Below are 57,168 nucleotides of genomic sequence, written 5' to 3'. Positions count from 1 at the left end.
CCCACTCAGGCGCGCCATGCCTGAACAGCTTTGGTTGCCCGGGCTCGAGGCGCCGCCAATCCCGACAGATGGCCTGTTCTTCGCCGTCTTTCCAGACACGAATACGGCGGCCAGCATCTCAAAGCTGGCGCAACAGCTCTGCGGCGAGACGCGCTCGAAGAGCAAGCCTCTCGCGGCCAACCGTTTGCACGTCACGTTGCTCCACCTCGGAAACTTTGCGGGAGGTTTGCCGCCCGCCCGTGTAGAGGCGGCGATGAACGCAGCGGCGTCGATCAGGATGGCGCCTTTTAGCGTCGAGTTCGATCGTGCAGTCAGTTTTGCGCTCAAGCCGCGGCCGGGGCCATTGGTGTTGGCCGGAGGCGAGGGCGTCGTGGGACTCCAGGCACTTCACGACGCGCTTGGACTGGCATTGCAAACAGCGGGATTCGGGGATCGCGCAGCCTCGCCAAATGCGCCGTACACCCCGCACGTGACGCTGGCTTACGGCATGCCGTGGGTAGCGACACGTGCTATCGAAGCCGTCAGTTGGAACGTGCGTGAGCTTGTTCTGGTGCACAGCTTGCTCGGGCGCACCCGGCATGTCGCGCTGGCGCGCTGGCGGTTGGCGGCCGAGTGAAAGGTTCTCGCGCGCGCCGGCCGTCGTGGAGCAACTGTGCCGAAACGCGGCGGACTAGCACCGCACGCCGGTCGCGCAACCGCCTGCAAAACCGCCGCCGCTGCCGCCTGCAAAATCTGAAAACCAGAAGGTTTCGTCGGTCGGACTGCCGGAACGGGCATGCGCTCCCTGATAGAATGCTTGGGCCGCAACGTAGTGGACTGCAGATGAAATTGCTTGATGCGTTAGTCGAACAGCGTATTGCCGCCGCAGCCGCGCGCGGTGAGTTCGACGATTTACCGGGCGCCGGCGCGCCGCTGCCCCTGGACGACGATGCACTGGTCCCGGAAGAAGTGCGCGTCGCCAACCGGATTTTGAAGAATGCGGGCTTCGTGCCGCCCGCCGTCGAGCAGTTGCGCGCTTTGCGCGACCTGCAGGCGGAGTTGAGCGCGGTCAGCGAGCGGGTTACCCGTTGCCGCCTGCAGGCTCGCATGCTGGCGCTCGACATGGCGCTCGAATCGCTGCGCGGCGGCCCACTGGTCCTGCCGCGCGAATACTGCCGGCGGATCGCCGAGCGGCTGTCGGAGCGCGTCGGCAACCTCAATACGGCCGAAGCGGGATCGCAGTGAGCGACCCGTTTATCCGCTCCGCCACGCCTCGTGCGGAATCTGTCGAACCGGGCGAAGCCGCAGCGTCGCCGGTTTGGTCGCCGGTGTGTCAAGCCGAAACCGTCGGCGCCAGTTCCGGCGAACCGGCGCCGTATGACCTACCAGTCGGCGCAGAGACTAACGCCGCATTGCCGGACGAACCGCCTGCACCGCTGATTTCCGAGCGCGATCGCCGCTTCATGGCGCTCGCCCAGGCCGCAGCAGAAGAAGCACGTGCGGCGGGCGAAGTGCCGGTCGGCGCGGTGCTCGTGCGTGGCGACGAAGTCATTGCCAAAGGTTTCAACCATCCGATCGGTGCGCACGACCCATCGGCGCATGCGGAAATGGTCGCGTTACGCGCAGCCGCGCAAGCCGTCGAGAACTACCGGCTGCCCGGCTGCGAGCTGTATGTGACGCTCGAACCCTGTCTGATGTGCGCCGGCGCGATCATGCATGCGCGTATTGCCCGCGTCGTCTTCGGTGCGCGCGACCCGAAAACGGGCGCGTGCGGCAGCGTCGTCGATGCATTCGCGAATCCCCAGTTGAATCATCACACCACGGTGACCGGCGGCGTGCTCGAAAGCGAATGCGGCGCCGCGCTCAAAGTATTCTTCGCCGAGCGGCGGCGCGCAAGCCGCGAAGCACGCGAGGCGGCGCGCACCGAACCGGGACCGGCCGAGCCGCTCTAAAAACTACAACGTTCTACAGGTCTTGCCCATGACCGTTCATCGCACCATCGAACTGATCGCGCCGTCCGGCTATCCGCATGACCCGGAGGTGCTGCATCGCGCATTGCACCGCTTGCATGCGCAGGGGCATCGCGTCGACGGCGTGGAGGCGGCGATGCGCCGCTACCAGCGTTTCGCCGGTACCGACGGCGAGCGTGCGGCCGAGTTGAACCGGCTGGCTGACCCTTCGCGGAAACTGCCCGACATCGTGCTGACGGTCCGCGGCGGTTACGGCGCGATACGCATTCTGCACGGACTCGACTATGCAGGGCTCCAGCGGCGGCTGACCGATCAGCCGGTCGCGTTGGTGGGGCACAGCGATTTCACCGCGATCCAGCTCGCGTTGCTCGCGCGCGCCGGGGTGAAGACTTTCGGCGGTCCCATGCTGATGAGCGATTTCGGCGCCGAAAATCTGAGCGAATTCACCATGCGGCACTTCTGGTCGGCGCTGACCAAGCCGACCATGACGGTGACAAGCAATGTGCCGCAAGCACAATCGGCCGATGTCTCCGGCATGTTGTGGGGCGGCAATCTGGCGGTGCTGGCATCGTTGATCGGCACGCCGTACATGCCGCCGGTGCAGGGCGGCATCCTGTTCGTCGAGGACATCAACGAGCAGCCGTTCCGGCTCGAGCGGATGCTTTACCAGTTGCATCTTTCCGGCATCCTCGCGCAGCAGCAGGCGCTTGTGCTTGGCGATTTCTCCGGCGGCAGTTCTTACGATTACGACAACGGGTATGACCTGCAGGCGATGATCGAGCACGTGCGCTCGGTGATCGGGATTCCGGTCATCACCGGTCTGCAATTCGGACATATGCCGGACCTGCTGACGCTGCCGGTCGGCGCCGACGCACACCTCGTAGCCGGCGCACACGGATTCAAGCTGACGTTATCGGGCTATCCCTGCCTGGATTGAAGCGGCAAAGAAAGCGGGCGGTTGTCCGCTTTCTTTGGGGCTACTGGCGCAACTAACGGTCAAGTATTTATCGTCACCGCCGGCAGAGCATACAGTGAAGGTCCATCCATTTTGTTGACAAAAACCGCCGCCAATAGACAGGCCGCGCTCACCTTAATTAAACTGATATTGAAGCGAGACCGAGCTTCAGTCCTGGACCAGATAGGCTGAAGCCCAATACCGTCATGAAGATTGTCAAAAATTAAGATAAAAATTGTTGACAATCTTTATGTCCATCCTATGATGACCGACATACCGAGACGAACATCATGTCCGACACAGATTCCGCCAGCTCGAATAGTTCGAAACCCGAGGCGATCGCCGAGCGCATCCGCGCCGCGATCCTCGAACATCGGCTGGCTCCTGGCGCCAAACTGACAGAAGCACAGTTATGCGAAGTATTTGGCGTGAAGCGCGGTCCGATCCGCCAGGCGCTTGCGCAACTGGCCACCGATCACCTCGTCGACCTCGAGCCGAACCGTGGCGCATTTGTCGCGAGTCCGTCGCTGCAAGAGGTGCACGAGGTGTTCGAGATGCGCCGGATCATCGAACTGGCCGTGGTGGAGCGGCTTTGCAGCGGGCACGGCACCCGGCGTTTGAAGAGTATCGGCAGCATGATCGGCCGCGAACGCAAAGCGTTCGAAACTCGTGATTTTCCGGCATGGATTCGTCTGTCGGGAGAGTTCCACACCGAGTTGGCCGCGCTTACCGGCAACACTGTGCTGTGCGACTGTCTGAACGGCCTGGTGGCGCGGTCCACGCTGATTTCCGCACTGTACGAGTCGCTCGGACGCAGCCCGTGCTCGTTCGAGGACCACGAAGCCATTCTCGCCGCACTCGACGCCGGCGATGCGAAAGAGGCGGCGGCCTTGATGTCGCGCCATCTGCAAAGCGTCGAGTTGAAGATGCTGGACCGCCCGGCACGCGGCGCGGCCGATTTGCATGAAGTGTTCGGTGCACGTAACGATGCACACAAAGGCAAGTCCGCGCCAGGCTGAGGCAAGCGGCCGGTGTGCGCCCGTTGCCGGTGCGCGCCGCACTGAATTGAACTGAACTGAACTGAATCAAGCGTTGCAAGGCGGCTCGGCGCGAGCGCTGCCGGCTTGCGTGCGCGTGGCCATCGCCGGGCGGTGGCCTGGGAGTAGTAACACATCGTCAGGAGTCCGCGGCTGCTGGCGGTGCGATAAGCACAAGTACTTCAGTACGGAGACATCCGCGGCGCGGCCATTCAGGCGATTGAAATTCCCCTCGGTTCCACTCGGATAAGAGGGTGCGCCTGGCATAGCCGATGCAACGTCCTTCGATTCGCTATCGATGGTCCCTATCCCAAAGGAGGAGTCATGGCTCAGTTCAGTGCAGCGCCCGGCAGTCCCGCAATTTCCACTTATGAAGACGACAGCGCGACCGGCGCCCCGTCGCTGCCGTCAGGTTACAGCGAGAGGCTCTACAACGAAGACCTGGCGCCGCTGCGCCATCAAACCTGGGGCGCTTACAACATCTTTGCGTTCTGGATGTCGGACGTGCACAGCGTCGGCGGCTACGTGTTCGCGGGCAGTCTGTTCGCGCTCGGGTTGACGAGCTGGCAGGTGCTGATTGCACTGCTGGTCGGCATTACGATCGTCAACGTGTTGTGCAATCTGATTGCCAGGCCGAGTCAGCAGAACGGCGTGCCTTATCCGGTTGCCTGCCGTGCGACTTTCGGCGTGCTCGGCGCGAATATTCCCGCAGTGATTCGCGGTTTGATCGCGGTGGCGTGGTACGGGATTCAGACCTATCTGGCTTCGAGCGCGCTGGTGATCGTGGTGCTGAAGTTCGTCCCGCAACTGTTGCCGTATGCGGACGTTCATCACCACGGCTTCATGGGTCTCTCGACCCTCGGCTGGGCCGGTTTCATGCTGCTGTGGGTATTGCAGGCGCTGGTGTTCTGGCACGGCATGGAGACCATCAAGAAGTTCATCGACTTCGCCGGTCCGGCGGTCTACGTGGTGATGTTCATTCTCGCGGGCTACATGGTGTATCGCGCAGGATGGCAGAACATCGGCATCAACCTGGGCGGCGTCAAATATCACGGCATGGAAGTGGTGCCGGTGATGATCACGGCGACCTCGCTGGTGGTGTCGTACTTCTCCGGACCGATGCTGAATTTCGGCGACTTTTCGCGCTACGGCAAGAGCTTTCGCAGCGTGCAGCGCGGCAACTTCTGGGGCCTGCCGGTCAACTTCCTGGCCTTCTCGCTGGTGACGGTGGTCACGACCGCGGCCACGCTGCCGGTGTTCGGCCAACTGATCACGGATCCGGTCGAAACGGTGGGCCGTATCGATTACCCGACCGCGGTGATTCTCGGCGCGCTGACCTTCACGATCGCGACCATCGGTATCAACATCGTCGCCAATTTCGTGTCGCCGGCCTTCGATTTCTCGAATGTCGCGCCGCGCCTGATCAGCTGGCGCGCGGGCGGCATGCTCGCCGCGGTGGCGTCGATTTTCATCACGCCGTGGAATCTGTTCAACAATCCTTCGGTGATTCACTACACGCTCGATGTGCTCGGCAGCTTCATCGGACCTTTGTATGGCGTCCTGATCGTCGATTATTATCTTGTGAAGCGCCAGAAGATCGTGCTCGACGACCTCTACACGGTGTCCCAAACCGGCTCGTACTGGTACCGCAACGGCGTCAACTACCGGGCTGTGGCTGCGTTGCTGCCGGCCGCGCTCATCGCCGTGGTCTGCGTGATGGTGCCGACGCTCGATGGGCTGGCGAATTTCTCGTGGTTCATCGGCGCCGCGCTGGGTGCGTTGTTCTACCGCGTGCTCGCTCGCTGAGCCGGCGTCGCAACAGGAGTCGATATGCGCATCAAACTGATCAACCCGAATACGACGCAACGTATGACGGAGGCAATGGGCCGTTGCGCTCGCGAAGTCGCCGCGCCCGGCACCGAAGTGATCGCGGTGAATCCGACGATGGGACCGCCGTCGATCGAAGGCTACTACGACGAGGCTCTCGCGACGCCAGGCTTGCTGGCCGAGATCAGCGCCGGCGAGCGCGACGGTTGTGACGGCTACGTGATCGCCTGCTTCGGCGATCCCGGGCTGTACGCCGCGCGCGAACTGGCGCGCGGGCCGGTCATCGGCATCGCTGAAGCGGCGATGCACGCGGCAAGCGTGCTGGCGCCCGGGTTTTCGGTGGTGACGACGCTGGCGCGCACCTGCGGCATGGCGTGGCATCTCGCCGAGCGCTACGGCATGAAGCGTTTTTGCCGCAATGTACGCGCCACCGACGTCGCCGTGCTCGATCTCGACAAACCCGGTTCGGCCGCACGCCGCATCATCCTCGACGAATGCCGCCGCGCGCTGGACGAAGACGGTTCGGACGCGATCGTGCTCGGTTGCGCCGGCATGGCGGAGTTGTGCGCGGAGATCGAAGATGCATTGGGCGCACCGGTTATCGAGGGCGTGACGGCGGCTGTCAAATGGACCGAGGCGCTGGTTGCGCTGCGTCTGTCGACCGCCAAGCGCGGCGACTATGCGCGGCCGCTGGCGAAGCGTTACGAGGGCGCGCTGGAAGCTTTCAGTCCGACCGATACCGGTCCGAACCCGCTGCCGCCGCACGGTTTTGCGGGAAATGCGCAGGAAACGCAGAAAACGCCGATTTGCTGCGGGTAAACACTACAGACGCGGCGCCGCACATACATTCCGTCTGACACGCACTATCTGCCCGGGTGTATGGGCGCACCCGGGCGTTTTCGCTACACTGATCCCACTCGGCGCTGGTGCCCGAAGCGCTTTTTGCTGCTGCTTTCTGGTGCTGTTCTGGGGGGCTGTTGCCGCCCGCGCCGGCTCGGATCACAAGCCGATTCTGAGCAAACCCCGAGCGAACTTCACATGCATTTCATGTGAGTTCCACGCGAATTTTACGTACCGTCACCATGCATCTCGTCAAACCATGCCACTCGACTCGAACTATCCACGCGATCTGATCGGCTACGGCCGCCACCCGGTGCAGGCGAACTGGCCCGGGCGAGCGCGCGTGGCGGTGCAATTCGTCCTGAACTACGAAGAGGGCGGTGAAAATTGCGTGCTGCACGGCGATCCGGGTTCGGAGCAGTTCCTGTCGGAGATCGTCGGCGCGGCGGCCTATCCGGCCCGCCATATGAGCATGGAGTCGATCTACGAATACGGTTCGCGCGCGGGCGTGTGGCGCATTCTGCGCGAATTCGAAAAGCGCGGTTTGCCGCTCACCGTGTTCGGTGTCGGCATGGCGATCGAACGGCATCCGGAAGTGGCGCGCGCGTTCGTCGAACTCGGTCATGAGATCGCCTGCCACGGCTATCGCTGGATTCACTATCAGGACATGCCGCCGGAGAAAGAAGCGGAGCACATGCGCCTCGGCATGGAAGCGATCGAGCGCGTCACGGGCGAGCGGCCGCTCGGCTGGTACACCGGCCGCGATAGTCCCAACACGCATCGGCTGGTCGCCGAATACGGCGGCTTCCTTTACGACTCGGATTACTACGGCGACGACCTGCCGTTCTGGATGGACGTCGAAGTGACCGGCGGCGCAAAAGTGCCGCAACTGATCGTGCCGTACACGCTCGACACCAACGATATGCGTTTTGCGAGTCCGCAAGGCTTCAATACCGCGGATCACTTCTTCACCTATCTGCGCGACGCATTCGACGTGCTCTACGAAGAAGGCGACGAAGCGCCCAAGATGCTGTCGATCGGCATGCACTGCCGCTTGCTCGGCCGCCCAGGGCGTTTGCGCGCGCTGCAACGTTTCCTCGACCATATCGAACAGCACGATCACGTGTGGGTGACGCGGCGCGTCGATATCGCGCGGCACTGGCGCGAACATCACCCCTACCAGCAGAACAGCCGCGGGGCAGCGGCATGAAGGCGATGCAATACACCCTTGATCAACTCAACAGCACCTCGACCGACGCGTTTGTCGCGGCGCTGTCGGGCATTTTCGAGCACTCGCCGTGGGTCGCGGAACTCGCCGCGAGTCAAAGGCCCTTTGCGAGCATCGACGAGTTGCATCGCAAGATGTCGAATATCGTCGAAACGGCAGGCGAAGAGAAGCAGCTTGCCTTGATCAACGCCCACCCGGAGCTCGCGGGCAAAGCTGCGGTGCGCGGCGAGCTGACCGCCGAGTCGACGCGTGAGCAGAGCGGCGCGGGCCTCTCCCAATGCACGCAGGAAGAATTCGACACACTGGTCGCGCTGAACAGCGCCTATCGCGAGAAGTTCGGTTTCCCGTTCATCCTCGCGGTGCGCGGCTTCGACCGCCACGGCATCATCGCGAACTTCGAGGCGCGTGTGAACAACAGCCGCGCTGACGAATTGCGCGCCAGCCTCGACCAGATCTACCGTATCGCACGTTTCCGGCTCGACGACCTGATCGACGCGTAAGGCTCGTAACTTGAACCGCGCGCGTCGCGGACCTCGAACCGAAACGTTTTTTCAGCACTAACAACTTCAAGGAAGACAAAGATGGCACTCCCGATTCTCGACCCCAACGCACCGGACTTCACGCGCCGCTATGTGAACCTCGCGGACCCGCGTCTGGGCGCACAGGCGCTCGAGGCCAGCGACGATTTCTTCGCGCCGAAGGAACGCATGCTGAATCCGGAGCCGGCCGTCTTCATTCCCGGCAAGTACGACGACAACGGCAAGTGGATGGACGGCTGGGAAACGCGCCGCAAGCGCGCCACCGGCTACGACTGGTGCGTCATCAAGCTCGCGCGTCCGGGCGTGATCAAGGGGCTCGATCTCGACACCAGCCACTTCACGGGTAACTTCCCGCCGGCGGCTTCGGTGGAAGCCGCGCGCGTGGTGGACGGCGTGCCGAACCCGTCGACGCAATGGACCGGGATCGTCCCGTCGACCACGCTGCAAGGCAACAGCCACCACTATCACGAAGTCAGCGACGCGAACGCGTACACGCACCTGCGCGTGAACATCTACCCGGACGGCGGCATCGCGCGCCTGCGTGTGTATGGTCAGCCGCAAGTGGACTGGGCGGGCGCGAGCCGCACCGAGCAGTTCGATCTGGCGGCAATGGAAAACGGCGCGTATCTGGTCGCCGCGAACAACCAGCACTTCGGCGCAGCGTCGACGATCCTGATGCCGGGCCGTGGCGTGAACATGGGCGACGGCTGGGAAACGCGTCGCCGCCGCGAGCCGGGCAACGACTGGGCGATCGTCGCGCTGGCGCAGCCGGGCGTGATCAGGAAGATCGAAGTGGATACGGCTCACTTCAAGGGCAACTATCCGGACCGCTGCTCGATCCAGGCCGCGTATGTGACGGGCGGCACGGATAGCTCGCTGATCACGCAGGCGATGTTCTGGCCGGTGCTGCTCGGCGAACAGAAGCTGCAAATGGACAAGCAGCATTACTTCGAGAGCGAAATCGCCGCAGTGGGTCCGGTGACGCATGTGCGCTTCAACATCATTCCGGACGGCGGCGTGTCGCGTCTGCGTCTGTGGGGCACGCTCGAATCATGAAAACGCTGGCTATCGAACCGTTGACGAAGGAAGCGTTCGCCGCGTTCGGCGACGTGATCGAACTCGAAGGCGCGAAGCAGATTCCGATCAACCTCGGCACCACGATCCGTTATCACGACCTTGCGAAGGTGGACGTCACCGACGAGAACGGCCGCACGCTCGTGAATCTGTTTCGTGGGCAGCCGCGCACGCTGCCGTTCGAAGTGAAGATGCTCGAGCGTCATCCGCTCGGCAGCCAGGCGTTCGTGCCGTTGAACGACAAGCCGTATCTGGTGGTGGTGGCGCCGGCGGGCGAACTGGATCCCAAGCGGATTCGCGCGTTCGTGACGAGCGGCTGGCAGGGCGTCAACTATGCGAAGGGCGTTTGGCACCATCCGCTGATCGCGTTAGGTGACGTGAGCGACTTCATCGTCGTCGATCGTGGCGGGGACGGGCTTAACCTCAATGAGCAGGATCTGGCCGAGTCGCTCTGGCTCACCGAAGATGCGTTGAGCGCGATGACGGTTTGAGATTTGTTGCTTCAGCGGGTCCGCGACGTCAGCTACGGTGGTCATTTACAGGCAGTAAAAAAAGCGGGCTTCCCGCTCGCGCGAAAAGCCCGCTTCATGTTTCGCCAGGCCGGGCACGAGGCCCGGCCCGCTCATTACTTCGCGGCACCGCCCTGGAACCACGCAGCGATCTTCATCCGCTCGTCGTCGGTCATGTGGGTGACATTGCCCAGCGGCATCGCCTTCAACGTCACCGCCTGCTGATAAATCCGCTGTGCATTCTGCGAAATCTCATCCGACGTATCCAGCAGCACACCGGCCGGGGCGCTGCCCATCATCGTCGGATGGGCGGAGTGGCAGGCCACGCAACGCTGTTGCAGCACGGGTGCGATATCGGCCACCTTGACCACCGGCGCATTCGCGGCTTGCGCTTGCGGCACGACCGGCTTCGGCATGGTCCAGAAGAGAGCGGCGAACATCAGCACGATACCCACCAGCGGCAGGTACCACAGCACCTGGCCACGGTGACGCATCACGAAGAACTGGCGAATCAGCGCGCCGGCCAGCATGATGATCACGAGCACGGCCCAGTTGTACGGGTGCGTGTACGTCATTGCATAGTGGTTCGACAGCATCGCGAACACCACCGGTAACGTGAAATACGTGTTGTGCACCGAACGCTGCTTGCCACGCTTGCCATAGATCGGGTTCGGCGTTTCGCCCTTGAGCATCGCGTCGACCATCTTGCGTTGACCCGGAATGATCACGAAGAACACGTTCGCCGACATGATCGTGGCCAGCATTGCGCCCATGATCAGATAAGCCGCGCGGCCGGCGAAAATGTGGCACGCAAGCCATGCCGCGATCAGCACATACGCACCGACGCAGATGCCGAGCACCGTGTCCTTGTTGCCGAGAATGCGGCACAGCGAGTCGTAGACGATCCAGCCCGCCGCCAGAAAGCCGAGCGCCGAAGCGACGGCGACCACCGGGCCCATGTCGAGCACGTTCCTGTCAATCAGGTAAGTAGTGGGCGAGAACAGGTACAGCACGGTGAACAGACCGAAGCCCGACAGCCACGTGGTGTACGACGGCCACTTCGACCAGTGCAGATCTTCCGGCATTTCCGGTGGTGCGACAGTGTACTTCTGCATGTTGTAGAAGCCGCCGCCGTGCACGTGCCACAGCTCGCCGAACACGCCGCGCTTGCGCTGGTTCGGGTCCTGCGGCGGTGTCAGGCTGTTGTCCAGCGCGACGAAATAAAACGACTCGCCGATCCATGCAATCGCGGCGATGACGTGGAACCAGCGAATCGCCAGATTCAGCCAGTCGGTGATAAAGCCTTCCATGACACTCCTCCACTTCTGATTCGTTGTACGCGCAACGACGTAGTTGCCTTCGGGGACCCGGCCCACGAGTCATCGGCATGCATCGCGTCGTTGCGCAGACTGCTGGGTGAAAGACGCGGTGCGTTCAGTTCGCGCGCGCCGTTTTTTTATGGAACTGCGGGTCGAGTCGCCGGCGTTCGATCAAAAAATGCAGCGCGACTTCAAACTCGCCTTCACTCCTTAGCTGCCCCGATAGGTGCTGTACGACCACGGCGACACCAGCAGCGGCACGTGATAGTGCGCGCCGGCATCGGCGATGCCGAAGCGCAGCACGACGCGATCGACGAAGCGCGGCTCCGGCACCTTCGTGCCGATCGATGCGAAATAATCGCCGGCAGCGAACACCAGTTCGTATTCGCCCGCGACCAGCGCGTCGCCTTCGAGCAGCGGCTGATCGCAGCGGCCGTCGTCATTGGTGATGGTGGTTTTGAGCGCGCGGCGGGTGTCGCCCGCGAGCGCGAAGAGTTCGACCTTGATGCCCGCGCCGGGACGGCCGTTCGCGGTGTCGAGCACATGGGTAGTGAGCTTTCCCATTCGCAATTTTCCTTATGTGAATGCGAGGTTTCGGCGGCAGCCCGATCCAGATACGTTTGCGGCGGATCGAGGCTCCACGTCAGTGGCTACATACCCGTCGGCGAATTGAAGCGAGCGCCGTGGCAGCCATTGTAAAAAGGTTGTCCCCGTCAGCGCGCGCGAGATAGGAAAGATAATACCTGGCGCATGACAGACAGCCCTCTGAAAGCCGTAGCGAGTCGATTCGTTCGACTATTGCAGTGCATTTAACCTTACCGGCGGATCCTACTGGCGCCAAAAAAGGCCCACTATATCGGCAGCGTGAAGCCGGGTATCGCACCGGCATGAGTTGTCAGCGTAATTTTGGCCGTCGAAGGTTACGTCTGTGCGCCGCAACAAACAGGTTTCAGGCAAGGCGCACGCCCCGAAGGAGGTCCCCTCGGGGGACCCCGAAGACGGCGGAATACGCTGGGTAACCGGGCCAACGGCGTTCGACGGGACGCGGCGGCACGGTGGCGTGCCGTCACATCGCGTTCGAACGGCTTTGCACGGAAGCAATGAAGCGGAGAAACGAATGACGATGGAACAGGCGGCCAGGGTGTCGAATGAAGCGGGTAAGCCGAAGAAAACGATGCTGGTCAGGCACGCGGACGTGCTGGTCACGATGGATGGCGCCCGGCGCGAACTGCGCGACGGCGGACTGTATATCGAGGACAACCGGATCGTCGCGGCCGGACCGACGGCGGAGCTGCCGCAAACGGCCGACGAAGTGCTGGACATGCGTGGGCATCTGGTGATTCCGGGGCTGGTGAACACGCACCACCACATGTATCAGAGCCTGACGCGGGCGATTCCCGCCGCGCAGGACGCCGAGCTGTTCGGCTGGCTGACCAGCCTCTACAAGGTGTGGGCGAACCTCACGCCGGAGATGATCGAAGTCTCGACGTTGACGGCCATGGCCGAACTGCTGCTGTCCGGTTGCACGACCTCGAGCGACCATTTGTATATCTATCCGAACGGTAGCCGCCTCGATGACAGCATCGCTGCGGCGCGCCGGATCGGCATGCGTTTTCACGCGGCCCGCGGCAGCATGAGCGTGGGGCAGAAGGACGGCGGTTTGCCCCCGGATTCGGTGGTCGAGCGTGAAGCGGACATTCTGAAGGACACGCAGCGTCTGATCGAGGCGTATCACGACGAGGGACGTTACGCGATGCTGCGCGTGGTGGTGGCGCCGTGTTCGCCGTTCTCGGTGAGCCGCGATCTGATGCGTGAATCGGCGAAGATGGCGCGGCACTACGGCGTGTCGCTGCACACGCACCTCGCGGAGAACGTCAACGACATCGCGTACAGCCGCGAGAAGTTCGGCATGACGCCCGCCGAGTATGCGGAAGACCTCGGCTGGGTCGGCCACGATGTGTGGCATGCGCACTGCGTACAGCTCGACGAAGCAGGCATCGAACTGTTCGCCCGTACCGGAACGGGTGTCGCGCACTGTCCGTGTTCGAACATGCGGCTCGCATCGGGCATTGCGCCGGTCAAGCGGATGCGTCTCGCGGGTGTGCCGGTCGGGCTCGGTGTGGATGGCTCGGCTTCGAACGACGGTGCGCAAATGGTCGCGGAAGTGCGCCAGGCGCTGCTGTTGCAGCGGGTCGGTTTCGGCCCGGATGCGATGACCGCGCGTGAGGCATTGGAGATTGCGACCCTGGGTGGCGCGAAGGTGTTGAATCGCGACGATATCGGCGCATTGGCGCCGGGCATGGCGGCGGACTTCGTGTCGTTCGATCTGCGCCAGCCGTTGTTTGCGGGCGCCTTGCACGATCCGGTGGCGGCGCTGGTGTTCTGCGCACCGTCGCAGGCGAGCTGCAGCGTGATCGGCGGCAAGGTGGTGGTGAAGGACGGGCAGTTGACGACGCTGGAACTCGGACCGGTCATCGAGCAGCACAACCGGTTGGCGAAGACTCTTTACGAAGCAGCGGCGTAACGAAATAATGCCGGGCGTGAAAACTATCGGCATCCGTCACGCATGAGAGATGCCGATAGATCACTAAAAAAGCTCAAGGCTTGTCGATCAAGGTCCTGGTTGCTTCCGCAACCAGACTGCGCAGCCAGCGCACTTCGTCGGAGTAATGCACGCGTTCGTGCCACAGCTGGTAGTACTGCATCGGCGGGAAATCGAGCGGTGCGGGTACCACGGTCAGCGGCAGGAATTTGGCGTAGTAATCGGCAAACAGGCGCGTCGTCGTGAAGATCAGATCGGACTTGATCAGCACGTACGGCGCCAGATTGAAGTACGGCAACGTCACGACCACATGACGCTTTAACCGCTCGCGCGCGAGGTGCACGTCGATCGCGCCGCGCTGGCCCACCGAGTAAGGAGTAGGCGCAAGATGCGGAGCATTCAGGTACTGGTCGAGCGTCAGCCCGCCGCGCTTGGCGAACGGATGCGTGTTGCTCATCAGGCAGACGATCTGGTCGACGAACAGGTTCGACAGGTGCAATTGCTCCGGCGGCTCCGGCCAGTTGCCGACCACGATGTCGAGCTTGCCGTCCTCGAGCGCGAGTTCGTAGTCGAAAGCCGGCCCGAGCGAGTGAAACTCGAGCGTCGCATTCGGCGCGGCCTGACGAAAGCGTTCGACCACCGTCGGCACGAACAGCACGTTCAGATAGTCCGGGCAGCCGATCCGGTAGCAGCGAATGGAGGTGGCGGGATCGAAGTTGTGCTGCTGAAACTTGATGCGCTCGATCTCGCGCAGCGCGTTCTGCACCGGTTCGAGCAGGCGCAGGCCATACTCGGTCGGCACCATGCCGGACTTGCCGCGCACCAGCAGCGGGTCGCCGGTGATGTCGCGCAAACGGCGCAGCGCCGCGCTGATCGCGGGTTGCGATTGATTCAGTTTGACGGCCGCGCGCGTGACGCTGCGTTCCATCAACAGGGTGTGCAAGACGCGCAGTAAATACGTATCGATCGCCTCGCGTTGCTGACTCATGACTTCTCCGAAATATATGTTCTGGCTGATCGAGCGGGCGTGGGGGTATACGGCTTTTAATATGAACACAAAAACACGTCAAGAGTGGGATACCCGCGGAGCACGCTACGGCGCGGGTTTGCGGGGAATTTTGACGGCTCGACTGAGTGGGTCGAATTAGGTATTGTCATCCGGTTGTGGTGACGGATCGCTCGCTGTGAGGGCGGGCGGACGCGCTGTAACCGGCAGTCACTGACGTATTACGGAATCACATGAGCGACTCTTCTTATAGCGACGGCGCCGCCGCGCAGCCGGCAACGCGGCCGGAACAGGCGGCGCCCCGGCTGGTGCTCGAGGGCATCACCAAACAGTACCCAGCCGTGCGCGCCAACGACGACGTCACGCTGGTCGTCGCGCCGGGCGAAATCCACGCCGTGCTCGGCGAAAACGGTGCCGGCAAAAGCACGCTGATGAAGATCATCTATGGTGCGGTGCGGCCCGACGCCGGCGAGATCCGCTGGGAAGGCGAGGCGGTCGAGATCGCCAGTCCCGCGGCGGCGCGCAAGCTCGGCATCGGCATGGTGTTTCAGCACTTTTCGCTGTTCGAGACGCTCACGGTCGGCGAAAACATCGCGCTCGCGCTCGACGAACCCTTCGATCTGAAGACGCTCGCGAAACGCATCCGCGAAGTCTCCGCCGACTACGGCCTCGACATCGATCCGCAACGTCACGTTCACAGCCTGACCGTGGGCGAGCGGCAACGCGTCGAGATCGTGCGCTGCCTGTTGCAGAACCCGCGTCTGCTGATCATGGACGAACCGACTTCGGTGCTCACGCCGCAGGCGGTCCGCAAGCTGTTCGCGACGCTTCGGCGGCTGGCTGCCGAAGGTTGCAGCATCCTCTACATCAGCCACAAGCTCGACGAGATCCAGGAACTGTGCGACACCGCGACGGTGATGCGCGGCGGCCGTGTGACCGGTCACGTGAAGCCGAAAGAGGAAACGCACGCGTCGCTCGCGCAATTGATGGTCGGCCATTCGCTGCCCGATTACACGCGGCGCGAGCATAAGCCGGGCGACGTGCTGCTCGACGTGAAGCAACTGTCGGTGGAAAGCGACGATCCGTTCGGGACCTCGCTCGATAACGTGTCGTTCGGCGTGCATGCCGGCGAGATATTCGGCATCGCGGGCGTGTCGGGCAATGGGCAGGCTGAACTGCTGTCGGCGCTTTCGGGCGAGAAGCGCGGCGTGCGCGCCGATGCGGTCACCCTCTGCGGCAAGGCGGCGGGGCGCATGGGCGCGGGCGGACGGCGCGCACTCGGTTTGGGTTTCGTGCCGGAAGAGCGCCTCGGCCGCGGCGCAGTGCCGGCCATGACCCTGTCGGAAAACGCGTTGCTGACCGCGCATCGTCAGCAGATGGTGAACTCCGGCTGGATCAGGTCAGGCGCCATGCGCGCGTTCGCGAAGCGTTGCATCGAAGCCTTCGACGTGCGCTGCGGCGGCTCGGAAGCGCTGGCGCAAAGTCTCTCCGGCGGCAACTTGCAGAAATACATCGTGGGGCGCGAGATTTTGCAGGCGCCCAAGGTGCTGGTGGTCGCACAGCCGACCTGGGGCGTCGACGTCGGCGCGGCGGCCTTCATCCGGCAGCAGTTGCTCGATCTGTCCGCGCGCGGCGTGGCGATTCTGGTGATTTCCGAGGAGCTCGAAGAATTGTTCGACATCTGCGATCGCATCGCGGTGCTCGCGCGCGGCAGACTCTCGCCGGTGCGTGCGACCGGCGCGACCAACGCCGAGGAAATCGGCCGCTGGATGGCGGGCCTGTTCGGCGGCCGCGAGGATGCGGCGCCTTCGGCGGAACAGACGGCCCACGCGTGAGCTGTTCTTCGACGCCAGCAACCCACATAAAGACACGCTACTCATGATTCTTCCGTATCGACTCGAAGCACGCACGACGCCCTCGCGCACGATGCAGCTCGCCGTGCCGCTGATCGCCGCTTTGCTCACGCTCGCGATCGGCTTTCTGATTTTCAGCCTCGTCGGCCGTGATCCGCTGCAAGCGATGCATGCGTTTTTCATCGAGCCGCTCTCCAGCGCGAATGGCTGGTCCGAATTGCTGCTGAAGGCCTCGCCCCTGTGTCTGATCGGTCTCGGCCTCGCGATCGGCTATCGCGCGAACGTCTGGAACATCGGCGCCGAAGGGCAGATGCTGCTTGGCGGCATTGCCGCGAGCGGCGTCGCGATCTATTTCGATCAGGCCACCGGCTGGTGGATTCTGCCAACCATGATGATCGCCGGCGTGCTCGGCGGGATGGTGTGGGCGGCGATTCCTGCGCTGCTGAAGAGCCGCTTCAACACCAACGAGATTCTCGTCAGCCTGATGCTCACGTATGTGGCGACGCAGTTGCTCATCTATCTGGTGAGCGGCCCGTGGCGCGATCCGCAGGGCATGAACTTCCCGCTCTCGGAGATGTTCAGCGGCGACGCGCTGTACCCGACCTTCGCCGGCGACTGGCACTGGAAATGGCTGCGCGGCACGCGTCTGAACGCGTCGGTGTTCGTCACGCTGATCGCGATTCCGCTCGTGTGGCTGTTCGTGCGCAAGAGCTTTGCGGGTTACCGGATGAACGTCGGCGGTCTTGCGCCGCTCGCCGCGCGCTACGCCGGTTTCTCCGACAAGAAAACCATCTGGACGTCGCTGCTGATCAGCGGCGGTCTGGCGGGCCTCGCCGGCATGGGCGAGATCGCCGGCCCGATCGGCCAGTTGCAGGCGACGTGGTCGCCGGGCTATGGCTTCACCGCGATCATCGTCGTGTTCGTCGGACGGCTGCATCCGGTCGGCATCGTGCTCGCGAGCCTGCTGATGGCGCTGCTCTATCTCGGCGGCGAAGCGGTGCAGACCTCGATGCAATTGCCGCAGGCACTCTCCGGCGTGTTCCAGGGGCTGCTGCTGTTCTGCCTGCTGGGCGCCGACCTGTTCGTGAACTACCGCGTGCGCCGCCGTTCGCTGGCAGCACAAGTTCACTAATTAGCTCACTGATTTTCCCGCCGGATCTCCATGGATATTCAACAAGCCAGCGCGCTCACCTCGAGCGCCGTCACCGCCGCGATCCCGCTGATGTTCGCGGGCGCGGGCGAACTCGTCGCCGAGAAGTCGGGCGTGCTCAATCTCGGCGTCGAAGGGATGATGCTGATGGGCGCGGTCACCGGCTACGCGGTCACCGCGATTACCGGCAACCCTTGGCTCGGCGTGGTCGCCGCGATCGGCGCCGGTCTCGCGATGTCGCTGCTGTTCGCGTTCCTCACGCTCACGATGCTCGCCAACCAGGTCGCCACGGGTCTTTCGCTGACGATCTTCGGCATCGGGCTGTCGGCTTATGTCGGCAAGCCGTACACGTCGGCGGCCGTGCGCGCGACGATCGACATCTGGACCATTCCCGGTCTCTCGAAGATTCCCGTGCTTGGGCCCGCACTCTTCAGCCTCACGCCACTCGATTACCTCGCGTTCCTGATGTTCGCGGTGATCGGCTGGTTCCTGTATCGCACGCGCGCCGGGCTCGTGCTGCGCTCGGTCGGCGAATCGCCGCAAGTCGCGCACTCGGTCGGCTTTCCGGTGGTCGGCGTGCGCTACGGCGCGGTGGCCTTTGGCGGCGGCATGGCCGGGCTCGCGGGCGGTTATTACTCGATTGTCAACCTGCACCTGTGGCAGGAACAGCTCACCTCGGGCCGCGGCTGGATTGCGCTCGCGCTGGTCGTGTTCGCGACGTGGCGCCCCGGGCGGCTGCTGATCGGCGCGCTGCTGTTCGGCGCGGTGACCGGCTTGCAGTTCTATGCGCAGGCAATCGGCGTCCCGGTGCCGACACAGTTTCTTGCGATGCTGCCGTACATCGCGACAGTCGTCGTGCTGGTGCTGATTTCGCGCAATCCGAACACGATCCGCCTGAATGCGCCTGCATCGCTCGGCAAGCCGTTTTTCTCGGCAGGCTGACGCGGTCATCCCCCGTGACCGGCCACACGTTTCACATCAGTTGATAAACACGCATTCGTTAGACACGACAGGAGAAAACATGAAGAGAAGAAATCTGCTGACCGCTTTTGCATGGGGCGCGGCCTCGCTGGCGCTCGCCGCGCCGCTCGCGCAAACCGCGCAGGCCGCCGACGCGCCGGGCGTCGTGTTCGTCTACCTTGGCAACCCGGGCGACGCCGGCTGGACTTTCGCGCACGACCAGGGTTCGAAGGAAGCGGAAGCGAAGTTCGGCGGCAAGATCAAGATCACGCGTATCGAGAACGTGCCGGAATCGGCCGACTCCGAACGCGTGTTCCGCGATCTGGCGAACAAGGGCAACAAGATCATCATCGGTTCGAGCTTCGGCTATCAGGATTTCGAACTGAAGGTCGCGAAGGACTTCCCTGACACGGTGTTCCTGCACGCAACCGGCTACAAGAAGGCGCCGAATTTCGGCACCTATGATGTGCGCATGTATCAGGGCGCGTATCTGGCCGGCGTCGCCGCGGGCTACGTGACGAAGACCAACACGCTCGGCTTCGTCGCCTCGGTGCCGATTCCCGAAGTGATCCGCAACATCAACGCGTACACGCTCGGCGCGCGTTCGGTGAATCCGAAGGTGCACACCAAGGTCATCTGGATCAACAGCTGGTTCGATCCGGGCAAGGAAAAGCAGGCTGCTGAAACGCTGATCGGCCAGGGCGCCGACGTGTTGCTGCAAAATACCGATTCGAGCGCCACACTCGCGACCGCATCGGAAAAGCACGTGCATGCGTTCGGCTGGGATTCGGACATGAAGAAGTTCGGTCCTGACGCGCACCTCGGTTCGGTGGTCGCGCACTGGGGCGTGTATTACAACGCGGCGATCCAGCAGGTGCTGGACGGCAAGTGGAAGAACGATCCGGTGTGGTGGGGCATTCCGCAAAAGGCCGTCAATCTTGAGGACCTGAACACGTCGGCGATTCCGGCCGACGCGCAAAAGCAGGTGGCGGCGAAACGCGATGAACTGGCGGGCGGCAAGTGGGACGTGTTCACCGGCCCGATCAAGGACCAGGCTGGCGCGGTGAAGGTGCCGGCCGGCAAGACGCTGACGGATCCGGAATTGCAGCGTCTGAACTGGTATGTGGAAGGCGTGGACGGTTCGCTGCCGAAGTAATGTAGCTTCGTAATGAATGACCGGGTCTCGCTTGACCGGGGGGGGCTCGCCAGACCGGGGGCTCGCCAGACCGGGTCGCGATCGACCAGGCGGCGGTGTCGGCAACCGCCGCTTCGAGGAGCTGCGTCCAGTACGGACGCAGCTTCTTTTTGGTGCGGATTCTGCTTCGACGTTCGTTCAGATGGATCGCGCGCTGCTTATTCGATGCGCAAGCCGACCTTGATCGTCACCTGCCAGTAGGCGACTTTGTCGTCCTCGATCTGGCCCCGCGTTTCCGTCACCTCGAACCAGTGCAAATTGCGCAAGGTCTTCGACGCTTTGGAGATCGCGGTGCTGATGGCGTCGTCGATCGACTTGGTCGATGAACCGGTCAGCTCGATTTGTTTATAGACGTGGTCTGACATGAACTTCCTCCTTTGATCTTCGTTGGTGTGCAAAAAGTATAGGCAATGGAACTCGACCGAAGTCCCCCGCGTGAGCGAGTCATCCCGCACATCGCGTGCCCGATATGCCGGTGGCAGGCGCGGCCGTTATCATGTCCGCGCAAACTCAACCTGAAACTGACGAGGCTTGAATGTGGAAGCTGGTTTTTGCGGTCCCGGTTTGATGGGCGCGCCGATGATCCGGCATCTGCTGCGCGCGGGGCACACCGTGCACGCCGCGCGGCGGCTAAAGGCTAGCTTCGAGGCCGACGCAAAGGTGACGCAACGGCGGTTTCGAGGCGAGCAAAGGGCCGCCGGACGCGGGAAAGAGGCGTGAAAGCGCGCAAGCGTGGCGCACGCGCGGGTTGAATTCGCGATAACCTGCTAAAATATTGGGTTTTTCGCCGATATCACATTCAAAGGGACGCGCCGTGCTGTCTACCGCCAATATCACCATGCAATTCGGGCCGAAGCCCCTCTTCGAGAACATTTCGGTCAAATTCGGGGAAGGGAACCGCTATGGCCTGATCGGTGCGAACGGCTGCGGTAAATCCACCTTCATGAAGATCCTCGGCAGCGATCTGGAGCCGAGCGCGGGCAACGTGATGCTCGAGCCGAACGTCCGCCTCGGCAAGCTGCGCCAGGACCAGTTCGCGTACGAAGACGTTCGCGTGCTCGACGTCGTGATGATGGGCCACACCGAAATGTGGGCCGCAATGACCGAGCGCGATGCGATCTACGCGAACCCGGACGCTACCGACGACGATTACATGCACGCCGCCGAACTCGAAGCGAAGTTCGCCGAGTATGACGGCTACACGGCCGAAGCGCGCGCGGGCGAACTGCTGCTCGGCATCGGCATTGCGATCGAAGACCACAACGGCCCCATGAGCAACGTGGCGCCTGGCTGGAAACTGCGCGTGCTGCTCGCGCAGGCGCTGTTCTCGAAGCCGGACGTGCTGCTGCTGGACGAGCCGACCAACAACCTGGACATCAACTCGATCCGTTGGCTGGAGGACGTGCTCAACCAGTACAACTCGACGATGATCATCATCTCGCACGACCGGCACTTCCTGAACCAGGTCTGCACGCACATGGCCGACATGGACTTCGGCACGCTGAAGGTCTATCCGGGCAACTACGACGACTACATGTTGGCGAGCACGCAGGCGCGCGAGCGTCAGCAGAACGCCAACGCGAAGGCGAAAGAGCGCGTCGCCGACCTGCAGGACTTCGTGCGCCGCTTCTCGGCCAACAAGTCGAAGGCGCGTCAGGCGACCAGCCGTCTGAAGATGATCGACAAGATCAAGATCGAGGAATTCAAGCCGTCGTCGCGGCAGAATCCGTTCATCCGCTTCGAATACGAGAAGAAGCTGCACAACATTGCTGTGGTGGCCGACAAGATCTCGAAGAAGTACGAGCGCCAGATCTTCAACGATTTCAGCATCAGCGTGCAGCCGGGCGAGCGTATCGCGATCATCGGCGAGAACGGCGCGGGCAAGACCACGCTGCTGCGTTCGCTGCTCGGCAAGCTCACGCTCGATCACGGCATGGTGAAGTGGGCTGAAAACGCCAATGTCGGTTACATGCCGCAGGATACGTATGAAGAGTTTCCGGCCGACGTCACGCTGATGGAGTGGATCGACGGCTACCGTAAGGAAGGCGACGACGAGCAGATGGTGCGCGGCACGCTCGGCCGGCTGCTGTTCAATGCCGACGACATCCGCAAGTCCGTGAAGGTTCTGTCGGGCGGCGAGAAGGGTCGCATGATCTGGGGCAAGCTGATGCTGGGCCGCCACAACGTGCTGCTGATGGACGAGCCGACCAACCACATGGACATGGAGTCGATCGAATCGCTGCAGATCGCGCTCGACAAGTACGAAGGCACGCTGATTTTCGTGTCGCACGACCGGGAGTTTGTGAGCGGTCTCGCGAACCGGATCATCGAAGTGCGCACTAATGGCACGTTGAACGACTTCGGCGGCAACTATGAAGACTTCCTGTTGACCCAGGGCGTGCAATAAGCCGTTCGCTGCCTCACGTTCTACTGCAAAGCCCGCTTCTGAGCCTGCTTCTTTGAAGCGGGCTTTTTTTTATATGTGCCTGCGGCCGTGACTGTCCTTGCCCGAAAAAACCAAACCATCCCGCGCCAATGCGCCGCACAAAGACCCTGCTACAGCGTGACGAGCGTCAACCCTCCAACCAGAAACTCAAACATGTCGCCAACCGCTTGACCCAGCGCAATGCAAATCGCGCCCCAACAACGACTATGACCGTTTCGAAAAACCGAACCCATAGGTCGCCATGTTTACCTCTCACTCCTTCCCACCTCTGGTCATCCGCGGCCGCACCTTGCTGCCGATCGTGCAAGGCGGTATGGGTGTCGGCATCTCGGCTCACCGGCTCGCCGGCACGGTCGCCCGCGAGGGCGCTCTCGGCACCATCGCCAGCATCGACCTGCGCCATCACCATGCCGATCTGAGCGAACTCTGCCGTCAAAGCCCGGACCGGGCTACCCTGGAACAAGCCAACCTCACCGCGCTGGCCCGCGAGATCCACTCCGCGAAAGCAATCAGCGAAGGCCGCGGCATGATCGCCGTCAACGTGATGAAAGCAGTCAGCGCGCAAGCAGACTACGTGCGCGTCGCCTGTGAAAACGGTGCCGATGCGATCGTGATGGGCGCGGGCCTGCCGCTCGATTTGCCCGACATGACCGATGGCCACGACATTGCGCTGATTCCCATCCTGTCGGACAGCCGTGGCGTCGCCCTGGTGCTGAAAAAATGGCTGAAAAAAGGCCGTCTGCCGGACGCAGTGGTGATCGAACATCCCGCCCATGCAGGCGGACACCTCGGTGTGAGCAACCTCGCCGACCTGCACGACCCGCGCTTCGACTTTTTTCGCATTCTCGAAGAGCTCGATTCAGTATTTGCGTCACTCGGCCTGGATCGCAACGACGTGCCGCTGATCGTCGCGGGCGGCGTCAATAGCCACGAAGCGGTGCGCAATCTGTTGAGCGCGGGCGCAAACGGCGTGCAGCTCGGCACGCCGTTCGCCGTCACCGAAGAAGGCGATGCGCATCCCAACTTCAAGCGCGTGCTGGCTGACGCGACGCCCGACGACATCGTCGAGTTCGTCAGCGTGACGGGACTGCCCGCGCGCGCCGTGAAAACGCCCTGGCTGATGCGCTATCTGCGCAACGAAACAAGAATTCGCGAGAAGATCGGCGCGCTCAAACAAGTCTGCCCGACCGCGCTCGAGTGCCTCAGCGTGTGCGGCATGCGCGACGGAATCGAGAAATTCGGCCACTTCTGCATCGATACGCGGCTCGCCGCGGCGTTGCGCGGCGACGTGGCCAATGGTCTGTTCTTCCGCGGCCGCGAAGCGTTGCCGTTCGGCACGGCAATTCGCAGCGTGCACGATCTGATCGAATTGCTGCTGACCGGCGCGACGCGACCGGCTGTCGCAGGGCGATGGGCGTACTCGCTGGGTTGATGCGGGTCAACGCGGAGCCTGGCGAGACCCTCGACAATCCCCGCACGCAAACAAACACTCGGGGAAGCACATGAAGCACTCGCTCAGGAAAAAAATCAAGGCGGCCGCCGTCGCGTCGAGTCTGCTATGCGCGGGCGCTCTGGCTCAGCAGGCGCATGCAGCCGGTGACGACCAGATGAACGGCATTCATGCCGGCGACGTCCTGGTGCGTCTGCGCGCGATCAGCATCGTGCCGAACGTGGAGACCAGCCAATCGCTGTCGGCGCTGAATGTGGGCGTCAACAATGCAATCGTGCCGGAGCTGGATCTGACGTACATGATCCGCGATTACCTCGGCGTCGAGCTGATTCTGGCCACCTCGCGCCATCAGCTCACATCGAGCCTCGGCAATCTCGGCGGCGTGAACGTGTTGCCGCCCACGCTGCTGTTGCAATATCACTTCAATCACGCGGGGCGCATTCGTCCGTATGTCGGCGCGGGTATCAATTACACGTACTTCTACAACAACGGCCTGAACGCCGGCGGCCAGCCGATCTCGATCACCAATCACAGCTTCGGCCCGGCGCTGCAAGCCGGCGTCGACGTGCAGGTGACCAGGTCGCTGTTCGTCAACGCGGACATCAAGAAGATCTGGATGCACACCGATGCATCGCTCGGCGGTCAGTCGCTCGGTCGGCTGAGTATCGACCCGGTGGTGGTCGGCCTGGGCGTCGGTATGCGGTTCTGATGACAGCCTTGTCAGGCTCGGCGCTCAAAATTAGCGCTCAAAAAAACGCCGGGATATCCCGGCGTTTTCTATGGCAAGCGCGAAACGAACCCAACGGAGGTCACAGCTTGTCATATTTGAAGCGCATTGCCGTGCCATCCTGCTGGATCCGGACCCACACAGCGTGCTTTTCCTCGTCGCTGAGGAACACCCAGTTGGACACTTCGGCTGCGGTGCGGCCGCAGCCCTTGCAGACTTCGTCGAAGAGCGTGGAACAGACGCCGATGCACGGGCTGTCGGGAAGATCGTGGAGATTCGAAGCCATCGGAAACCTTGGGCGGGAAGCGGAGTTCCGCTATGTTAACCGATGCGGCGAATGCGTCTTGCTGTGGCAAGGAAGGGCGCAATGAGGAACGCGGCCCAGCGTCAAACGACGCCGTGCCGAGCGATGTCGTCGCGCGTCATCGGGAGATGCTAAGAGAATACTTACAAAATAGCTTCGTTCGCATAGGGATCGGGCAGAAACGGATCGAGCAGAGCAAACAAAAAACCTTCTTTGTCCCGCTTTGTCTTTCCGTCAGCTATTTGTGCACCGTGAAACGGCAGTCCGTTGATCGTCGCTCAGACAATAGCCGATGCGCATAGGCGCCCGACGTCAACCGTCGACGCCAACCGTCGACGGTTACACTCGCGTGACCGAAGCGAGCCCGGCGGCGAACCCAGCAGCGAACCCAGCGGCGAACCCGGAGCGCGAACCCCGCGCACGCAGCACGCGCAACGTGACGACGCGATCGCACCGGGACGGCCACTGGTGTTTTTTTCGGGTAGACACGGGCTGATAACTCGCTAAAATTGCGCCCATTTTGTAGCGGCGCGGCTTACGCTGTACCGTTTGCGCGACAACCTGGCATTTTTTTTGAAGCGCGCAATAATTGATGGTAGTTTTCGGGTTTTTCAGGGGAGCCGCGGGTGATGTTTCGCGGCGTGAGTGAGGACGAGTCCGGCTCGGGCCGGTCAGGATCGGAGAACGGGATGAAAAAACGAGTAGTAGGGCAAGTGGCGGCGCTGGTCTTGTGCGCGGCGCCCTGGTTGACAGCCGTTGCGAAAGACACGCAGCTGAATGTGTATAACTGGTCCGATTACATCGCGAAGGACACCATCCCGAACTTCACCAAGCAGACCGGCGTCCAGATCAAGTATGACAACTACGATAGCGACGACACGCTGCAAGCCAAGCTCCTTACCGGCCATTCCGGCTACGACATCGTCGTGCCGACCAGCAACTACGCCGGCAAGCAGATCTCCGCAGGCATCTTCGCTCCGCTCGACAAATCGAAGCTGCCGAACCTGAAATATCTCGACCCGTCGCTGATGGCGCTGGTGGCCGGCGCCGATCCGGGCAACAAGTACACGGTGCCCTGGGCGTACGGTACGACCGGCCTCGGCTACAACGTCACCAAGGCGCAGCAGATCCTCGGCAAGAACGTGCCGCTCGACAACTGGGACGTTCTCTTCAAGCCGGAAAACATTTCGAAGCTGAAAGCCTGCGGCGTGTCCGTGCTCGACGCACCGGACCAGATGTTCGCCGCCGCGCTGCACTACATCGGCAAGGATCCGATGAGCACGAACCCGGCCGACTACCGCGCCGCGCTCGCGATGATGAAGAAGATCCGTCCGTACATCACGCAGTTCAACTCGTCGGGTTATATCAACGATCTGGTTGGCGGCGACGTGTGCTTTGCATACGGCTGGTCGGGCGACGTCGTGATCGCCAAGCATCGCGCGGTCGAAGCGAAGAAGGCCTACAAGATCGAGTACTACATTCCGAAGGGCGGCGCGCCGGTGTGGTTCGACGTGATGGCGATTCCGAAGGACGCGAAGAACAAGGAAGCCGCGCACGAGTGGATCAACTACATCGAGACGCCACAGGTGCACGCCGCGATCACCAACGCCGTCTACTATCCGAGCACCAACCTCGAAGCGCGCAAGTACGTGGACAAGGACGTGGCGAGCGACCCGGCCGTGTATCCGCCGCCTGAAGTCATCAAGACCCTGTTCCTGCTCAAGCCGTTGCCGCCGGAAATCCAGCGGCTGCAAACGCGGCTGTGGACTGAATTCAAGTCGGGCCGCTGACCCGCGGCCAGAGTGAACGGGTAAGCATCATCATGAAGCCCTCGGTGTCCACCGGGGGCTTTGTTCGTCAAACGCCGGAGTGAAGCAGCATTATGATGAGTAGTGACCAGACGGGCGTGCTGGCGGGGGCTGTAGCACGGTCCCCGAGCCATCTCGCCGTTGCGGACGACGCCGCGGACAATTTCGTGCAGATCGTCGACGTCGTGAAAAAATTCGGCGAGACCGTGGCGGTCAAGCAGGTCAGTCTGTCGGTGAAAAAGGGCGAACTGTTCGCGCTGCTCGGCAGTTCCGGCTGCGGCAAGTCGACCTTGCTGCGCATGCTCGCAGGCCTCGAAACCGTGACCTCGGGCAAGATTCTGATCGACGGCGAAGACCTCGCGCAGTTGCCGCCGTACCGCCGCCCGACCAACATGATGTTCCAGTCGTACGCGCTCTTTCCGCACATGACGGTCGAGGCCAACGTTGCCTTCGGCCTCAGGCAGGAAGGCGTGCCGAAAGCCGAGATGAAAGAGCGTGTGCAGAACACGCTCGAACTGGTGCAGATGACCCGCTTCGCGAAGCGCAAGCCGCATCAGCTCTCCGGCGGTCAGCAGCAGCGCGTGGCGCTCGCGCGCTCGCTGGTCAAGCGGCCCAAACTCCTGTTGCTCGACGAGCCGATGTCCGCGCTCGACAAACAGATCCGTCAGCGCACCCAGATCGAACTGGTCAACATTCTCGACAAGGTCGGCGTGACCTGCATCATGGTGACCCACGACCAGGAAGAGGCGATGACGATGGCCGGCCGCCTTGCCGTGATGAGCGAAGGCGAGATCGTCCAGCTCGGCACGCCGCACGCAGTGTACGAATTTCCGAACTGCCGCTTTTCAGCCGAGTTCATCGGCTCGACCAATCTGTTCGAAGGCCGTACCGTCGAGGACGAGCCCGATCACGTGTTTATCGAAACGCCCGATCTGCCGTGCCGACTCTACGTGAGTCACGGCATCAGCGGGCCGCTCGGCATGCCGGTGACGATCTCGGTGCGGCCCGAGCGTATCGCGCTCACGCGCAAGCCGCCTGAAGGCGCGTACAACTGGGGCAAGGGCGTCGTCACGAATATCGCGTACATGGGCGGCTATTCGCTGTATCACGTGAAGCTCGAGGCCGGCAAAACGGTGATTGCGAACGTCACGAGCCTCGCCTTGACGGAGATCGATCCGCCCACCTGGGGCGACGAAGTGTATGTGCGCTGGAGCGCATCGGCCGGCGTGGTGCTGACATCATGAAGCGCCTGGTGAGTTCTCTGGCAGCGTGGCCGGTGCGCCGCTTCAACCTGACCGGCCGCACTGCGGTGGTGGCCGGGCCGTTCACCTGGCTGCTGCTGTTTTTCCTCGTACCGTTCCTGCTGGTCGTGAAGATCAGCTTCGCCGATTTGCAGCTCGGCATTCCGCCGTATACGGAACTGACGACCTATACGGACGGCGTGATTCACGTCGCGCTCGATCTGTCGCATTACGCGTTTTTGCTGACCGACAGCCTGTATTTCGCGACCTATGTGAATTCCGTGGTGGTGGCGGCGATATCGACCTTGCTGTGTTTGCTGATCGGTTATCCGATGGCGTACTACATCGCGCGTTCGAATCCGGCGAGGCGCAACCTGCTGATGATGGCGGTGATGCTGCCGTTCTGGACGTCGTTTCTGATTCGCGTATATGCGTGGATCGGGATTCTGAAGAACAACGGTTTGCTGAACAACTTTCTGATGTCGACCGGCTTGATTCATACGCCGGTCGAGCTGTACCACACGAATACCGCGGTTTATATCGGCATGGTGTATTCGTACCTGCCGTTTCTCGTGATGCCGCTGTACGCGCACCTGGTGAAGATGGACATGACCTTGCTGGAAGCCGCCTACGACCTCGGCGCGAAGCCGTGGAAGGCGTTCTGGCAGATCACCTTGCCGCTGTCGAAGAACGGCATCATCGCCGGTTGTTTGCTGGTGTTCATCCCGGCGGTAGGCGAGTACGTGATTCCCGAATTGCTGGGCGGCGCGAACACGCTGATGATTGGCCGCGTGATGTGGAATGAGTTTTTCGACAATGCCGATTGGCCGATGGCGTCTGCCGTGACGTGTGCGATGGTGTTGTTGCTATTGGTGCCGATGGCGTTTTTCCAATACGCGCAGGCTAAGGCGATGGAGGAAGGGCGCTGATGAAGCCGAACCGGATTTTGCAGTTCATTGCATTGGGGATTGGGTTTTTGTTTCTGTATGTTCCGATCGTGAGTCTGGTTGTGTATTCGTTCAATGAATCGCAGCTGGTCACGGTGTGGACGCGCTTCTCGACGCGCTGGTATGCGGCGTTGCTGCACGATGACGAGTTGATTGCCGCCGCGTGGTTGTCTTTGCGGGTGGCCTTGTTGACGGCGTTTGCTTCCGTCGTGATCGGCACGTGGGCCGGGTTTGTGCTCGCGCGAATGGGACGGTTTCGCGGCTTTACGCTCTATACCGGGATGATCAATGCACCGCTGGTGATTCCCGAGGTGATTCAGGGGATTTCGCTGCTGCTGTTGTTCATCGAAATGGCCAAGTGGCTGGGATGGCCCGCCGGGCGTGGCATTTTCACGATCTGGATCGGGCACGTGATGCTGTGTATTTCTTATGTGGCCATCATCGTTCAGTCCCGCGTGAAGGAATTGCATCCTGCTCTTGAAGAAGCGGCGCTTGATCTTGGCGCTACGCCGGTCAGGGTGTTTTTCTCCATTACGTTGCCGCTGATTTCGCAGGCGCTTGTGTCCGGGTGGCTGTTGTCATTCACTCTGTCGATCGACGATCTGGTTTTGTCGGCGTTCCTGTCGGGTCCTGGGTCGACTACCTTGCCACTGGTGGTTTTCTCCCGTGTTCGGCTTGGGTTGAATCCCGAGATGAATGCGCTTGCTACTCTGTTCATTGCCGTCGTCACGGTTGGGGTCGTGGTGGGGAATTACTTCATGCAGAGAGCCGAGAGGAAGAGGGCCGTTATGGCGGTCTAGGTTTTTTGCGTCTGACGCCTGATTGCGTCGCGCGCACAATGCCCAGCGCCTGCATGAACGTATCGATAAAGCGCCGGTAGGTCGGCAGATTCATCGTTTCGATCGCGCCGGAAGTCGAGCGCAGCGGACCTGTTACGCCGAACGGCAGCAGATCGAGACGGATCGCGCGATGCGTGCGCTTGAGTTCGTCGGCGACGCGATTCCACGTATGCAGCGAGAACGCAAAACCATGAATCGTCACGAATCAATGCACATCGACGCGCATCAAGGCGCAAAGCGATAATCGCGCGGCCGCACGCGGCGCGTGCGCTTGCGAAAACTGAACGTGAAGCCCGGCCAGATCGCGGTCACCTTGCCGCTCTTCGTCTGATACCAGCTATGGCAGCCGCTCGCCCAGACGGAGTGCTGCATCTCTTTCTGCAAACGCGCGTTGAAGTCGCGCTGCACGTCGGGCCGCAGATTCATCGTGCGCGCGCGGCGCCGGCGCAGTTCGCGCAGGCAATCGGCGATGTATTGCACCTGCGACTCGATCATGTAGATCATCGAATTGTGACCGAGGCCGGTGTTCGGGCCGGCCATCATGAAGAAGTTCGGGAAGTTCGCGATGCTGGTGCCGAGGTACGCTTGCGGGCCGTCGCGCAGCCACATCGCACCGAGATCGGCGCCGCCGATGCCGGTCACGTCGAACGGCGCACCGACGTCATTGACCTGGAAGCCCGTGCCGCAAATGATCGCGTCGGCGGGGTGATGCGCGCCGTCCTCGGTCACGATGCCGTCGGCGACGATCTCGCGGATGCCGGCCGTCACCACGTCGACGTTCGGCTGACCGAGCGCCGGATAATAGTCGCTCGACAACAGCACGCGCTTGCAGCCGAGCCGGTAGTTCGGCGTTAACCTGGCGCGCAGCGCCGGATCCTTGACGCGCCGTTCCAGATAGCTCAGACCGAACTTCATCGGAAACTTCATCAGCTTCGGATTGACGACGAACGCGATCGCGCGCGATTCGAGTTGCCAATAGATGGCATTGCGCACGAAACGCTGCGTGAACGGCAGATGGTGGAACAGCCAACGCGCGCGCGGGCCGATCGGTTTGTTGGGCTTCGGCATGATCCACGGCGCGGTGCGCTGGAACAGTTCGAGCCGGGCGACGCGCGGCTGGATCCGCGGCACGAACTGGATCGCGCTCGCGCCGGTGCCGATGACGGCGACGCGCTTGCCTTCGAGCGGATACGCATGGTCCCAGCGGGCCGAGTGAAACAGCTTGCCTTCGAAGCGCTCGAGCCCGGCGATTTGCGGCATGGCCGGCCGCGACAGCGGACCGCTCGCGGCGATCACGACATCGGCTTCGATGCTTTCGCGCTGGCCGTTCGCATCGATCTCGACGTGCCATATCTGCCGCGCTTCATCGAAGCGCGCGGCGCTCACGCGCGCGTTGCATCGCACGAAACGCTCGACGCCGTACTTGCGCGCGCAATGCTTCAGGTACGCAAAGATTTCCGCCTGGCCGCTGAACGCGCGCGACCACGCCGGGTTGGGTTCGAAAGAAAACGAATACAGATGCGACGGCACATCACAGGCCGCGCCGGGATAGGCGTTGTCGCGCCACGTGCCGCCGATATCGCCGGCCGCCTCGTAGACCGTAAACGACGTGATGCCCATTCGCTGAAGGCGAATCGCCATGCCGATGCCCGCGAATCCGCTTCCGACAATGGCAATGCGTGGCGTGGCAGATGAGGCAGGTGTCACGGCGGGTCTCCGGAGTTGGTCGAGGGACTGCAAAATTCAGGTGTCTGCAGGTGTCTACTGCAGCCTGACGCGCAGGGTAGACAACTGTACACTTCGCGTCAAGATCGTTTAGAGTACGACAATTAAACGCACGTGTTTCGCGCCGATTGAAACCTCATGATATCCGTACCCGAAGCGGCGCCCGCCGCTGACTACGCCGCGGCCGGGCAGGAATTACCGCCCGGCAAGCGCAAGCTGATCGAAGCCGCGTTGCGCCTGACTGCGGGCGGCCGCAGTTTTGCGAGCCTGGGTTTGCGCGAACTGGCGCGCGAGGCGGGGTTGAATCCCAACACGTTCTATCGTCATTTCAACACGCTCGACGATCTGGCGCGCGAAGCGGTCGAATCGGTGAGCCGCCGCTTGCGGCCGATGCTGCGGCGCGAACGCTGGCTGGCCGCGCACGACGAGCCGCATAGCGTGCCGCGCCGCGCCTGCCTGGCGTTTTTCGAGTTCGCGCTGGAAAGCCGCGAAGCCTTCCGCAGCGCGCTGGTCGAGTATCACGGCACCTCGCCGGTGCTACGCGAAGCGGTACGTGCGAACCTCTACGAGGTGTCGGCGGAAATGGCGGACGACGTCGCGCAGTTGAATCTGATGCCGGCGCTAGCCCGCGAGACTATCGACGAAGTCTGCACGCAGATCGTGCTGCAACTGTTTCATCTGTCGGATGAATACATCGCCGCCAATGCCGCGCGCCGGGAAGCCCTGATCGCTTATGCGGAGCGTTTCATCGTCAGGCTGTTTGCGGGGTCCGTGCTGCTCGCGCAACACGAAGCGGCGAGGGCGTAGAGAGGAAGCGCAAAAAAACAGGCTCCGTGAAGGAGCCTGTTTTTTCATTGGCGGCGTACCGAAAGCGCGTGCTCTGGTCGTGCTCAGGTATCGTTCCAGCCGCCGGAGTCGTCGTTGCTGCCCAGATCGACGCCGCCGCCGCTGTTGTCGTTCCAGTCGTTCGAACCCTGGCCGAAATCGAGCCCGCCACCATTGCCGCCTTCGTTGCTGCCGCGGCGACGCGTTTCGTCATCGACGATCACATCGCGTTCGACCACGCGTTCACGGCCGGAATTCAGCGCTTCGCCGAGCAGCACGCCGGTCAGCAAGCCGCCCATGCCGCCGCCGAAACCGCCGCCGCCTTGCTGCACGATCACCTGCGGCTGTTGCTGATAAGGGCCTTGCTGCGGATAGGGCGCTTGCGGCGGATTGCCGAAACGCTCGGCTTCCTGCGCATACGGCGACTGCGGTGTGCTGGCGACGGCCGGCGTGGCATGCGGATCGGGCCGCCCGTCAGCGCGTGCGCGCAGGCTGGCGATGCGCTGCTCCAGTTCGTCCAGCTGATACGGCGGCACCGGGTTCTTGCCGTTCGACAGCGTTTCCATGAGGCCGCGCAGCTGTTCTTCGGTCGCTTCGACTTCCTTCTCCAGCGCTTCATGCCCTTGCACGGTGGAGAGCTTGACGTCGAGCTTCAACGAACGCACGGCGTTCAACATGTCGGTCGCTCGCTTGAGTTGCACGCGACGATCGTCGTCGGCGCGCGAATCGTCTTGCGAGCGGGCGCGGCGCAGTGTCCAGCGCAGCACTAGCGCGATCACGCCGATGACGAGAATCATGCCGATCCACAAGCCGATCCCCGGACCATGCCGTTGCGGCGCCTGCGACACCATCGCCGACTGTTGCTGCACGGCCGGCGTGTTCTGTTGCACGAACGGGTTAGCCGCGCGATTCGTGGTGTTGCCGCCGGCACGTTCCGCGTCCTTGCGGATGCGCGCTTCGGTTTGCGCGAAACGGGTCGGGTCGGTGAAGCGGATTTGCGGGTCGAGCGTCTTGGCCTGTTGGACCTGGGCGAGCGCGTCGGCATAACGGCCTTCGCGATCGAGCACCTGGCTGTACAGATAGTGCGCGCGGGCATTGTTCGGATGCGCTTGCAGCACTTCGCTCAAGCCTGCGCCGGCTTGTTGCCAGTTGCCTTGCGACATCGCGGATTCGATCTGCTGAACCGTCGGGACGGCGAACGCCGCGGCCGACGCCAGCAGCAGTGAAGCGAACGCGGTTGCGAGAAATTTTTTCATGTACGGGCCGGGCGCTGCGCGCCCGTCTCCTTGGCAATCGATTCCGGCGGCCGGCGATCCGGCGGCCGGCGCTCCGGTTAATACGCATGTGGCGGGGGTGCCGGAATACGCCCGGAACGCCGGTAAAACTCGCAGCGTCGCACCATGCGGACGCTGCCTGACGGCTTACTGCGAACTGCCCCTGCGCCATCCCGTCAACACAATTACTGGGCCGGCGTATTGATCTGTTTCTTCAACGCTTCGAGACGGTCTTCGACCGACGGGCCGCGGTTCAGATCCGCGAGTTTGTCGTCGAGCGCCTTGCCGCTCTTCACGTCAGCCGAATTCAGACGCGCGTCGGAACGGGCATTGGACAGCGCGACCTTGTCTTCCAGCTTCTGGAAATCTTCGGACAGATTCTGGCCGCCGATACCACCCAACGCGGTTGCCGCGACGTCCTTGGCCTGAGCGATCTGCTGCTTGGCTTGCAGAATGTTCGAGCGTGCGTTCAGGTCGTTACGGCGGGCGCGCATGTCTTCGATCTGACTCTTCAACTGTTCAACCGAAGGTTCCAGCGTGGTCAGCTCCTTGGCCAGCGCGTCGCGTTCGGCTTCGGCGGTGGCTTGCGCGCCGAGGGCTTCACGCGCCAGCGCTTCGTCGCCGGATTGCAGCGCGCGCTTGGCGCCGTCTTCGTATTTCTTCGCCTTGTCCGCGGCAACATCGCGCTTGCTTTGCTGCGTGGCCACTTGCGCCTGAATCTCGATCAGCGAGTTCTCCGCTTTAGCGATGCTGTCGTCGAGTTCGCGCACGATCTGGCGCGAGTCGCGTGACGGGTCTTGCACCGAATCGGCTGCATCGTTCAGGAGACCTTTAAGCGTGCGCGAAATGCTGTCAAAAAGCGACATGAAAACCTCCAAAGAATGTAATCGGCGCTGAATAAATCCCAGCGCGCTTAACTGCTTTTCAGCTGTTACTTTACGCCGCTGCGCTCGAAGCTGCGCAAGCGGTCGCACCGGATTTCGGGGCGCATGCGCCGATTGCAATAGCGGCGCCGTAAATTGTCCGGGTTCGTAAAATCGGGTTTGCAAACAGTGCGCAGCGGTTAAAATGCGCGACGGGAATTCAGCTGCTCGCGGATATTACACCACGCAATCTCTTAAAAACGTCTTAAAGGGCATGATGAGGCAATCGCGAACTCTGCTCGCCATCGGTGTCGCGAATGTGAAAATATGATCGCGTGTCAAGCGCACGCTCGAGCAGGCGCCGCACGCGGGCGGCGCAGTGCGGCGTTGCCGCATGAGCTGCGCCTGGAGGCCGTCTGGCGTGTGCGTTTCCAATATGCCGCTGCCGGACGCGAGGCGGTTCGACTGTTTCACCTTGCAATGCCGAAAGCCTCGCAATGCCATGATGCGACGATGCGCAATCGCTGATTGCTGATTTCCCGGCGCATCGTTCCCGCATGACGCCATTCATGGCGTCATTCAACGCCGTTCACGCAAAGCGGCCGCCTTCGGTGCTCGGGTCGCCGTGCGGATCGGCTTCGTCGCGAGCGGCGGAGTCGAGGCGCGGGCGCTTGAGCACGCTGAGCGGCTGCACTTCCGTTTTCGTTTCTTCCGTCGCCGATCCGGCTGTTGCCGCCGCTTTGGCCGCAGTGACGCGAGCCACGGCTTCGGCTGCCGCGGCGGCTTCTTCGTCGGCTGCGGTGGCGGCGAGGGCGGCTAGTACGCCGGCCGGCAGCAGGGGCGCAGGGTTTGCAGCGGCGGGCATGTCCGGCAATTCATCCGCATGCGGCGCGGCAACGCCGTCTGCCGGCGCGGCGGAATGGCTGCCGTCTCGTGTTTGCAAGGCGGCCGGCAGCGCCGCCCGCGCGTGCCGCGTGCCGCGCGCGACCCGTTGCAGCGCCGCGTCGAGCGCGTCCGGCTCGCGCGGCGCGCGTAGCCGGTCGACGATACTGGCCGCTTTCACCTGTTCGCTGGTCGCCCCGAAGCTCAGTACCGCGCGCCGCATCAGTTCGCTGACGCTAATGCCCAGATTGCCGGCGGCGGCGGTGATCGCGCGTTTCTGCGCGGTCGTGACGAATACGACGATGCGTTCGCTGGGCTTGTTCATGGTCGGCTCGCATATTTGTTGGCATTGGCGGTTTATCGCGTGCGTTGGGCGTAGGCCGTTCACGCGCGTCGATGGTGACTCATGCGCCGGGTCCATCATATGACGAGTCGTGCCGATGCGAAACGGGCGCGGCATGAAAATGCCGCCGCATCAACGAGTTGTAACGTTTCCGGCGGGCTTGTCCACAGGCCTTTCAACATTTTCTGTTGATAACCCGGGGCAGATGGCGCAGAACGGCGGCGCGGGCCCCGCAACAGGCGCAAAACAAGCAGCGCGAAGGGAATTCTTACAAAAAAACTGTCTTGGACGGCGCTTGATTTCTTTAAAATGCGCTGTTACGTTGCGCCGGACACTGTCCCAGGCGCGCCGTGCGGCCGCCCGGGGGCGTAGGGCCGCATGGCGTTTTTGCGCCTCATGCGGTCCGTTTGTTTGTGTCGTTTTTTGCCGCGTATGCTGCCGGTGCCGTGAACCTTGAATTCGGGCTGTGGCAAGCAGACGGTAACGGCGTCCTCACGCTAAGACGCGACGACCGATCCCTGCGCGCGCCGCGAGCGTGCGCAGAAGGCGTTCAGTCACGCGCCCACTATTCCAGTCATGCCAATCATCAAACGACCGCATTCTGCACATTCTCCGGCTAGTGAAAGCCGGGACTCCTACCACCGCACTCCAGGACGCAATGCCGCCTCGCGCGACGCCGAGGACGGCCGCCGTTCGTTCGGCGCCTCCATCGCGCTCTGGTTCGTCGGCTTGCTGGCGACGATCGCTGTGGTCGGCGCGCTGATCATCGGCTATGCACTGGTGGTGATGGGGCCACAACTGCCGTCGCTCGACGCACTGACCGACTACCGCCCGAAAGTGCCGCTGCGGGTCTACACCGCGGATCACGTGCTGATCGGCGAGTTCGGCGAAGAGCGGCGCAGCATCGTGCGCTTCCAGGACATTCCCGACCAGATGAAGAAAGCCGTGCTGGCGATCGAAGACTATCGCTTCTACGAGCACGGCGGCGTCGACTTCCTGGGCATTCTGCGCGCGGGCACGGCCGACCTGATGCACGGCGGCGCCTCGCAGGGCGCGAGCACGATCACGATGCAGGTGGCGCGCAACTTCTTCCTGTCGAGCGAGAAGACCTACACGCGCAAGATCTACGAAATGCTGCTCGCGTACAAGATCGAGCGCGCGCTGACCAAGGATCAGATTCTCGAGCTGTACATGAACCAGATCTATCTGGGCGAGCGCGCTTACGGCTTTGCCGCGGCTGCGCGCGTGTATTTCGGTAAGGATCTGAAAGACATCTCGCTGGCTGAAGCGGCGATGCTGGCCGGCCTGCCGAAGGCGCCGTCGGCATACAACCCGGTGGTCAATCCGAAGCGCGCGAAGATCCGTCAGGAATACATCCTGAAGCGCATGCTCGAACTGAAATACATCAGCCAGGAGCAGTACGACCAGGCCGTCAAGGAAGAGATTCACACCCGGAATCCGGGCAACGAATACAGCGTGCACGCCGAGTACATCGCCGAAATGGTCCGGCAGATGATGTACGCGCAGTACAAGGACGAAACCTATACGCGCGGCCTGAACGTCACCACCACGATCGATTCCGCCGACCAGGACGCCGCTTACCGCGCGGTGCGCAAGGGCGTGATGGATTACGAGCGGCGTCATGGCTATCGCGGGCCGGAAGGTTTCGTGCAACTGCCCGCACCGGGCGACGACCGCGACCAGACGATCGACGACGCGCTCACCGATCACCCCGACAACGGTGAAATCATCGCCGCGGTGGTGACGGACGCGAATCCGAAACAGGTGAAGGCGCAGCTGGTCGACGGCACCCAGGTGACGATCGCGGGCGACGGTCTGCGCTTCGCCGCGGGCGCATTGAGCGCGCGCGCGGCGGCTGCCGCGAAGATCAAGCCGGGTTCGATCGTGCGCCTCGTTGCCGACGACAAAGGCAACTGGCAGATCACGCAACTGCCGCAAGTGGAGGGCGCACTGGTGTCGCTCACGCCGCAGGACGGCGCGATCCGCGCGCTGGTGGGCGGCTTCGATTTCAACAAGAACAAGTTCAACCACGTGACGCAAGCCTGGCGTCAGCCGGGTTCGAGCTTCAAGCCGTTCATCTATTCGGCGGCGCTCGATAAAGGACTTGGACCGGCGACGATCATCAACGACGCGCCGTTGTACTTCCCGTCGAGCACGCCGGGCGGCGACGCGTGGGAGCCGAAGGACGACGACCAGCCGGATGGTCCGATGCCGATGCGCATCGCGCTGCAGAAGTCGAAGAACCTAGTGTCGATCCGCATCCTGTCGTTCATCGGCACCAAGTATGCACAAGACTTCGTGACGCAGCGTTTCGGTTTCGACGCCGACAAGACGCCGCCGTATCTGCCGATGGCGCTCGGCGCGGGGCTCGTCACGCCGCTGCAATCGGCCGGAGCGTATTCGGTGTTCGCGAACGGCGGCTACCGGATCAATCCGTATCTGATCAACGAGGTCACCGACGCGCGCGGCGAGCCGCTGTCCAAAGCCCAGCCGCTGACCGCCGGCCGCGATGCGCCGCGAACGCTCGAACCGCGTAACGCGTACATCATCAACAGCCTGCTGCATTCGGTCGCGACCGCAGGGACGGGCGCGGGCACCAACGTGCTGCATCGTTCGGATCTGCAGGGCAAAACCGGTACGACCAACGACGCGAAGGACGGCTGGTTTGCCGGCTATCAGCAATCGCTGGTGGCGGTTGCGTGGATGGGCTACGACCAGCCGAAGAGCCTCGGCAGCCGCGAATTCGGCGCACAGCTCGCCTTGCCGATCTGGGTCGAGTACATGCAGCGCGCGTTGCGCGGCGTGCCGCAGGACGAACCGGCGCAGCCGGACGGCGTGTCGGTGGTCGATGGTGAACTGTTCTACACCGACATGACGCCTGGCAATGGCTTTGTCGCGAGCATCGGCCTTGACTCGGCGAATCCGACCGCCGGCGTGAGCGACGCGGTCGGCGGCGTGGGGCCGGCGGGCATGACGCCGCCGACGGTGCCGCCGCCGAGCGTTTCGTCGAACGAGAAGAAACAGATCCTGGATCTGTTTGAGACGACCAAACCTTGAGGCAGCCCCTTTAGGCGGCCTTTAGGCAACCTTGCGGCAAGCTTGAAAACCTTGAGGCAACCTTGCGGCAGTGCGAGCGTCCGGGTTGCGATGGCTCGGACGCCGTAATAAAAAAGCAAGCTTAGGCTTGGGGCGTGCGCATCGTTGTCTGGCGGGCGTTTGCGGACGTTCACGGGCGGGCTCGCCGGCAGATTTTGTGGCGGCCTGCGCGGTGTGTTTTAATCACGCCTGCGGTGCTTTCATGGGTCCCGCAGAGACGCTCGATTCCTAACCAGTTTCAGCTCCCAGCACCGCTGCGTTTCGCCGCGAGCGAGACGTACTTCTTCGAACCAGGCGCCGCGTGAGACCCGGTATGACGCGCGCACAAGCCACTTCGTCCGTCAGCAGCTGTCGTGCTGCTGCGGCCGGCGTGTTTGCCATCCAGCATCCACCGGGTCCCACTCGTGAAAAGTCGAATACTCATCTGTCTGATGACAGCGCTGCTGCGCGTGCTTGCCTTCTTGCCGTACGGCGTCGTCGCGCGGATCGGCACTGGCATCGGCGCGCTGCTCTATCGCATTCCGAGCGCACGCCGCCGGGTCGTGCATACCAATCTCAAACTGTGTTTCCCGGACATGAGCGATGACGTGCGCGAACGCCTTGCACGCGCGCATTTCTGTCATGTGATCCGCAGCTACGTCGAACGCGGGCCGCAATGGTTCGGCAATGCCCAGGCGCTCGAGCGTCTCGTCGAAGTGGAGAGCGCGATCGATCTCGCCGACATTCAGGCCCAGCCGACGATTTTTGTCGGCTTCCATTTTGTCGGCATCGAGGCGGGCTGCATGATGTATTCGACGCGGCACCCGGTCGCCTCGCTGTACACGCCGATGTCGAATCTATTGCTGGACGCAATGGCCAAGCGTCAGCGCGGCCGCTTCGGCACCGAGATGATTCCGCGCAGCGATAGTGTGCGGCGCGCGCTGCGGGTGCTGCGCGAGGGCAAGCCGGTGATGCTGGCGGCGGATATGGATTTCGGTTTGCGCGATTCGGTGTTCGTGCCGTTCTTTGGCGTGCCGGCTTGCACGCTGACTTCCGTGTCGCGGATGGCGCGCGCGGGTAATGCGCGGGTGGTGCCGTTTGTTACCGAGGTGCTGCCGGACTATCGCGGCTATAAGCTGACTATTTTCGAGGCGTTAAGCGATTTTCCGTCCGATGATGCCGCCGTCGACGCGCGGCGGATTACGGCTTTTCTTGAGACTCAAGTGAGACGGATTCCTGATCAATATTATTGGGTGCACAAGCGGTTTAAGAACCGGCCGGTGGGAGAAGCTGGGGTTTATTGATGTTCTTTTGCGCGTGGCGGCTGGTTTTTTTGCCTATGGCGGCGTACAACCATAGCGCCGCGCGAGCAAAAACATCTGAAACGGAATTCAAAGCGCACTCAAGCACTTAAACACTCTGTCCTAAGCTTATCAACAGGCCTTTCAACAAAATCTGTGGATAAGCGAGCCACTCGCAAATCTGCCAGTCGGTCGCGCCTGGCAAGAAATCGTCATTGCACTCGCGGACACCGCGAACGACAAACCGATCTGCATCAAGCACTTAAGCTCATTGCCCCATGGTTATCAACAACCCTGTCAACACAAACTGGGGATAACTCCGCAACCGTCGTTACGGAATCCCAGGTTTAGTTGATTGTGGGCGCACCCGCATTCGCTGCCGGACCCGCCGGCACCACCGTCGCAGCGGACGGCGCCGACTCCACTGGCGGATTGCCCATCGCCTGAAACAACGCCGCCGTATCCGTCAGCCGCGCGCTGGTATAGCGGATCTCATCGAGTCGCGCGTTGCGAAACTGCTGCTCGCTCGAACGAGCCGACGATACCGGTACGGCGCCCAACCGATAGCGCCCCGACGTCTCCTCGAAAATCCCCTGCGCCGAGCGCGCCGCAACGTTCGCTGCGTCGAGCGCCTGCGTGTCGTGCTGAAGCGCGGCGAGCGTATCGGCGACGTTCTGAAACGCGGTCAACACGGTTTGCCTGTATTGCGAAACCGTGGCGTCATACGTGTCCATCGCCGCGCGGCGCTGGGCGACCAGTGCGCCGCCATGAAAGAGCGGCTGCGACAGCGACGCGCTGATGCTCCAGATCGCACCGGCGCCCGACAGCGCCACCGGCCAGCTAAAGCCGCCTTGTCCCATCGATGCGCTCAGCGACAGGCTAGGGAACATCTGCGCCGTCGCGACGCCGACTTCGGCCGCCGCCGCCTTCAACGCGGCGTCCGCAGCCTGGATGTCGGGGCGCGTGCGCAACAGTTCGGACGGCACCACCACGGGCACCTGTTCGGGCACATGCAGTTGCGCCAGATCGAGGTCGTCGGGAGCGGCGTCCGGCGTGCGGCCGAGCAGCACGGCCAGCGCGTGGCGCGTGGTCAGCCACTGCTGCTTCAGACCCGGCAAGCTGGCGGACAAACTGGCCGCGCTTTGTTGCGCGCTCAGCTGGTCGGCGTGCGAGACCGCGCCGAGCGCGTAGCGCCGCTGCGTGTCGCGCGCCTGGTCGTCGGCGATCGTCACAAGCCGCTCGGTCGTGTCGATCTGCGCATGCAACGCGGCACTGGTGATGGCCGCCGAGACGATGTTGGCAGCCAGCGCGCGGCGCGCGGCATCGAACTGATATGCCTGCACGTTCACGCGCGCGGCAAGCGCGGCATCCGCGAGCCGCGCCGCGCCGAACAGGTCGAACGTGTAGTGCGCCTGCAATTGGCCGACGAATATGTTGTACAGGAACGTATTCGGGCCGGCCTCGGGAATCGCGAGCGCGCGGTTGCGGGTCGCCTGACCGCCCGCGTCGATGGTCGGCAGCATCGAACTGCCGATCTGCGCGCGCAGCTGCTCGCGCGCGGCGGCGAGGTTCTTGTCGGTGGCGGCCAGCGTCGGGCTGTTGCGCAAGCCTTCGTCGACCAGTGCATCGAGCGCATCCGACTGATAAAGCTTCCACCATTCGGGCACGGGTTTCGCGCCGGCCACGAACTGCTGCGTGACGCCTTGCGCGGCCACGGTCTGCGTCGGCTGCGCTTCGGCGCCGTAGTGGGCCGGCTGCGGCATCGCGGGCGGCGCGCCGCTCGGGCCGAACGAGCAGGCGGCGAGCGCGAGTGTCGCGGCGCTCAGCGCCGTGCTGCGCCAGGGTCGAGGGAATGCAAAAGTAGCCATGGTCAATTCCCCGTATGCGTCGCGCCGGACGGCGCCGGCGGCTCGCGCTCGTCGCCGCGCACCCTGAACGACGCGGCGTACAGCGCGGGCAGATAGAACAGTGTGAGGATGGTCGCGCTCGTGATGCCGCCCATCAGCGCGGTGGCCATCGGGCCGAAGAAGTTCGAGCGCAGCAGCGGAATCAGCGCGAGCACGGCGGCCGCGGCGGTCAGCGTGATGGGCCGGAAACGCCGCACGGTCGCGCCGACGATCGCGTCGAAGCGCTTGTACCCGGCGGCGATGTCCTGCTCGATCTGGTCGACCAGAATCACCGAGTTGCGCATGATGATGCCGAACATCGCGATCACGCCGAGCATCGCGACGAAACCGAACGGCTTGCCGAACAGCAGCAGCGTCGGCACCACGCCGATCAGGCCGAGCGGCGCGGTCAGCACCACCATCAGCACGCGTGCGAAGCTCTGCAACTGGATCATCAGCAGCGTCAGCACCGCGATGATCATGATCGGCATCTGCGCGTTGATCGACGTCTGGCCCTTGCCGCTTTCCTCCACTGAGCCGCCCACTTCGATCCGGTAGCCGACCGGCAGCGAGTCGCGAATCTGGCTCAAGGCTTTGTCCATGCTATGCGTGACGTCGATCCCCTGCGCGCCGGCGGCGACATCGGACTGCACGGTGATCGTCGGTTGCCGGTCGCGCTCCCAGATCACGCCGTATTCGAGATCGTTGCGCAAGTGGCCGAGCGTGCCGAGCGGCACCGGGCCGTTCGGCGTCGGCATTGCCAGCGTCAGGAGCTGGACGGGGTCGACGCGTTCCGATTTCGGTGCACGCAGATCGACGCTGATCAGCTTGTCGCGTTCGCGATACTGCGTGACCGTGTAGCCGGACAGCGTCATCGCGAGGAAGCTCGACACGTCTTCGGAACTCACGCCGAGTTCGCGCGCCTTCTTCTGATCGACTTCGAAACGCACCGAGCGCTCGGCGGGTTCGTCCCAGTCGAACTGGACGTTGCTGGTGCGGCGGTCGGCGCGCATCGTCGCGGCGACGCGCTCGGCGATCGAACGCACGATGGCGATGTCGTCGCCGCTCACGCGGAACTGCACCGGATAGCCGACCGGCGGTCCATTCTCGAGACGCGACAGGCGCGTGCGGATCGCCGGAAACCGGTTGCGCAGTTCCGGTTCGAGCCACTGCGCGAGTTTCTCGCGGTCCTTGACGGACTTCGCCGTGATCACGAACTGCGCGAAATTCGGCTGCTGCAGTTGCTGATCGAGCGGCAGATAAAAACGCGGCGCGCCGGTGCCGATGAAGTCCACGGTGTGATCGATTTCGGGGCGGCCCACGAGCGCCTTTTCCAGGCGCTGCGCCTGCCGCAACGTCGCTTCGAACGATGCGCCTTCAGGCAGGCGCACATCCACCAGCAATTCCGGACGATCCGAGCTCGGGAAGAACTGCTGCGGCACGAGCGTGAAACCCGCCATCGCCGCGATGAACAGCGCGACGGTGATCGCCAGCACGACAAAGCGCCGCTCGATACACCAGCTGATCCAGCCGCGCAGGCGCGTGTAGAAGCGCGTGTCGTAGATGTCGTGCTCGTGATCGTCCGGCAGATGCCTCTCATGCGCCTCGCGTTTGCGCTCCGGCAGCATGTGATAGCCGAGCAGCGGAATCAGCACCACCGCGGCGAACCACGACGCGATCAGCGCGATCGCCGACACCTCGAAGATCGAACGTGTGTATTCGCCGGTGCTCGATTTCGCGAGCGCGATCGGCAGGAAGCCGGACACGGTCACGAGCGTGCCGGTCAGCATCGGAAACGCGGTGCTGGTGTACGCGTAGGCCGCGGCGCGCGTGCGGTTCCAGCCTTGCTCGAGTTTGACCGACATCATCTCGACCGCGATGATCGCGTCGTCGACCAATAGTCCCAGCGCCAGCACCAGCGTGCCGAGCGACACCTTGTGCAAGCCGATATCGAACAGATACATGCACAACGCCGTGAGCGCGAGCACGACCGGAATCGAGATCACGACCACCATGCCGGTGCGCACGCCCAACGACACGAGACTCACCACCAGCACGATCGCGATCGCCTCGGCGACCGCTTCGAGAAAGTCGTCGACCGAACGCGCGACCGCGTGCGGCATGCTCGACACTTCGACGAGATTCAGGCCGGCTGGCAGATGCTTGCGCAGCTGCACCGTCTGCTGGTCGAGCGCCTTGCCTAGACGAATCACATCGCCGCCCGGCTGCATGGTCACGCCGATGCCGAGCACGACCTTGCCGGCGGAGCGCATTTGCGTGGCGACCGGGTCGTCGTAGCCGCGCCTGATCGTCGCGATGTCGCCGAGACGGAACGAGCGGTTGTTGATGCGGATCAGCGTGTCGGCGAGCGCGGCGACGTCCTTGAACTGGCCGGTGGGGCGCACGAACACGCGGTCGTCGGTGGTGGTCAGCGTGCCGGCCTGCGAGACGCTGTTCTGCGAATTGATCGCCTGGCCGAGCTGCTGCGGCGAGATGCCAAGGCGCGTGAGTTGCGTGTTGGCGATCTCGATGTAAATGTGCTGATCCGGATCGCCGAAGTAATCGACCTTGCCGACGCCCGGCACGCGCAGCAGCATCGTACGCAGCTGATCCGCGTAATCGTGCAGTTGCGCGGCGGAAAAGCCGTCACCTTCTAGCGTGTAGATGTTCGTGTAGACGTCGCCGAATTCGTCGTTGAAGAATGGGCCTTGGATGCCTGGCGGCAAGGTCGCCGCGATATCGCCGACTTTCTTGCGCACCTGATACCAGGTTTGCGGCACATCCTTCACCGGCGCGGAGTCCTTCATTGTGAAGAACATCAGCGATTCGCCGGGGCGCGAGTAACTGCGCACGAAGTCGATGGCGGGCGTTTCCTGCAATTTCCGGCCGATGCGGTCGGTGACCTGTTCCTGCATCTGGCGCGCGGTCGCGCCAGGCCAGAAGGTGCGGATCACCATCACACGGAATGTGAAGGGCGGGTCTTCGGATTGCGCGAGGCGCGTGTACGCGAGGATGCCGAATGCGGTAGCGAGCGCGATCAGGAACACGACCAGCGCCTGATGGCGCAGCGCCCATGCGGACAGGTTGAAGCGTCCTTCTTCAGGCGTGGTGCTCATGAAGCGAAGTCCTCGGGATGCAGCGGCGGGATCACGTGGACTTTCTCGTCGGCGGTCACTGTGTGCACGCCTTGCAGCACGACGCGTTCGCCGTCTTTCAGGCCCTGGGCGATGGCGATCGTACGCTCGTTGTAGCGCATCACGTCGACGCGCCGCAGTTCCAGCGTATCGGCGCTGGATGCGTTGCCGCCGGCGCGGACGACCCACACGGCCGGTTGCGTGCCGTCGTGGAATAGCGCGGTGGCGGGCAGGATGAACACGCTGTGCTGATTCGCCGATGCGTTCGCGGGCGACAACGCGATATCGGCCGTCATGCCGAGGCGCACGTCGGGGCCGGGATTGTCGAGCGTGAGTTTGGCGCGGTAGGTGCGGCTTTGCGGATCGGCGGCGGGCGACAGTTCGCGCACGCGCGCGGTGAAGCTGCGCCCCGGCAGCGCGGCCAGCGTGACCGTGGCGGTTTGCCCGACCGACAGCGCGGCCAGCGCGCTTTCCGGGACATCGCAGACCACGTCGACATCGCCGCTCCACGCGAGGTTGTAGACGGCCTGGCCCGCTGACACGTTCTGGCCCGTGTCGGCCAGTTCGGCGGTGATCACGCCGGCGTGGTCGGCCACCAGCGTGGTGTACTGCAACTGATCCTTCGACAAGGCCGCCTGCTGCGCGGCCTGATCGCGTTGAGCCAGGGCAGACGCGTAGGCATTGGTCGTCTGTTCGAGTTGCGCGGGCGCGATCAGGTTTTCTTTCGCCTGTGCCTGGTCGCGATCGAGCTGCTGCTTCGCATAAACCAGACTGTGCTCGGCAGCCGCGAGCTGCGCTTGCGCGCTGGCGGCGTTCTTCTGCGCATCGGCCGGATCGAGCCGGGCGACGATCTGGCCGTTCTTCACGACGTCGCCGAGCCGCACGCGCCGCTCGACGATCTTGCCGCCGACGCGAAACGACAGCGGTGTTGCATAACGCGATTGCACTTCACCGGGCAACGACGCCGCCGGCGTGGCGCTGCCGTCCGCATGCACGGCGACGGCGACCACCGGACGCGGCGCCGGCGCGGCAACTTCTTTCTTCGAGCACGCGCTGAGCATGACGACGCCGGCTAGCGCGAGGGCGCATGCGGCGCGGGCAGCACGGGCAGAGCGATGGGACTGCTGGCGCATCGCAGAGGATGCGGAAGGACCGGGACGCTTCACGATGACCCCAACTTGGAAACAGCGAACGAACACGGCAAGCCGCAGCGGCCTGCCAGCGAAGACGCGCAGAACGAACCGATGCAACCGATGCAATCGGCATACGCGTTTGACTTCGAATGATTGGTTGAATTCTAATACACAGGTGTATCTGAATGTCGAGATGAATTGAAATTCTTTCCGGTGCTAGACTGGCGGCCATGAAAAGGCAACGACTCACACGCGAGCAGAGCAAAGACCAGACGCGCCAGCGCCTGCTCGATGCTGCTCAGGCAATTTTTATGAAGAAAGGCTTTGTCGCGGCGAGTGTCGAAGACATCGCCGGGGCGGCAGGCTATACGCGCGGAGCGTTCTATTCGAACTTCCGCAGCAAGAGCGAACTGTTCCTCGAATTACTGCGGCGCGATCACGAAACGATGCAGGCGGGTCTGCATGCGATTTTCGAGAGTGCGGCGTCGCGCGAGGAAATGGAAAAGCGCGTGCTGAGCTACTACAGCACGCTGCATCGCGAGAACAAATGCTTTTTGCTGTGGGTCGAGGCGAAGCTGCTCGCGGTGCGCGACGGCCGTTTCCGGATCCGCTTCAACGCGTTCATGCACGAGAAACTGGAGCAGTTGAGCGCCTATATCCGCGAATTTTCGGTGCGGGTGGGCACGCCGCTGCCGTTGCCGGCCGAGACGCTGGCGATAGGCTTGATGGGATTGTGCGACGGCGTGCAGTTCTTCTACACGGTCGACCCGCAGAACGTGTCGTTCCAGATGGCGGAGTCGGTGCTGGCGGGGTTTTTCGCGCGTGTGGTGTTCGGGCGCGACGCGTAACGATGGCGAGCGACGGGGCGTGACTCGAACACGCCCGGACCACCGCCCGGCGCTGGCGGATTACTTCTTGCCTAGTTGGTCGGCAATTGCGCGCAGGCGTCCGCAACCGGCGTCGCGCAGACGAACGAATATTGCCCGCTATAACGCAGGACTTCTTCGCCGACGTGCAGAACGACTTTGATGTCCGGACACCGCTCGTAAGCGATGAACGCCGAGCAGGCGGCGGCCGACCAGCAGACCAGCGAAAACGCGATTTTTTCGAAAAGCTGAAAACGATGTGGCATAACGATCGAGCGATGATTTCCGTCGGGCGCTATGGTATCAGAATATAAGGGTTTATACCTAGTCGAAATCCGCAAAAGGCTCTGCAACGGCGTCGCGGGCGCATCGCGAACCTGACCGCGAACCTGATCGTTTTGTCACGTTCGGGTCAGGGTTGGGACATGGTCGGGTCGATACAATCGGATCGTTGGGCTGGCCTGAGCGCGTTTGCCGCTTGGGCTCGACACGCGTGGCGAGTGGCCCGCCGGCCCGCGTTACCGTGGCAGGAGTCGTCCCATGAATCAATTGCAGTCGATGCGCGTGTTCGTCAAAGTGGCCGATCTCGGCAGTTTCGTTCGTGCGGCCGGTGTGCTGGATCTATCCACGGCGGTCGTCACACGCCACGTCGCCGATCTGGAAGGGCGGCTCGGCACCCGCCTGCTCAATCGCACCACGCGCCGTCTTTCGCTGACCGAGTCCGGCAGGACCTATCTGGAACGGGTGCGCCACATTCTCGACGACCTGGAAGGCGTCGAGCAGATGGTGGTGGCGCGCAATCACGAACCGGTCGGCACGTTGCGGATCGTCGCGCCGGTCGTGTTCGGCCTGCATAGTCTCGCGCCGGTCGTGCAGTCGTACGCCGAGCGCTATCCGGAGGTCGTGCCCGACGTCACGCTGGCGGATCGTCATGCCGATCTGGTCGAAGAGGGCTTCGACGTCGGCATCATGGTCGCGCGGCAGATGCGCAGCGCGAGCATCGTCACGCGGCGTTTGACGACCGGCTACATGACGGTCTGCGCGAGCCCGGCGTATCTGGAGCGGCATGGCACGCCGACGCACCCCGAACATCTGCGCGCGCATCCGTGTTTGAGCCGGCCGGCCGAGCAAGGCGGCGACGAGCGCGTATTCACCGGACCGGACGGCGAGGTGCGCGTGCGGACGACCAATGCGATCGCCGCGAACAATACGGAGATGCTGCGGCAGTTCGCGCTGCTGGGCATGGGCGTGGCGATTTTGCCGAGCTATCTGATCGGCCGCGATCTCGAGTCAGGGCGGCTGGTGCCGTTGCTCAGCGATTACCGTCTGCCGAACGTCGAAATCACGATTGCTTATCCGAGCCGCCGTCATTTGCCGGCGAAGGTGCGCACGTTTATCGACCATCTCGTCGAGCATTTCCAGCGCGCCGACGAGTATGCGCGCGACCCGCGACCTGCTGCGCCGCCGCGTGCGGTTGCTGGTACGGTTGCCGGGCTGCCGGCGTATGCCGACGGTGATCGGCCGGTGTCGGCCTCGGCCGGTGAAGCGGTGCGGCCGTTACGCAAGGCGCCGCGCGGAAGGATGGCGGCGGCCTCGCCGGTTTGAGGCGGTTAGCGTGGGCGGGTTGTACGCCGCCGGCTCCCCGTTCATGCGCCCAGACCCGGCCCGTAGTTGCCGCCGATCAGACGGGTGACGGATGCCACGTCCGCATAGTCCTGCTCGGGCAAGCCGTCGAGCATCGACAGCACCTCGTTGCTGGCGCCCGCTTCGCGAGCGACGTCGACTAGCGCGTCCTTGTTGGCCGGGAAATGGACTTCGCGCAGTATGTCGGCGATTTGCAGGTCAATCGGTTCGCCGGGAATAGCCGATGCGGTCATGCAGCGCTCCTGTTCTTTTCTCTTCGATGTGAATTTTGCCGCTGGCCGAATGCTCAATACCCGGTGAGAGCCTGCTGGACATCGCCTGAAGTTTGCCGCCCGTGGTTTGCCGGCCCCGCGCCGGGGCGGCGCAAAAACCCGTCTGCCAGGCGCCACCAGGTGCCGCGAGGCATCAAGTCTGGAGATGCTCGTTCTGTCCGGCGAAGCTTCGGTCCAGATGTCGCGACTTGGGCAGCGCGATATGTTGCCATTGTTGCGGACGGATGTCGTCCGTGGCGGCGACGTCCGGCGCCGCAGGGGCGACCGGGGCAGAGTTGGCGCGTTCGGCCAGGCTGCCAGCGGCGGTGCTGTCGGGCGCGGTGTGAACCGGCGCGGCAAAGCACGAGGCCGACAGCGTCACCATCGTCATCAGTGTCGAGGTTTTCATCGCCCGACCTCCTAAGCTCATGCGGCGCTAACGGCTTGGCAAGCGCTGTGCCGTCCCCGCGTCGAAAAGACGGCCAGTCTTCGCACGGCGCTGCTGTTCGCGGCCGGCGTGCATCTATCATCTTAGATGGCAAATTTGCGCAACGCCCGCGCAAATGCGACAAAACCAGGTTGTCGGTTTCAAATGATGGCAGGAAAAAGGCAGATCCGTCGCGAACGGTCGTGCCGGGTTTGTGTTGCGACGCAGCACGGCGCGGCAACAACGCAGCGCAGCGTGCCACGGCTCGTTCACCCAGTGCGGAGGATGGCCTCTAGCGCAAAACCTCGAAGCGCGTCCAGGGCCACGATGGCCGGTCGCGCATATACCCGTTGAGCCAGTTCCACTGCGGATGGCGTTTCATGAACGCCTGCGCGTCGAACGGCCGCCCGCACGGATGGCCCCAGCGCGCACTGAACGACATATTGCGCGCCATTTCGCTGTCGGCCACTTTGCCGTCGTTGGCGCCCCACGGATTGAAGGGCCCGTGATCGGTGCCGCCGAAGCGCGCGTCGTCCAGTTCCAGATGCCCGCAGATGGTGCGCGAGCACGGGTTGTCGTTGCGGTCGAGATAGACGTCGTGATGATCCGCGATCATCTGCTTGGCGAGTTCGACGTCGATCTTGCCGTGATGGATTTCCTCCAGTTGCATGAAACGCAAGCGCCGCGCGCCGTTCTTGCGCACGTCCGTATAGTCCTCGCCTTCGCCGATGCATTCCTGGTTGCGGATCTTCAGATCGGTCGCGGTGTTGTAGCCGCTGTAGAAACCGTCCTTGGTGCTTTCGAAGCCGGAATAGTGCAGCCCGAGTTCGTAGCGGGCGATCTCGCCGGTTTTGGTGTCGCCGAGCAGCCAGCTGTTCGCATAGCCGCCGTTATTGGCGATCGCGAACATCTCGCACCATTCGCCGATGCTGTTCGCGTACTGCGACGCGCGCCGCGAGCGGTAGAACTCCGGCGCACCCGCCGCGTTGTAGCCAGCAAAGTTGGAGATGGTGGTTTCGGTCACCATCAGGCCGGCGGCCGTCACCCAGAAATCGGTGAGACTGGAGATGCAGCCGGGCAGGCCCTGCATCAGGATCCGGTTGCCGCGATCCGGCACGATGTCGAACACCACGTTGAACGCGTCGCCCGCGGCGTAGCGGTCCCACGAGTTGTGCGCCATCACGATGCGGCCGTCGCGCGTGGCCTTGCCGGTGGCGATGAACGCGCTGCAATGATGGCCGCGCCGCCCGCGCCACGGTTTCAGCCCGAGCCGCGGTTGCTGCTGCGCGGCGTAGGTAGGCCACCAGCTTTGCAGCAGATCCATGTAGCCGTTCCATGCCAGCACCTCCGCGAACGGCAGCTTTGCGCCGTCGGCGATGCCCTGGATTTCGTCGGCGAATTCGGTGTCGAGTTTGTTGGCGAACTGCGAGACGGCAGCGTTGACGAAGGTATCGAAGTCTTCGCCGGTATCCCACTTCGCGAGGTAGCGGGCGGTGCGGATCGCGTTCTGGATTTCAGTGGCGAGCAACTGGCCGTGCTGCTCGCCGCGATCGTACGGCTCGCCTTCGATATGCAGAAAAATCCAGCCCGCCTGATCGCGGCGCACGGCATCGAGGGAAGGTTCGCTCATCTTCACTCCGATCGAAGGGCGGGCGTCTCGGTGCGCCCGTCTTGGCGTAACGCGCGCTGCGTGCAATCGCCGCAGCGTCTTCCCCATTGTAGAGAATCTGGCGCGCTTTGCACGGCGCGCGATGCGTCCGTTGGCGCGGCGCCGAACGGTACGCGCGCGGCGTGACGGAAGCACAGTTCTAGCGGGTCGGATTCATGCGGAAATACGCATCGAGCAGCGAGGTCTTATAGACCACGCCCGCGAGCGTCGGATGCGCGGTGCTTTCGATCACCGGCAGCCGCTCGCCCTGGAACGCCATGAAGTGCTGCAGTGCAACGCCGAGCGGCATGTCGGGCGTGAGCACATCGAAATGCGGCTGCAAATAGTCGGCGGCGGTTTTCGTGGCGGTGTCGCGCTTGTCGAGCAGATCGGACGTGATGTCCTTCAGTGCGACCACGCCGAGAAACGCGCCGGATTCGTTGGCGACGTACAGATACTTCACCGGATATTCGAGGAACACGCGCGTCATGTCGTGCACAGTCGCGTTGGGCGGCACCACGGTTTCGGCGGGACGGATCAGCTCGCGCATCTGCGTCGCACGCAGCCGCGAGCGCTCCTGTTCCTCGCGATTGCGGCGCAGCGTGATTTCGTACATCGAAGTCTTCGCAATCGCGCGCGACACGAAATAGGCGACCACGCACGAGAGCATCAGCGGCAGCACGACCTGATAGCTGAGCGTCATTTCGAAGATCATCAGGATCGCCATCAATGGCGCCTGGGTGGCGCCGGCCAGAAACGCGCCCATGCCGACCATCGCATACGCGAACGGCGCCGAGGTGCCGTGCGGCCACAGCGCATGCATGCCCAGGCCGAACAGCGAGCCCACCACCGCGCCGACGAAGAGCGTCGGCGTGAACACGCCGCCGACCGCGCCGGAACCGGCGGTGGCCGCGGTGGCGACGAGCTTGAACACCAGCACGAGGACGAGCGCGCCCCAGCTCCACGGCGAGTGCAGAATCGAGTTGACGACGCTATAGCCGTTGCCCCACACCTCGGGCGACCACACCGACAGAATGCCGACCATCAGGCCGCCGAGCGCGAGCCGCACCGGCAGCGGTAACGGCAGCTTGCGAAAGCCCGCCTTCGAGACATCGAGCAGCCGCAGGAATTGCGGCGCGGCCGCGCCGCACAGTACGCCGAGCGCGACGAACAACAGCACTTCGACGCCCGCCACCGGCGGGAACACGGGCATCTCGTACGGCGGCTTGTAGCCCGTGAATTCACGCATCGTGATGTTGGCGACCACCGCCGCGACCACCACCGGCCCAAAGCTTTCCATCGCGATCGAGCCGAGCACGATCTCGGTGACGAAAAAAGCGCCGGCAATCGGCGCGCTATAAGCGGATGTAATCCCGGCCGCGGCCCCGCACGCCACCAGCAGCCGCAGACTCGCCGGATCGAAATGCACCCAGCGGCCGATCAGCGACGCGGCCAGCGCCGCCAGTTGCACCATCGGACCTTCGCGGCCGATCGAGCCGCCGCTCGAAATCGTGAACAGCGACGACACGCTGCGCCACAAGCTCAGCTTCACCGGCACCACGCCGTCGCCGATCGCGACCGCTTCCATGTAGTCGATGTGATTGCATTTGGCGGCGTAACGCCGCGCGATCAGCAGAAAGACGCCGGCGATCAGGCCGCCCGCGGCCGGCAGCCATACGCGCACGGTCCACGGCAGGCCGCGCGCCATTTCGACGAAACTGCCGGATTTGCCGGACACCGCGCGTTGCAGCAGCGCGATGCCTTCGCGAAAGAGGATCGTCGCGAACGCACCCGCGACGCCGACCACCACCGACCAGACCAGCATCGTGTGGGCATCGGAAAGGCGGAACAGGCGTTGGGCGCGGGTGCGCAGCTTCAGCAGAAATGAAAGCACGTCGGCAGTGGAGGGCGTGATGGGTGGATGAAAAGTGCGCACGGCAACAGCATCGCGCCCGCTATCGTAAGCGGGCGCGATGCAGCCGGCGGGCGCAGGGGGGCCGCGCGGATCAAGCCGACGCCTTGTCGAGTTCGGGGTAGTGCCGGAAGATGCAGGCCTCGTTATGTGCGATGCGCCGGTCGGACTCGAGATACGCGGCGATGTTCGGCCGCGTCATCACCGCGTCGTGCAGCGCGGCGAGGCGCGGATAGTGTTCGCCGAACCGCTGGAGCGCGCGCGGAAACGCATACAGCAAGCCGTCGATCAGCTGGAACATCGACAGGTCGACGTAAGTCAGCGCGTCGCCCACCATGAACTGAGCGCCGGCCGGATTCTGCTTGAGCATGCGCTCGAAGTACTTCATGAACTTCGGAATCCGGTTGTCGATGAAGTCGTGCGCGCGCAGTTTTGCGGCGTCTTTCTGGTCTTCGTAGTAGAGGCCGGTGGCGAGCGGATGATGCGTGTCGTGCGCTTCGGTGACGACGTCGGCGATCGTCAGTTGCAGGCCGTTGGCGACGTAGCGCAGGCCCTCGACGGCAGGCGCCAGGTTCAGGCGCGGGCCCAGGTAGAACAGGATGTTGGCGGTCTGCGAGATCACCAGATCGCCGTCTTTCAGAAACGGCGGCGCGAACGGCGGATACGGCTTGTCGGCGCTCTTCATCACCGACATCATCGCGCTCGTGCCGAGGCCCTCGGCCTTCTTGCCGCGCGCCACTTCCACATAGTCGGCGACGGCTTCTTCCAGCGCGAGCCGCACGAATTCGCCGCGGCCTTGCAAGCCGTCCCAATAGTAAAGTTCCAGGCTCATCGGTCGATCCTCATTCCGGTTGCATGAACGGGTTTGCGTGAACGGGTTACGTCAGCAGCCAGTATGCCGTGTGAGCATGTCGGATTGTTCTCCTGAATGCGCAAAACCCCGCGCGCGGCGGGGTGGGTTTGCAGGCGAGGGTGGCTTAACCGAACAGGTGCTGGGCAGACCACGTGATCCCCAGTCCACCGGCAATCAGCCACACATACAGGATCAGGCCGGTGGTCAGCGCGCGGGGCCCGGCCTGACGAATCTGCGAGATGCGGGTTTCGATGCCGAGCGCGGTCATGGCCATCGTCAGCGCGAAGGTGTCGAGCGTATTCAGCGTGTTCGTCACGGTGTCGGGCAACACATGCAGCGAATTGATCACGACGAAGGCGAGGAAACCGAGCGCGAACCAGGGTATCGCCAGCTTGCGCGGTGCTTGCTGTGCGCCGTCGTGCGCCGTGGCCGAAGTGGATGCCGATGCGCGGCGGGCCGAGCGGTTCACCCACATACCGATCGCCAGCAGCACCGGCACCAGCAGCATCACGCGGGTCATCTTGACGATGGTCGCGACGTGGGTCGCTTCCGGGCTCACATTGCTGGCCGCGCCGACCACCTGCGCGACTTCATGAATCGTGCCGCCGAAAAAGAGGCCCGCGCCGACCGTGTCGAGATGCAGCCAGCCTGCCTTGAACAGCACCGGGTAGAGGAACATCGACAGCGTGCCGAACAGCACCACGCTGCCGACCGCCATCGCGCTCTTGTGCGGCTTCGATTGCAGCGTCGATTCGAAGGCGAGCACGGCCGCTGCGCCGCAGATCGCGCTGCCGGCCGCGGTCAGGAGCGCCGTGTCGCGATCGAGCTTCATGATCTTCATGCCGGCCCACGTGCCGATGACAAGCGTGCTCACCACGATCAGCACCGATTCCGCGAGGCCGGGCAGACCGACCTGGGCGATTTCCTGCAAGCTCACGCGCAGGCCGAAAAACGCGACGGCGATGCGCAGCAGCTTGCGCGCCGAGAAGTTGACGCCGGCCGCCCAGCTTGCGGGCATGCCGTCGCGCAGCGCGTTGCCATAGATGGCGCCCGCCACGATGCCGACGATCAGCGGGCTCAAACCCAGACCGGCGATGGCTGGAATCGACGCGATGCGGGTCACGGCGGCGGCGAACAGCGCAACGAACAGAATGCCGTTGAGATGGCCGCGAGTCGAAGACCCGGTTGATGGGGCGGTAGCAGTGAGATGTGCAGTGGACATGGCGCAATGCCTTTCTGTGACTGTCTTGATTCGATGGGGCTAATCCTAAATTAGATATATCAATATGAAAAATCGTGATTTAGAATGCAAAGTATCGGTTGAGCTGATACATTGACCATCATGACCCCAGATCAACTTATAACGTTCGCCGCTGTCGCCGAGCATCGCAATATCAGCCGGGCCGCTGTGGCGCTGCATCTGTCGCAGCCGGCAGTGTCCGGGCAATTGCGGCAGTTGCAGGACGAATTCGGCGAACCGCTGTACCAGCGCGACGGCCGCGGCGTGCGGCTCACGCCCGCCGGCGAGCAGCTCGCCAGCTACGCCACGCGGCTGCGCGACACGTGGCGCCAGGCGCACGCGTACCGCGACGCGTTGCGCGGCATGGAGCAGGGCACCTTGCGCATCGGCGCGAGCACCACGCCGGCCAGTTATCTGCTGCCCTACCTGATCGCCGACTTTCATCGCCGCTATCCGGACGTGTCGTTGCATACCGCCGACGGCAACACCACGGAAATCGTCGGCGCACTCGATTCGGTCGACATTGCAATGATCGAAGGGCCGGTCGGCTCGGATCTGCCGCCGGACACCGCGGTGCACGCGTGGCGCGAGGACGAGATCGTCGCGATCATGCCGCGCGCGCATCCCCTCGCGCAGCCGGGCGGCGCGGCCGGCGAGGGCGGCCGGGTGGAACTGGCGGCGTTCGGCGCACATCCGCTGGTGTTGCGCGAAGCCGGGTCGGGCGTGCGGCAGCTCGTCGAGCGGGCGTTTGCGCGGGCCGGCGTGCCGATGCGCGTGGCGCTGGAGATTGCCGGGGTCGAAGGCGTCAAGGAAGCGGTGCGGGCGGGCATGGGCATCGGCTTCGTCTCGGCCATGTCGATGCGGCACGAAGACGGCGCGCTGTGCCTGTTCTCGCTGAGCCCCGAGCCCTTGACGCGGCGGCTGTCGATTCTGGTGCCCCACGCGAGCGCGCCCTCGCGGGTGTTGCAGCGGTTTCTCGCGCTGTGTCTGGCGGACGGTTCCTGATCGCCGGGCCTCGGGCGTTCCTATTCGGCGTCGCTCGGCGTCCCACACTGGCGTCCACGGCTGGCGACCCAATTCGGCGTCCAAAGCTAGCCTTTCAGGCTGGCGCCTGGGGATTTCCACTATGGTGCGTTCCCATCGCCTCGGCGCACTATTCGCACACCAAAGCGCAACGGCGCTTTTTTTAGATCGCAGCTTGGAACCGGTTCCATTTGCCGGTACGGAAACGAGGTTGGGTAAATTTCGACATGGCTGATGTGGTGATTGTCGCAAGTGCATTCGGAATGGACGCGGTTCGCGCCGGCGGCCACACGAAGTGGACGAGCGTGAGCGCGGCGGCTGGCGCCGGCGGCTTCGAGGTGCGCCGCGAGTTGTTCGCGAGCGATGCCGACGCCTCCGTTGAAGCGCTGCGCTCGCTGGGCAACGCAATGGCGAAACTCGGCTTGTGGTCGGTCTACTCGACGCCGGATTCGCTCTACACGGCCGAAGGCGTGCTCGATATCTATGCCTTGCGTCTCGCCGTGACCGAGGCCGCGGCACTCGGCGCGCGTTTTGTGAAATTGCAGCTTGGCGGCTTTGCCACGCGAGCGAACGGCGCGGCGATCGCGGCTTGCGTGCGCGGGATGAAGCCGCGGCTCGTCGTCGAAAATGGTCAGCTGGAGCAGGGCGGCTCGCTCGCGCAATTCGTCGGCCTGTTCGATGCGTTGGCGCGCGAAGGCCACGCCGGCGTGCTCGGCATGACGTTCGATGTCGGCAACTGGTTGTGGCGCGGTGTCGCGCCGCTCGACGCCGCGCAGCAACTTGCGGCGCATGTCGAATACGTACATTGCAAGACGATGACCGGCGAGGGCGCGCGCCGCTTCGCGAGCGCGCCGGCCGCGGACGACGCGCAGTTCGCGGCGGTGCTCGCCAGCTTGCCGCACGATGTGCCGCGCGCCATCGAGTTTCCCTTCGATGCCACGCGCATCGAGGCCGACGCGGCGCATTACGTCGCGTGGCTGGCCGCTGCTTGAGCAGCTCATAGGACCTGAGAGAACGACAAAAAACGCGGTAAAAAACACGCGCAGCAGAAGAGAACGCAGCAGAAGAGAACGCGGCAGAAGAGAACGCGGCAGAAG

The 57,168-nt window shown here is 63.3% G+C and carries 49 protein-coding genes and 2 pseudogenes; 31 read left to right on the top strand and 20 right to left on the bottom strand.

Annotated elements, in window-relative coordinates; all coding sequences use genetic code 11:
- Positions 1–16 precede the first annotated feature (16 nt).
- From AC3WLT_RS01875 to AC3WLT_RS01825, 11 genes are all read left to right on the top strand, one after another.
- Positions 17–616, top strand: coding sequence for a 2'-5' RNA ligase family protein (locus AC3WLT_RS01875; RefSeq protein WP_492590220.1), 600 nt, complete (start codon positions 17–19; stop codon positions 614–616).
- A 206-nt stretch (positions 617–822) separates the two neighbouring features.
- The gene (locus tag AC3WLT_RS01870) at positions 823–1,224 is read left to right on the top strand and encodes a DnaJ family domain-containing protein (RefSeq protein ID WP_492590410.1); all 402 of its coding nucleotides are present in this window, start codon (positions 823–825) and stop codon (positions 1,222–1,224) included.
- The gene (tadA, locus tag AC3WLT_RS01865) at positions 1,221–1,931 is read left to right on the top strand and encodes a tRNA adenosine(34) deaminase TadA (protein ID WP_492590218.1); all 711 of its coding nucleotides are present in this window, start codon (positions 1,221–1,223) and stop codon (positions 1,929–1,931) included. Before AC3WLT_RS01870 ends, tadA begins: the two co-directional genes overlap by 4 nt.
- Positions 1,932–1,959: 28 nt before the next feature.
- Positions 1,960–2,886 (top strand): muramoyltetrapeptide carboxypeptidase, encoded by a 927-nt coding sequence (gene ldcA / locus AC3WLT_RS01860; RefSeq protein WP_492590216.1) that lies wholly within the window; start codon positions 1,960–1,962, stop codon positions 2,884–2,886.
- A 308-nt stretch (positions 2,887–3,194) separates the two neighbouring features.
- Entirely contained in the window at positions 3,195–3,923 is a 729-nt protein-coding gene (locus tag AC3WLT_RS01855; RefSeq protein WP_492590214.1) for a GntR family transcriptional regulator, read from the top strand.
- A gap of 342 nt (positions 3,924–4,265) precedes the next feature.
- Positions 4,266–5,747: an NCS1 family nucleobase:cation symporter-1 gene (locus tag AC3WLT_RS01850; RefSeq protein WP_492590212.1), complete on the top strand. Its 1,482-nt coding sequence runs from the start codon at positions 4,266–4,268 to the stop codon at positions 5,745–5,747.
- A 24-nt stretch (positions 5,748–5,771) separates the two neighbouring features.
- A complete protein-coding gene (locus AC3WLT_RS01845) occupies positions 5,772–6,587 on the top strand; it encodes an aspartate/glutamate racemase family protein (RefSeq protein ID WP_492590210.1) in 816 nt (271 codons plus the stop codon).
- A gap of 280 nt (positions 6,588–6,867) precedes the next feature.
- A complete protein-coding gene (gene puuE / locus AC3WLT_RS01840) occupies positions 6,868–7,818 on the top strand; it encodes an allantoinase PuuE (RefSeq protein WP_492590208.1) in 951 nt (316 codons plus the stop codon).
- Positions 7,815–8,336 (top strand): 2-oxo-4-hydroxy-4-carboxy-5-ureidoimidazoline decarboxylase, encoded by a 522-nt coding sequence (gene uraD, locus AC3WLT_RS01835; protein ID WP_492590206.1) that lies wholly within the window; start codon positions 7,815–7,817, stop codon positions 8,334–8,336. Before puuE ends, uraD begins: the two co-directional genes overlap by 4 nt.
- Positions 8,337–8,417: 81 nt before the next feature.
- The gene (gene alc, locus AC3WLT_RS01830) at positions 8,418–9,431 is read left to right on the top strand and encodes an allantoicase (RefSeq protein ID WP_492590204.1); all 1,014 of its coding nucleotides are present in this window, start codon (positions 8,418–8,420) and stop codon (positions 9,429–9,431) included.
- Positions 9,428–9,940, top strand: a complete 513-nt coding sequence (locus AC3WLT_RS01825; protein WP_492590202.1) for an ureidoglycolate lyase — start codon at positions 9,428–9,430, stop codon at positions 9,938–9,940. Before alc ends, AC3WLT_RS01825 begins: the two co-directional genes overlap by 4 nt.
- Positions 9,941–10,074: 134 nt before the next feature.
- Here the strand turns inward: AC3WLT_RS01825 and AC3WLT_RS01820 are convergent, their stop codons facing one another.
- Positions 10,075–11,268, bottom strand: coding sequence for a urate hydroxylase PuuD (locus AC3WLT_RS01820; protein ID WP_492590200.1), 1,194 nt, complete (start codon positions 11,266–11,268; stop codon positions 10,075–10,077).
- A 219-nt stretch (positions 11,269–11,487) separates the two neighbouring features.
- Positions 11,488–11,841: a hydroxyisourate hydrolase gene (uraH, locus tag AC3WLT_RS01815; protein ID WP_492590198.1), complete on the bottom strand. Its 354-nt coding sequence runs from the start codon at positions 11,839–11,841 to the stop codon at positions 11,488–11,490.
- 553 nt (positions 11,842–12,394) lie between these two features.
- On the opposite strand from uraH, the gene AC3WLT_RS01810 reads away from it, so the two are divergent.
- A complete protein-coding gene (locus AC3WLT_RS01810; protein WP_492590197.1) occupies positions 12,395–13,801 on the top strand; it encodes an 8-oxoguanine deaminase in 1,407 nt (468 codons plus the stop codon).
- Positions 13,802–13,874: 73 nt separating this feature from the next.
- Here AC3WLT_RS01810 and AC3WLT_RS01805 read toward each other — a convergent pair whose 3' ends face one another.
- Complete coding sequence (locus AC3WLT_RS01805; RefSeq protein WP_006051768.1) at positions 13,875–14,807, bottom strand: LysR substrate-binding domain-containing protein; 933 nt, start codon at positions 14,805–14,807, stop codon at positions 13,875–13,877.
- 251 nt (positions 14,808–15,058) lie between these two features.
- Here AC3WLT_RS01805 and AC3WLT_RS01800 point away from each other — a divergent pair, with 251 nt between their 5' ends.
- From AC3WLT_RS01800 to AC3WLT_RS01785, 4 genes are all read left to right on the top strand, one after another.
- Complete coding sequence (locus AC3WLT_RS01800) at positions 15,059–16,660, top strand: ABC transporter ATP-binding protein (protein ID WP_492590195.1); 1,602 nt, start codon at positions 15,059–15,061, stop codon at positions 16,658–16,660.
- Positions 16,661–16,703: 43 nt separating this feature from the next.
- On the top strand, positions 16,704–17,810 hold the full coding sequence (locus tag AC3WLT_RS01795) for an ABC transporter permease (RefSeq protein WP_492590193.1): 1,107 nt from the start codon (positions 16,704–16,706) through the stop codon (positions 17,808–17,810).
- Positions 17,811–17,840: 30 nt separating this feature from the next.
- Positions 17,841–18,770 (top strand): ABC transporter permease, encoded by a 930-nt coding sequence (locus AC3WLT_RS01790; protein WP_492590191.1) that lies wholly within the window; start codon positions 17,841–17,843, stop codon positions 18,768–18,770.
- A gap of 79 nt (positions 18,771–18,849) precedes the next feature.
- Positions 18,850–19,944, top strand: a complete 1,095-nt coding sequence (locus tag AC3WLT_RS01785) for a BMP family ABC transporter substrate-binding protein (protein WP_492590189.1) — start codon at positions 18,850–18,852, stop codon at positions 19,942–19,944.
- 197 nt (positions 19,945–20,141) lie between these two features.
- Here the strand turns inward: AC3WLT_RS01785 and AC3WLT_RS01780 are convergent, their stop codons facing one another.
- On the bottom strand, positions 20,142–20,348 hold the full coding sequence (locus tag AC3WLT_RS01780) for a dodecin (protein ID WP_115101031.1): 207 nt from the start codon (positions 20,346–20,348) through the stop codon (positions 20,142–20,144).
- A 172-nt stretch (positions 20,349–20,520) separates the two neighbouring features.
- Between AC3WLT_RS01780 and AC3WLT_RS01775 the strand changes: the two are divergent.
- The 4 genes and pseudogenes from AC3WLT_RS01775 to AC3WLT_RS01760 all read left to right on the top strand — a co-directional run.
- A pseudogene (locus tag AC3WLT_RS01775) lies at positions 20,521–20,634 on the top strand (NAD(P)-binding domain-containing protein); the annotation flags it as partial.
- A 163-nt stretch (positions 20,635–20,797) separates the two neighbouring features.
- Entirely contained in the window at positions 20,798–22,390 is a 1,593-nt protein-coding gene (locus tag AC3WLT_RS01770) for an ABC-F family ATPase (RefSeq protein ID WP_492590187.1), read from the top strand.
- Between the two features lie 280 nt (positions 22,391–22,670).
- A complete protein-coding gene (locus tag AC3WLT_RS01765; protein WP_492590185.1) occupies positions 22,671–23,861 on the top strand; it encodes an NAD(P)H-dependent flavin oxidoreductase in 1,191 nt (396 codons plus the stop codon).
- 70 nt (positions 23,862–23,931) lie between these two features.
- Positions 23,932–24,588 (top strand): OmpW/AlkL family protein, encoded by a 657-nt coding sequence (locus AC3WLT_RS01760; protein ID WP_492590183.1) that lies wholly within the window; start codon positions 23,932–23,934, stop codon positions 24,586–24,588.
- A 100-nt stretch (positions 24,589–24,688) separates the two neighbouring features.
- Here AC3WLT_RS01760 and AC3WLT_RS01755 read toward each other — a convergent pair whose 3' ends face one another.
- Positions 24,689–24,892 (bottom strand): DUF1289 domain-containing protein, encoded by a 204-nt coding sequence (locus AC3WLT_RS01755; RefSeq protein ID WP_115101027.1) that lies wholly within the window; start codon positions 24,890–24,892, stop codon positions 24,689–24,691.
- A gap of 707 nt (positions 24,893–25,599) precedes the next feature.
- On the opposite strand from AC3WLT_RS01755, the gene AC3WLT_RS01750 reads away from it, so the two are divergent.
- The 4 genes from AC3WLT_RS01750 to AC3WLT_RS01735 all read left to right on the top strand — a co-directional run bounded on the left by AC3WLT_RS01750 (position 25,600) and on the right by AC3WLT_RS01735 (position 29,706).
- Positions 25,600–26,700, top strand: coding sequence for a polyamine ABC transporter substrate-binding protein (locus AC3WLT_RS01750; RefSeq protein WP_492590181.1), 1,101 nt, complete (start codon positions 25,600–25,602; stop codon positions 26,698–26,700).
- A 95-nt stretch (positions 26,701–26,795) separates the two neighbouring features.
- Entirely contained in the window at positions 26,796–27,962 is a 1,167-nt protein-coding gene (locus tag AC3WLT_RS01745; protein ID WP_492590179.1) for an ABC transporter ATP-binding protein, read from the top strand.
- On the top strand, positions 27,959–28,888 hold the full coding sequence (locus AC3WLT_RS01740) for an ABC transporter permease subunit (RefSeq protein WP_492590178.1): 930 nt from the start codon (positions 27,959–27,961) through the stop codon (positions 28,886–28,888). The genes AC3WLT_RS01745 and AC3WLT_RS01740 overlap by 4 nt, the downstream gene beginning before the upstream one ends.
- Complete coding sequence (locus AC3WLT_RS01735; RefSeq protein ID WP_492590176.1) at positions 28,888–29,706, top strand: ABC transporter permease subunit; 819 nt, start codon at positions 28,888–28,890, stop codon at positions 29,704–29,706. The genes AC3WLT_RS01740 and AC3WLT_RS01735 overlap by 1 nt, the downstream gene beginning before the upstream one ends.
- 16 nt (positions 29,707–29,722) lie before the next feature.
- On the opposite strand, the pseudogene AC3WLT_RS01730 reads toward AC3WLT_RS01735, so the two are convergent.
- Positions 29,723–29,947, bottom strand: a pseudogene (locus tag AC3WLT_RS01730) (alpha/beta fold hydrolase); the annotation flags it as partial.
- A gap of 23 nt (positions 29,948–29,970) precedes the next feature.
- Positions 29,971–31,452 (bottom strand): flavin-containing monooxygenase, encoded by a 1,482-nt coding sequence (locus AC3WLT_RS01725; protein WP_492590174.1) that lies wholly within the window; start codon positions 31,450–31,452, stop codon positions 29,971–29,973.
- A gap of 156 nt (positions 31,453–31,608) precedes the next feature.
- Here AC3WLT_RS01725 and AC3WLT_RS01720 point away from each other — a divergent pair, with 156 nt between their 5' ends.
- Positions 31,609–32,277, top strand: a complete 669-nt coding sequence (locus tag AC3WLT_RS01720; RefSeq protein WP_492590172.1) for a TetR family transcriptional regulator — start codon at positions 31,609–31,611, stop codon at positions 32,275–32,277.
- A gap of 83 nt (positions 32,278–32,360) precedes the next feature.
- Here the strand turns inward: AC3WLT_RS01720 and AC3WLT_RS01715 are convergent, their stop codons facing one another.
- From AC3WLT_RS01715 to AC3WLT_RS01705, 3 genes are all read right to left on the bottom strand, one after another.
- Positions 32,361–33,551, bottom strand: coding sequence for a tetratricopeptide repeat protein (locus tag AC3WLT_RS01715; RefSeq protein ID WP_492590170.1), 1,191 nt, complete (start codon positions 33,549–33,551; stop codon positions 32,361–32,363).
- Between the two features lie 203 nt (positions 33,552–33,754).
- Positions 33,755–34,435: a PspA/IM30 family protein gene (locus AC3WLT_RS01710; RefSeq protein WP_492590169.1), complete on the bottom strand. Its 681-nt coding sequence runs from the start codon at positions 34,433–34,435 to the stop codon at positions 33,755–33,757.
- 586 nt (positions 34,436–35,021) lie between these two features.
- The gene (locus tag AC3WLT_RS01705) at positions 35,022–35,639 is read right to left on the bottom strand and encodes a hypothetical protein (RefSeq protein ID WP_492590167.1); all 618 of its coding nucleotides are present in this window, start codon (positions 35,637–35,639) and stop codon (positions 35,022–35,024) included.
- A gap of 594 nt (positions 35,640–36,233) precedes the next feature.
- Here AC3WLT_RS01705 and AC3WLT_RS01700 point away from each other — a divergent pair.
- Together AC3WLT_RS01700 and AC3WLT_RS01695 are read left to right on the top strand one after the other, a co-directional pair.
- Positions 36,234–38,735, top strand: coding sequence for a penicillin-binding protein 1A (locus AC3WLT_RS01700; RefSeq protein ID WP_492590166.1), 2,502 nt, complete (start codon positions 36,234–36,236; stop codon positions 38,733–38,735).
- Between the two features lie 443 nt (positions 38,736–39,178).
- Positions 39,179–40,057 carry a lipid A biosynthesis lauroyl acyltransferase gene (locus tag AC3WLT_RS01695; RefSeq protein WP_492590164.1) on the top strand — a complete coding sequence of 293 codons (879 nt, stop codon included), beginning with the start codon at positions 39,179–39,181 and terminating at the stop codon, positions 40,055–40,057.
- Between the two features lie 344 nt (positions 40,058–40,401).
- Here the strand turns inward: AC3WLT_RS01695 and AC3WLT_RS01690 are convergent, their stop codons facing one another.
- Genes AC3WLT_RS01690 through AC3WLT_RS01680 form a run of 3 tightly spaced genes read right to left on the bottom strand, consistent with a single transcriptional unit; the run spans position 40,402 to position 46,207 of the window.
- A complete protein-coding gene (locus tag AC3WLT_RS01690) occupies positions 40,402–41,922 on the bottom strand; it encodes an efflux transporter outer membrane subunit (protein WP_492590162.1) in 1,521 nt (506 codons plus the stop codon).
- Between the two features lie 2 nt (positions 41,923–41,924).
- A complete protein-coding gene (locus AC3WLT_RS01685) occupies positions 41,925–45,056 on the bottom strand; it encodes an efflux RND transporter permease subunit (protein WP_492590161.1) in 3,132 nt (1,043 codons plus the stop codon).
- Entirely contained in the window at positions 45,053–46,207 is a 1,155-nt protein-coding gene (locus tag AC3WLT_RS01680) for an efflux RND transporter periplasmic adaptor subunit (RefSeq protein WP_492590160.1), read from the bottom strand. Before AC3WLT_RS01680 ends, AC3WLT_RS01685 begins: the two co-directional genes overlap by 4 nt.
- Positions 46,208–46,437: 230 nt before the next feature.
- Here AC3WLT_RS01680 and AC3WLT_RS01675 point away from each other — a divergent pair, with 230 nt between their 5' ends.
- Positions 46,438–47,055 carry a TetR/AcrR family transcriptional regulator gene (locus AC3WLT_RS01675; RefSeq protein WP_492590158.1) on the top strand — a complete coding sequence of 206 codons (618 nt, stop codon included), beginning with the start codon at positions 46,438–46,440 and terminating at the stop codon, positions 47,053–47,055.
- A 71-nt stretch (positions 47,056–47,126) separates the two neighbouring features.
- On the opposite strand, the gene AC3WLT_RS01670 is transcribed toward AC3WLT_RS01675, so the two are convergent.
- On the bottom strand, positions 47,127–47,339 hold the full coding sequence (locus AC3WLT_RS01670) for a hypothetical protein (protein WP_492590156.1): 213 nt from the start codon (positions 47,337–47,339) through the stop codon (positions 47,127–47,129).
- A gap of 274 nt (positions 47,340–47,613) precedes the next feature.
- Between AC3WLT_RS01670 and AC3WLT_RS01665 the strand changes: the two genes are divergently transcribed.
- Entirely contained in the window at positions 47,614–48,678 is a 1,065-nt protein-coding gene (locus tag AC3WLT_RS01665; RefSeq protein WP_492590154.1) for a LysR family transcriptional regulator, read from the top strand.
- A 41-nt stretch (positions 48,679–48,719) separates the two neighbouring features.
- On the opposite strand, the gene AC3WLT_RS01660 is transcribed toward AC3WLT_RS01665, so the two are convergent.
- From AC3WLT_RS01660 to AC3WLT_RS01635, 6 genes are all read right to left on the bottom strand, one after another.
- Positions 48,720–48,950, bottom strand: a complete 231-nt coding sequence (locus tag AC3WLT_RS01660) for a DUF2795 domain-containing protein (RefSeq protein ID WP_492590152.1) — start codon at positions 48,948–48,950, stop codon at positions 48,720–48,722.
- Positions 48,951–49,122: 172 nt separating this feature from the next.
- On the bottom strand, positions 49,123–49,377 hold the full coding sequence (locus AC3WLT_RS01655; RefSeq protein WP_492590150.1) for a hypothetical protein: 255 nt from the start codon (positions 49,375–49,377) through the stop codon (positions 49,123–49,125).
- 310 nt (positions 49,378–49,687) lie between these two features.
- A complete protein-coding gene (locus AC3WLT_RS01650) occupies positions 49,688–51,025 on the bottom strand; it encodes a C45 family autoproteolytic acyltransferase/hydrolase (RefSeq protein ID WP_492590148.1) in 1,338 nt (445 codons plus the stop codon).
- A 178-nt stretch (positions 51,026–51,203) separates the two neighbouring features.
- Complete coding sequence (locus tag AC3WLT_RS01645; protein WP_492590409.1) at positions 51,204–52,937, bottom strand: ClcB-like voltage-gated chloride channel protein; 1,734 nt, start codon at positions 52,935–52,937, stop codon at positions 51,204–51,206.
- Positions 52,938–53,049: 112 nt separating this feature from the next.
- Entirely contained in the window at positions 53,050–53,787 is a 738-nt protein-coding gene (locus AC3WLT_RS01640; RefSeq protein ID WP_492590147.1) for a glutathione S-transferase, read from the bottom strand.
- Positions 53,788–53,932: 145 nt separating this feature from the next.
- Entirely contained in the window at positions 53,933–55,030 is a 1,098-nt protein-coding gene (locus tag AC3WLT_RS01635) for a YeiH family protein (protein ID WP_492590145.1), read from the bottom strand.
- 120 nt (positions 55,031–55,150) lie between these two features.
- On the opposite strand from AC3WLT_RS01635, the gene AC3WLT_RS01630 reads away from it, so the two are divergent.
- On the top strand, positions 55,151–56,053 hold the full coding sequence (locus tag AC3WLT_RS01630; protein WP_492590143.1) for a LysR family transcriptional regulator: 903 nt from the start codon (positions 55,151–55,153) through the stop codon (positions 56,051–56,053).
- Positions 56,054–56,298: 245 nt separating this feature from the next.
- Positions 56,299–57,063, top strand: a complete 765-nt coding sequence (locus AC3WLT_RS01625) for a sugar phosphate isomerase/epimerase family protein (protein ID WP_492590141.1) — start codon at positions 56,299–56,301, stop codon at positions 57,061–57,063.
- The last annotated feature ends 105 nt before the right edge of the window (positions 57,064–57,168 follow it).

It is taken from the genome of Paraburkholderia sp. FW306-2-2C-D06C, from assembly GCF_058781505.1.
The sequence above is the reverse complement of the archived record's forward strand: the minus strand, read 5'-3'. Positions and strand labels throughout refer to the sequence as shown.

Bases quoted from the DNA above. Each gene is read 5' to 3' on its own strand.
- AC3WLT_RS01655 (WP_492590150.1), bottom strand. From the start codon at position 49,377: ATGAAAACCTCGACACTGATGACGATGGTGACGCTGTCGGCCTCGTGC.
- AC3WLT_RS01700 (WP_492590166.1), top strand. From the start codon at position 36,234: ATGCCAATCATCAAACGACCGCATTCTGCACATTCTCCGGCTAGTGAA.
- AC3WLT_RS01735 (WP_492590176.1), top strand. From the start codon at position 28,888: ATGAAGCCGAACCGGATTTTGCAGTTCATTGCATTGGGGATTGGGTTT.
- AC3WLT_RS01720 (WP_492590172.1), top strand. From the start codon at position 31,609: ATGATATCCGTACCCGAAGCGGCGCCCGCCGCTGACTACGCCGCGGCC.
- AC3WLT_RS01875 (WP_492590220.1), top strand. From the start codon at position 17: ATGCCTGAACAGCTTTGGTTGCCCGGGCTCGAGGCGCCGCCAATCCCG.
- AC3WLT_RS01755 (WP_115101027.1), bottom strand. From the start codon at position 24,892: ATGGCTTCGAATCTCCACGATCTTCCCGACAGCCCGTGCATCGGCGTC.
- AC3WLT_RS01825 (WP_492590202.1), top strand. From the start codon at position 9,428: ATGAAAACGCTGGCTATCGAACCGTTGACGAAGGAAGCGTTCGCCGCG.
- AC3WLT_RS01760 (WP_492590183.1), top strand. From the start codon at position 23,932: ATGAAGCACTCGCTCAGGAAAAAAATCAAGGCGGCCGCCGTCGCGTCG.
- AC3WLT_RS01795 (WP_492590193.1), top strand. From the start codon at position 16,704: ATGATTCTTCCGTATCGACTCGAAGCACGCACGACGCCCTCGCGCACG.
- AC3WLT_RS01745 (WP_492590179.1), top strand. From the start codon at position 26,796: ATGAGTAGTGACCAGACGGGCGTGCTGGCGGGGGCTGTAGCACGGTCC.
- AC3WLT_RS01845 (WP_492590210.1), top strand. From the start codon at position 5,772: ATGCGCATCAAACTGATCAACCCGAATACGACGCAACGTATGACGGAG.
- AC3WLT_RS01710 (WP_492590169.1), bottom strand. From the start codon at position 34,435: ATGTCGCTTTTTGACAGCATTTCGCGCACGCTTAAAGGTCTCCTGAAC.
- AC3WLT_RS01810 (WP_492590197.1), top strand. From the start codon at position 12,395: ATGACGATGGAACAGGCGGCCAGGGTGTCGAATGAAGCGGGTAAGCCG.
- uraD (WP_492590206.1), top strand. From the start codon at position 7,815: ATGAAGGCGATGCAATACACCCTTGATCAACTCAACAGCACCTCGACC.
- AC3WLT_RS01790 (WP_492590191.1), top strand. From the start codon at position 17,841: ATGGATATTCAACAAGCCAGCGCGCTCACCTCGAGCGCCGTCACCGCC.
- AC3WLT_RS01780 (WP_115101031.1), bottom strand. From the start codon at position 20,348: ATGTCAGACCACGTCTATAAACAAATCGAGCTGACCGGTTCATCGACC.
- alc (WP_492590204.1), top strand. From the start codon at position 8,418: ATGGCACTCCCGATTCTCGACCCCAACGCACCGGACTTCACGCGCCGC.
- AC3WLT_RS01660 (WP_492590152.1), bottom strand. From the start codon at position 48,950: ATGACCGCATCGGCTATTCCCGGCGAACCGATTGACCTGCAAATCGCC.
- AC3WLT_RS01750 (WP_492590181.1), top strand. From the start codon at position 25,600: ATGAAAAAACGAGTAGTAGGGCAAGTGGCGGCGCTGGTCTTGTGCGCG.
- AC3WLT_RS01665 (WP_492590154.1), top strand. From the start codon at position 47,614: ATGAATCAATTGCAGTCGATGCGCGTGTTCGTCAAAGTGGCCGATCTC.
- AC3WLT_RS01705 (WP_492590167.1), bottom strand. From the start codon at position 35,639: ATGAACAAGCCCAGCGAACGCATCGTCGTATTCGTCACGACCGCGCAG.
- AC3WLT_RS01800 (WP_492590195.1), top strand. From the start codon at position 15,059: ATGAGCGACTCTTCTTATAGCGACGGCGCCGCCGCGCAGCCGGCAACG.
- ldcA (WP_492590216.1), top strand. From the start codon at position 1,960: ATGACCGTTCATCGCACCATCGAACTGATCGCGCCGTCCGGCTATCCG.
- AC3WLT_RS01765 (WP_492590185.1), top strand. From the start codon at position 22,671: ATGTTTACCTCTCACTCCTTCCCACCTCTGGTCATCCGCGGCCGCACC.
- AC3WLT_RS01670 (WP_492590156.1), bottom strand. From the start codon at position 47,339: ATGCCACATCGTTTTCAGCTTTTCGAAAAAATCGCGTTTTCGCTGGTC.
- AC3WLT_RS01805 (WP_006051768.1), bottom strand. From the start codon at position 14,807: ATGAGTCAGCAACGCGAGGCGATCGATACGTATTTACTGCGCGTCTTG.
- AC3WLT_RS01680 (WP_492590160.1), bottom strand. From the start codon at position 46,207: ATGCGCCAGCAGTCCCATCGCTCTGCCCGTGCTGCCCGCGCCGCATGC.
- AC3WLT_RS01870 (WP_492590410.1), top strand. From the start codon at position 823: ATGAAATTGCTTGATGCGTTAGTCGAACAGCGTATTGCCGCCGCAGCC.
- puuE (WP_492590208.1), top strand. From the start codon at position 6,868: ATGCCACTCGACTCGAACTATCCACGCGATCTGATCGGCTACGGCCGC.
- AC3WLT_RS01640 (WP_492590147.1), bottom strand. From the start codon at position 53,787: ATGAGCCTGGAACTTTACTATTGGGACGGCTTGCAAGGCCGCGGCGAA.
- AC3WLT_RS01850 (WP_492590212.1), top strand. From the start codon at position 4,266: ATGGCTCAGTTCAGTGCAGCGCCCGGCAGTCCCGCAATTTCCACTTAT.
- AC3WLT_RS01675 (WP_492590158.1), top strand. From the start codon at position 46,438: ATGAAAAGGCAACGACTCACACGCGAGCAGAGCAAAGACCAGACGCGC.
- AC3WLT_RS01715 (WP_492590170.1), bottom strand. From the start codon at position 33,551: ATGAAAAAATTTCTCGCAACCGCGTTCGCTTCACTGCTGCTGGCGTCG.
- AC3WLT_RS01650 (WP_492590148.1), bottom strand. From the start codon at position 51,025: ATGAGCGAACCTTCCCTCGATGCCGTGCGCCGCGATCAGGCGGGCTGG.
- uraH (WP_492590198.1), bottom strand. From the start codon at position 11,841: ATGGGAAAGCTCACTACCCATGTGCTCGACACCGCGAACGGCCGTCCC.
- AC3WLT_RS01625 (WP_492590141.1), top strand. From the start codon at position 56,299: ATGGCTGATGTGGTGATTGTCGCAAGTGCATTCGGAATGGACGCGGTT.
- AC3WLT_RS01820 (WP_492590200.1), bottom strand. From the start codon at position 11,268: ATGGAAGGCTTTATCACCGACTGGCTGAATCTGGCGATTCGCTGGTTC.
- AC3WLT_RS01740 (WP_492590178.1), top strand. From the start codon at position 27,959: ATGAAGCGCCTGGTGAGTTCTCTGGCAGCGTGGCCGGTGCGCCGCTTC.
- AC3WLT_RS01690 (WP_492590162.1), bottom strand. From the start codon at position 41,922: ATGGCTACTTTTGCATTCCCTCGACCCTGGCGCAGCACGGCGCTGAGC.
- AC3WLT_RS01785 (WP_492590189.1), top strand. From the start codon at position 18,850: ATGAAGAGAAGAAATCTGCTGACCGCTTTTGCATGGGGCGCGGCCTCG.
- AC3WLT_RS01685 (WP_492590161.1), bottom strand. From the start codon at position 45,056: ATGAGCACCACGCCTGAAGAAGGACGCTTCAACCTGTCCGCATGGGCG.
- AC3WLT_RS01635 (WP_492590145.1), bottom strand. From the start codon at position 55,030: ATGTCCACTGCACATCTCACTGCTACCGCCCCATCAACCGGGTCTTCG.
- AC3WLT_RS01630 (WP_492590143.1), top strand. From the start codon at position 55,151: ATGACCCCAGATCAACTTATAACGTTCGCCGCTGTCGCCGAGCATCGC.
- AC3WLT_RS01855 (WP_492590214.1), top strand. From the start codon at position 3,195: ATGTCCGACACAGATTCCGCCAGCTCGAATAGTTCGAAACCCGAGGCG.